The sequence below is a fragment of the Bacillus luti genome, from assembly GCF_001884105.1.
In the GTDB taxonomy this organism is placed as follows: domain Bacteria; phylum Bacillota; class Bacilli; order Bacillales; family Bacillaceae_G; genus Bacillus_A; species Bacillus_A luti.
The window spans coordinates 1-57,671 of the sequence record NZ_MACI01000031.1; the positions used below are offsets into that span (position 1 = coordinate 1).

General features: G+C 34.8%; 51 protein-coding genes and 2 pseudogenes (1 of these 53 running past the window's edge). 43 read left to right on the forward strand and 10 right to left on the reverse strand.

What is annotated here, in order from left to right:
* Nucleotides 1-455 precede the first annotated feature (455 nt).
* From BAQ48_RS07505 to BAQ48_RS07545, 9 genes and pseudogenes are all read left to right on the forward strand, one after another.
* Complete coding sequence (locus BAQ48_RS07505) at nt 456-761, forward strand: hypothetical protein (protein ID WP_071710585.1); 306 nt, start codon at nt 456-458, stop codon at nt 759-761.
* A 78-nt stretch (nt 762-839) separates the two neighbouring features.
* Nucleotides 840-1,673, forward strand: coding sequence for a DUF2262 domain-containing protein (locus BAQ48_RS07510; RefSeq protein ID WP_071710586.1), 834 nt, complete (start codon nt 840-842; stop codon nt 1,671-1,673).
* 105 nt (nt 1,674-1,778) lie between these two features.
* Nucleotides 1,779-1,970 (forward strand): annotated as a pseudogene (locus BAQ48_RS27890) (hypothetical protein); the annotation flags it as partial.
* Nucleotides 1,971-2,073: 103 nt separating this feature from the next.
* Complete coding sequence (locus BAQ48_RS07520) at nt 2,074-2,565, forward strand: SMI1/KNR4 family protein (protein WP_071710588.1); 492 nt, start codon at nt 2,074-2,076, stop codon at nt 2,563-2,565.
* Nucleotides 2,566-2,626: 61 nt separating this feature from the next.
* Nucleotides 2,627-3,415 carry an Imm47 family immunity protein gene (imm47, locus tag BAQ48_RS07525; RefSeq protein ID WP_071710589.1) on the forward strand — a complete coding sequence of 263 codons (789 nt, stop codon included), beginning with the start codon at nt 2,627-2,629 and terminating at the stop codon, nt 3,413-3,415.
* Nucleotides 3,416-3,585: 170 nt separating this feature from the next.
* A complete protein-coding gene (locus BAQ48_RS07530) occupies nt 3,586-4,137 on the forward strand; it encodes an SUKH-4 family immunity protein (RefSeq protein WP_071710590.1) in 552 nt (183 codons plus the stop codon).
* Nucleotides 4,138-4,200: 63 nt separating this feature from the next.
* Nucleotides 4,201-4,713 (forward strand): SecY-interacting protein Syd, encoded by a 513-nt coding sequence (locus BAQ48_RS07535; protein WP_207544836.1) that lies wholly within the window; start codon nt 4,201-4,203, stop codon nt 4,711-4,713.
* A 53-nt stretch (nt 4,714-4,766) separates the two neighbouring features.
* On the forward strand, nt 4,767-5,156 hold the full coding sequence (locus BAQ48_RS07540; protein ID WP_084064462.1) for an immunity 22 family protein: 390 nt from the start codon (nt 4,767-4,769) through the stop codon (nt 5,154-5,156).
* A 227-nt stretch (nt 5,157-5,383) separates the two neighbouring features.
* Nucleotides 5,384-5,845 carry an Imm30 family immunity protein gene (locus BAQ48_RS07545; protein WP_071710591.1) on the forward strand — a complete coding sequence of 154 codons (462 nt, stop codon included), beginning with the start codon at nt 5,384-5,386 and terminating at the stop codon, nt 5,843-5,845.
* A 60-nt stretch (nt 5,846-5,905) separates the two neighbouring features.
* On the opposite strand, the gene BAQ48_RS07550 is transcribed toward BAQ48_RS07545, so the two are convergent.
* Nucleotides 5,906-6,613, reverse strand: a complete 708-nt coding sequence (locus BAQ48_RS07550) for a DNA alkylation repair protein (protein ID WP_071710592.1) — start codon at nt 6,611-6,613, stop codon at nt 5,906-5,908.
* A 550-nt stretch (nt 6,614-7,163) separates the two neighbouring features.
* Here BAQ48_RS07550 and BAQ48_RS07555 point away from each other — a divergent pair.
* From BAQ48_RS07555 to BAQ48_RS07575, 4 genes are all read left to right on the forward strand, one after another.
* Nucleotides 7,164-8,942 carry an S-layer homology domain-containing protein gene (locus tag BAQ48_RS07555; RefSeq protein WP_071710593.1) on the forward strand — a complete coding sequence of 593 codons (1,779 nt, stop codon included), beginning with the start codon at nt 7,164-7,166 and terminating at the stop codon, nt 8,940-8,942.
* 343 nt (nt 8,943-9,285) lie between these two features.
* Nucleotides 9,286-10,050 carry a DnaD domain-containing protein gene (locus BAQ48_RS07565; protein WP_071710594.1) on the forward strand — a complete coding sequence of 255 codons (765 nt, stop codon included), beginning with the start codon at nt 9,286-9,288 and terminating at the stop codon, nt 10,048-10,050.
* A gap of 109 nt (nt 10,051-10,159) precedes the next feature.
* Nucleotides 10,160-13,579, forward strand: a complete 3,420-nt coding sequence (locus BAQ48_RS07570; RefSeq protein WP_071710595.1) for a DUF4132 domain-containing protein — start codon at nt 10,160-10,162, stop codon at nt 13,577-13,579.
* Nucleotides 13,580-13,681: 102 nt separating this feature from the next.
* Entirely contained in the window at nt 13,682-16,072 is a 2,391-nt protein-coding gene (locus BAQ48_RS07575) for a penicillin acylase family protein (RefSeq protein WP_071710596.1), read from the forward strand.
* Between the two features lie 409 nt (nt 16,073-16,481).
* On the opposite strand, the gene BAQ48_RS07580 is transcribed toward BAQ48_RS07575, so the two are convergent.
* From BAQ48_RS07580 to BAQ48_RS07590, 3 genes are all read right to left on the reverse strand, one after another.
* A complete protein-coding gene (locus BAQ48_RS07580) occupies nt 16,482-18,269 on the reverse strand; it encodes a helix-turn-helix transcriptional regulator (RefSeq protein WP_071710597.1) in 1,788 nt (595 codons plus the stop codon).
* 114 nt (nt 18,270-18,383) lie between these two features.
* A complete protein-coding gene (locus tag BAQ48_RS07585; RefSeq protein ID WP_071710598.1) occupies nt 18,384-18,962 on the reverse strand; it encodes a sensor domain-containing protein in 579 nt (192 codons plus the stop codon).
* A gap of 253 nt (nt 18,963-19,215) precedes the next feature.
* The gene (locus BAQ48_RS07590) at nt 19,216-20,553 is read right to left on the reverse strand and encodes an erythromycin esterase family protein (protein ID WP_071710599.1); all 1,338 of its coding nucleotides are present in this window, start codon (nt 20,551-20,553) and stop codon (nt 19,216-19,218) included.
* A gap of 346 nt (nt 20,554-20,899) precedes the next feature.
* On the opposite strand from BAQ48_RS07590, the gene BAQ48_RS07595 reads away from it, so the two are divergent.
* The 10 genes from BAQ48_RS07595 (at nt 20,900) to BAQ48_RS07640 (ending at nt 29,877) form a co-directional block, all read left to right on the forward strand.
* Nucleotides 20,900-21,778 (forward strand): CPBP family intramembrane glutamic endopeptidase, encoded by an 879-nt coding sequence (locus tag BAQ48_RS07595; RefSeq protein ID WP_071710640.1) that lies wholly within the window; start codon nt 20,900-20,902, stop codon nt 21,776-21,778.
* A gap of 369 nt (nt 21,779-22,147) precedes the next feature.
* The gene (locus tag BAQ48_RS07600) at nt 22,148-23,215 is read left to right on the forward strand and encodes a glycoside hydrolase family 113 (RefSeq protein ID WP_071710600.1); all 1,068 of its coding nucleotides are present in this window, start codon (nt 22,148-22,150) and stop codon (nt 23,213-23,215) included.
* An 89-nt stretch (nt 23,216-23,304) separates the two neighbouring features.
* Nucleotides 23,305-23,496 (forward strand): DUF378 domain-containing protein, encoded by a 192-nt coding sequence (locus BAQ48_RS07605; RefSeq protein WP_000670802.1) that lies wholly within the window; start codon nt 23,305-23,307, stop codon nt 23,494-23,496.
* A 295-nt stretch (nt 23,497-23,791) separates the two neighbouring features.
* Complete coding sequence (locus BAQ48_RS07610; protein ID WP_071710601.1) at nt 23,792-24,292, forward strand: sigma-70 family RNA polymerase sigma factor; 501 nt, start codon at nt 23,792-23,794, stop codon at nt 24,290-24,292.
* Nucleotides 24,282-25,304 (forward strand): anti-sigma factor, encoded by a 1,023-nt coding sequence (locus BAQ48_RS07615; RefSeq protein ID WP_071710602.1) that lies wholly within the window; start codon nt 24,282-24,284, stop codon nt 25,302-25,304. Before BAQ48_RS07610 ends, BAQ48_RS07615 begins: the two co-directional genes overlap by 11 nt.
* Nucleotides 25,286-25,597, forward strand: a complete 312-nt coding sequence (locus tag BAQ48_RS07620; protein ID WP_071710603.1) for a hypothetical protein — start codon at nt 25,286-25,288, stop codon at nt 25,595-25,597. The genes BAQ48_RS07615 and BAQ48_RS07620 overlap by 19 nt, the downstream gene beginning before the upstream one ends.
* A gap of 289 nt (nt 25,598-25,886) precedes the next feature.
* Nucleotides 25,887-26,969, forward strand: a complete 1,083-nt coding sequence (gene serC, locus BAQ48_RS07625) for a 3-phosphoserine/phosphohydroxythreonine transaminase (protein WP_071710604.1) — start codon at nt 25,887-25,889, stop codon at nt 26,967-26,969.
* Between the two features lie 12 nt (nt 26,970-26,981).
* A complete protein-coding gene (locus BAQ48_RS07630) occupies nt 26,982-28,154 on the forward strand; it encodes a 3-phosphoglycerate dehydrogenase family protein (protein ID WP_071710605.1) in 1,173 nt (390 codons plus the stop codon).
* 13 nt (nt 28,155-28,167) lie between these two features.
* Nucleotides 28,168-29,415 carry a DUF1015 domain-containing protein gene (locus BAQ48_RS07635; protein ID WP_071710606.1) on the forward strand — a complete coding sequence of 416 codons (1,248 nt, stop codon included), beginning with the start codon at nt 28,168-28,170 and terminating at the stop codon, nt 29,413-29,415.
* 84 nt (nt 29,416-29,499) lie between these two features.
* Nucleotides 29,500-29,877: a hotdog family protein gene (locus BAQ48_RS07640; RefSeq protein WP_071710607.1), complete on the forward strand. Its 378-nt coding sequence runs from the start codon at nt 29,500-29,502 to the stop codon at nt 29,875-29,877.
* Nucleotides 29,878-29,970: 93 nt separating this feature from the next.
* Here the strand turns inward: BAQ48_RS07640 and BAQ48_RS07645 are convergent, their stop codons facing one another.
* Entirely contained in the window at nt 29,971-30,366 is a 396-nt protein-coding gene (locus BAQ48_RS07645; protein ID WP_071710608.1) for a DUF3224 domain-containing protein, read from the reverse strand.
* A 348-nt stretch (nt 30,367-30,714) separates the two neighbouring features.
* A complete protein-coding gene (locus BAQ48_RS07655; RefSeq protein ID WP_071710609.1) occupies nt 30,715-31,746 on the reverse strand; it encodes a S66 family peptidase in 1,032 nt (343 codons plus the stop codon).
* Nucleotides 31,747-32,038: 292 nt separating this feature from the next.
* On the opposite strand from BAQ48_RS07655, the gene BAQ48_RS07660 reads away from it, so the two are divergent.
* The 9 genes from BAQ48_RS07660 (at nt 32,039) to BAQ48_RS07700 (ending at nt 41,092) form a co-directional block, all read left to right on the forward strand.
* Nucleotides 32,039-32,680, forward strand: a complete 642-nt coding sequence (locus tag BAQ48_RS07660; RefSeq protein WP_071710610.1) for an ATP F0F1 synthase subunit alpha — start codon at nt 32,039-32,041, stop codon at nt 32,678-32,680.
* Nucleotides 32,681-32,858: 178 nt separating this feature from the next.
* Nucleotides 32,859-33,128, forward strand: a complete 270-nt coding sequence (locus BAQ48_RS07665; protein WP_071710611.1) for a 2TM domain-containing protein — start codon at nt 32,859-32,861, stop codon at nt 33,126-33,128.
* 408 nt (nt 33,129-33,536) lie between these two features.
* On the forward strand, nt 33,537-34,349 hold the full coding sequence (locus BAQ48_RS07670; RefSeq protein WP_071710612.1) for a C39 family peptidase: 813 nt from the start codon (nt 33,537-33,539) through the stop codon (nt 34,347-34,349).
* Between the two features lie 28 nt (nt 34,350-34,377).
* Entirely contained in the window at nt 34,378-35,061 is a 684-nt protein-coding gene (locus tag BAQ48_RS07675; protein ID WP_071710613.1) for a response regulator transcription factor, read from the forward strand.
* On the forward strand, nt 35,058-36,905 hold the full coding sequence (locus BAQ48_RS07680; RefSeq protein WP_071710614.1) for a sensor histidine kinase: 1,848 nt from the start codon (nt 35,058-35,060) through the stop codon (nt 36,903-36,905). The genes BAQ48_RS07675 and BAQ48_RS07680 overlap by 4 nt, the downstream gene beginning before the upstream one ends.
* 258 nt (nt 36,906-37,163) lie before the next feature.
* Nucleotides 37,164-38,003 carry a YitT family protein gene (locus BAQ48_RS07685; protein WP_071710615.1) on the forward strand — a complete coding sequence of 280 codons (840 nt, stop codon included), beginning with the start codon at nt 37,164-37,166 and terminating at the stop codon, nt 38,001-38,003.
* A 158-nt stretch (nt 38,004-38,161) separates the two neighbouring features.
* The gene (locus BAQ48_RS07690; RefSeq protein ID WP_084064465.1) at nt 38,162-38,839 is read left to right on the forward strand and encodes a response regulator transcription factor; all 678 of its coding nucleotides are present in this window, start codon (nt 38,162-38,164) and stop codon (nt 38,837-38,839) included.
* A gap of 1 nt (nt 38,840) precedes the next feature.
* Nucleotides 38,841-40,217, forward strand: a complete 1,377-nt coding sequence (locus tag BAQ48_RS07695) for a sensor histidine kinase (RefSeq protein WP_071710617.1) — start codon at nt 38,841-38,843, stop codon at nt 40,215-40,217.
* 371 nt (nt 40,218-40,588) lie between these two features.
* The gene (locus tag BAQ48_RS07700; RefSeq protein ID WP_071710618.1) at nt 40,589-41,092 is read left to right on the forward strand and encodes a DinB family protein; all 504 of its coding nucleotides are present in this window, start codon (nt 40,589-40,591) and stop codon (nt 41,090-41,092) included.
* A 208-nt stretch (nt 41,093-41,300) separates the two neighbouring features.
* Here the strand turns inward: BAQ48_RS07700 and BAQ48_RS07705 are convergent, their stop codons facing one another.
* Together BAQ48_RS07705 and BAQ48_RS07710 are read right to left on the reverse strand one after the other, a co-directional pair.
* Nucleotides 41,301-42,560: an MFS transporter gene (locus BAQ48_RS07705; RefSeq protein WP_071710619.1), complete on the reverse strand. Its 1,260-nt coding sequence runs from the start codon at nt 42,558-42,560 to the stop codon at nt 41,301-41,303.
* A 69-nt stretch (nt 42,561-42,629) separates the two neighbouring features.
* Complete coding sequence (locus BAQ48_RS07710; RefSeq protein ID WP_071710620.1) at nt 42,630-43,253, reverse strand: ArsR/SmtB family transcription factor; 624 nt, start codon at nt 43,251-43,253, stop codon at nt 42,630-42,632.
* 184 nt (nt 43,254-43,437) lie between these two features.
* Here BAQ48_RS07710 and BAQ48_RS07715 point away from each other — a divergent pair, with 184 nt between their 5' ends.
* Nucleotides 43,438-44,502 (forward strand): ABC transporter permease, encoded by a 1,065-nt coding sequence (locus BAQ48_RS07715; RefSeq protein WP_071710621.1) that lies wholly within the window; start codon nt 43,438-43,440, stop codon nt 44,500-44,502.
* Nucleotides 44,502-45,179, forward strand: coding sequence for an ABC transporter ATP-binding protein (locus tag BAQ48_RS07720; RefSeq protein WP_071710622.1), 678 nt, complete (start codon nt 44,502-44,504; stop codon nt 45,177-45,179). The genes BAQ48_RS07715 and BAQ48_RS07720 overlap by 1 nt, the downstream gene beginning before the upstream one ends.
* Nucleotides 45,180-45,246: 67 nt before the next feature.
* On the opposite strand, the gene BAQ48_RS07725 is transcribed toward BAQ48_RS07720, so the two are convergent.
* Nucleotides 45,247-46,371 (reverse strand): LPXTG cell wall anchor domain-containing protein, encoded by a 1,125-nt coding sequence (locus tag BAQ48_RS07725; protein ID WP_071710623.1) that lies wholly within the window; start codon nt 46,369-46,371, stop codon nt 45,247-45,249.
* Nucleotides 46,372-46,715: 344 nt separating this feature from the next.
* On the opposite strand from BAQ48_RS07725, the gene BAQ48_RS07730 reads away from it, so the two are divergent.
* Together BAQ48_RS07730 and BAQ48_RS07735 are read left to right on the forward strand one after the other, a co-directional pair.
* Nucleotides 46,716-47,630 carry a class I SAM-dependent methyltransferase gene (locus BAQ48_RS07730; protein WP_071710624.1) on the forward strand — a complete coding sequence of 305 codons (915 nt, stop codon included), beginning with the start codon at nt 46,716-46,718 and terminating at the stop codon, nt 47,628-47,630.
* Nucleotides 47,631-47,791: 161 nt separating this feature from the next.
* Complete coding sequence (locus tag BAQ48_RS07735) at nt 47,792-48,217, forward strand: ester cyclase (RefSeq protein ID WP_071710625.1); 426 nt, start codon at nt 47,792-47,794, stop codon at nt 48,215-48,217.
* A 319-nt stretch (nt 48,218-48,536) separates the two neighbouring features.
* On the opposite strand, the gene BAQ48_RS07740 is transcribed toward BAQ48_RS07735, so the two are convergent.
* Nucleotides 48,537-48,995 (reverse strand): NUDIX hydrolase, encoded by a 459-nt coding sequence (locus BAQ48_RS07740; RefSeq protein ID WP_071710626.1) that lies wholly within the window; start codon nt 48,993-48,995, stop codon nt 48,537-48,539.
* A gap of 394 nt (nt 48,996-49,389) precedes the next feature.
* Here BAQ48_RS07740 and BAQ48_RS07745 point away from each other — a divergent pair.
* From BAQ48_RS07745 to BAQ48_RS07780, 7 genes and pseudogenes are all read left to right on the forward strand, one after another.
* Nucleotides 49,390-49,653, forward strand: a pseudogene (locus BAQ48_RS07745) (DUF6892 domain-containing protein); the annotation flags it as partial.
* 45 nt (nt 49,654-49,698) lie between these two features.
* A complete protein-coding gene (locus BAQ48_RS07750) occupies nt 49,699-50,343 on the forward strand; it encodes a hypothetical protein (RefSeq protein WP_071710628.1) in 645 nt (214 codons plus the stop codon).
* A gap of 424 nt (nt 50,344-50,767) precedes the next feature.
* Nucleotides 50,768-52,000, forward strand: coding sequence for a DUF4073 domain-containing protein (locus BAQ48_RS07755; RefSeq protein ID WP_071710629.1), 1,233 nt, complete (start codon nt 50,768-50,770; stop codon nt 51,998-52,000).
* 250 nt (nt 52,001-52,250) lie between these two features.
* Complete coding sequence (cuyA, locus tag BAQ48_RS07765; protein ID WP_071710630.1) at nt 52,251-53,246, forward strand: D-cysteate sulfo-lyase; 996 nt, start codon at nt 52,251-52,253, stop codon at nt 53,244-53,246.
* 392 nt (nt 53,247-53,638) lie between these two features.
* Nucleotides 53,639-54,289, forward strand: coding sequence for a YwbE family protein (locus BAQ48_RS07770; RefSeq protein ID WP_071710631.1), 651 nt, complete (start codon nt 53,639-53,641; stop codon nt 54,287-54,289).
* 167 nt (nt 54,290-54,456) lie between these two features.
* Nucleotides 54,457-55,902, forward strand: coding sequence for a L,D-transpeptidase family protein (locus tag BAQ48_RS07775; protein WP_071710632.1), 1,446 nt, complete (start codon nt 54,457-54,459; stop codon nt 55,900-55,902).
* Between the two features lie 975 nt (nt 55,903-56,877).
* On the forward strand, nt 56,878-57,671 hold the 5' portion of the coding sequence (locus BAQ48_RS07780; protein ID WP_071710633.1) for an MFS transporter. The gene runs 451 nt beyond the window's last position; the window shows 794 of its 1,245 coding nt (coding positions 1-794); it begins with the start codon at nt 56,878-56,880; its stop codon lies off the right edge, out of view.

Here is a 57,671-nt window from a genome sequence, read left to right on the forward strand (position 1 = left end):
ATGTTTGGCTACGCCAAACCGAAATTTATCTCCCACCTGCCGCTAGACTATCGTCTTTCACACGCCTGAGGAAGGAGACTTCTTTCGGGTAATACGTTAAAATTAGACCCAGTTTTGAGGATGTAAATAATAATCCACCCGTTGATTATATTATTTTAAGGGTGAAAATGCATTAATTAAAAATTCAATAAAAGAAGATCGAACTAGATAGTCTTTCTAGATTGATCTTCTTATTTTATATTCCCCTTCACTGCAACTCATTGCAATATGTCTACTTCTGTGACACATTACACAATTGTACAGAGATAATGAAGTAATATGAAAAATAATATAAAGATTTTAATTTAATCCTATATATTTTTTATAAATTCTAAAAGTAAATCCCTTATTTTTGGTATGATTGACAGAGATTATTTAATTTCTTATGAATATTCTTGAAAAGGGAGTCATGCTGTATGAAATCAATAAATGTAAATGGGAATATATATCATATTGAATCTGTTCCTTTTGAAGATAAGAGTGAGCAGGATGAAGAGGGATACTACGAATATTTTTACAAAGGAGTCAATTTATCGTTTTACTCGGACAAAGAAATAATTAAAGCCCGAATTTATGACGAGGAAGAAATAATATATTTCTTAAAAAATCCATCTCTTGCTTTTGGTAAAGATTTTGAAGCTATAAAAGTATATATAATTAAAGAATATGATGTAAATAAATTTAAAATTCCAGGTGAAAAAAAAGCCTATATAGAATTATAGCTATAATTCTATATAGGCTTTACCATGACCAATTATAATAAAACAGGAAAACTCACAAAGTACTTATGCCTGTGGGTGATGAAAGGAATGTATTCGAAATTGAGTAAATCAAGTGAAATAAGTAGATTTGAAAATAGATTCTCAGAAAATGTGATTGAAATAGCAGCTGTCACAGGGGCATTAGGAATCGGTGCATCAAAAGGCGGTGACAACATTTTGTGGACTGCGTCAATTGATTTGATTGCGTGGAAAGACTTACATAACAATGAAACGATTACAAAAGAAGACATACGACTCGCATGGTTGGTTGATGATGCAGAATGGAGAAAATCAAAAGACATTTTGACAGCAAATACAGTTGTAACATTACAGGTGCGCAAGTCAGAAAATTCATTGATGCTTGTTAAGGTTTTGGAAACATCATATAAAGATGATGAGTTGGAAATCATCTTACAAGATGCAATGAAACCACTTTTTTATCATGATGAGATGTTGGGTGAGTTTGAACTTGATAAAAGAGTGAAAACTTTTGAAAAGAGAATATCTTGGGCTGGTGAAGAATGTCATTTATATTTTGATTGGAGTGAAGACAAACATATGATGAAGTCTGCACTGGAAACAGCACATGCACTTTTCAAAGAGCAAGATGAATGGAAAATGAAAATGAAAATGTACGCTGCAAAAGAACTGGTAGAGTTAGCAAATGAATGGCTACAAGATGATGATGAAGCAGAAATCGACGAAATTACAAAAGAAATGTTCATTAATTCCATCACATTAAGCAGCTTAAGCGTTTATTCAGAAGGTGATTTTGAAATGTTCTTTTCGGATGGAGATATATTTTGGGGACATTCTATCATTGTAAGCGGAAATATTCATGAGGGGCTCTCTTCGGCTGAGATTGCAGGATAAAGTGAAACGTCCATCAGTGGGGATTTTTCTTCTCGCCTATCTCTTCTTTTATTAAGTGAGGACTCCAAACCTCTTTAATAATTAATGAAATTTAAGGTTTACATATACGGTGGAACTTGCATAGATGTTTTAAATAATCTCTTAGAATCTGATATGGATACGTTACTTGATAGTTGGCTATCTACAATGAAATATTTAGAACCAGCACAAGCAATGGCTATACCAAGTTTTGATGAGGATCGGAGGGGTGTATCCTTTTCTCCAAATGTTTCTTGGAAGGATTATCTGAAAAGTTAAAAGGAACGAGGTCGTAATTAGACTGGAATTTACATAAAAGCTCAGATGATGCAATTAGTTATTTCGGATAAACGTGATGTGATTTGTTAGGAGGTGAAGTTAAATGAGAAATGACTTAACATGGCCAGTACCGGATGAGCCAGTTTCAGCAGAATATATAAACAATGTGGGAAAAGAGATAGGGTATATATTTCCAAGTGACTATGTAGAATGTGCTACAAATAATAATGGTTCAGCTGTATTACCTTATAAATTTGAAATAGATACGATAACAAAGGTATTTGGAACTTTACTTTCTTATGATGTAGATAGTAGTGAATATATCGTTAAAGTATATAACCAGTATATTGCTACTCTGCCAAATGAATTGGTGCCATTCGCATTTGATCCAGCAGGAAATTTAATTTGCTTTGATTATAAAAATCATAAAGAAGATCCAATTGTCGTCTTTTGGGAACATGAGGGAGCATGGGAAAAGGAAACATTGATGGAAAGTGAAGGGATTACGGCTGAGGAGGCAGAGGAAGTAGCGAGAGAAAATGTATTTTTTGTGGCTAATCATTTTACGGAGTTTTTAAATAAGTTACATGATTAATAATATTATTCATATGAAATGGTTCGTATAAATGTAAGCAGCAATAAAAGGAGAGAGAATGATGGACTTAGAGCGTTTGAAAAAAGATATTTGGTATGGAGAAATTTCTAAACATACAATTGAAAATCTTAAGTCTAACCTAAGAGATAGTGCAACAGAGAAAGAATCCTTTATTTTAATTAATGAATTGTTAAAGCTTGGTGATTTCTCTGTAAAGGGGTTACTAATCGAACTTATGAATAGTACTCGAGATGAGCTTGTTTTGAATTTATGTACTAGACTATTTTGCTCAGTAGCTACTCACGATGATTTATTAGAAACGAATAATTTGAAATTCCTTTCAAGTGCTTCAGAGGATGGAGTTCATAATTTTGTAGTAAGTGCTGGTGAAACTCTTTCATATCATGTAGTACCATATCTTTTAGCATTACTAGAAGAGTGGGAAGATACCTTTGTTGAAAAAGCTATTAGAAATGAGCTTTCATGGATGCTTGGAATTGAGGACGAGTATTATGAAGTATCGTTAGAAGAATTTAATGAAGCTTATTCTGGTTTTATCGAAAATAATGATACGCAAGAATATTATTATCATAATAGACTATCTTTTCCTGGAGACTTGGCAAAGGAGTTAGTGTCGGAAGTTATGAGTTCTTTAAGAGATAGAACTACTTATAATGTTGTTACTATACCTTCCGTTTTATCAATTTGGAGTGGAATCAAATGTCCAATTCAATACGATACGATTATAACAAATGAAAAAAATAGAGAGTTGATGTCATATATTGATGTTTTAACAAAGAAAGAATGGAAGATTGGTAAAAAGTATTTTTATGGACGTGTAGTCGTATAAGAAAACGATATATGTGATGAATATAAAACATTCTATGGCACCCTGCTAAGGAGTGATTTTTACTATAATGGAAAGCTTTAATGGATGGTATGTTTTATGGAGGAAAATAAAAAACAACTAGTAGCTCAACTAAATGTAAAAAGATATAAACACATCAAGAAGGTGAAAAAATGATACTACCAGAGGAGTTTCGAGAGAAATGGGATGTTAATAAAGATGGCCCACTTATTACATTTCATGAAAAAGAATTAATGGACAAAAACTTTTCAGATGAAGTGAAACGATTTTTGTCTATAGGAGGCTTACCGGAAACACCGTCACCGTATTTAGAATTTACTTCATCTCAGTCTTGTGTAAGGTCTATTATAAATGTATTTCATATGCCAGAAGAGTTTCGAAAATATTTGTATTTAGGAACAACAAGTTCTGGAGATCCAATTTGTATAATTGAAAAACAAGAAAATGTAGTATTTCTAAATAATAGTGATGAGTATAAAGAAGTGTTTATGAATTCTTCTATACATCAATTTGCAGAATGTTTATTAGTATATTCAAAAATGATCGATAAGGCAGTAGAGATAAATGGTGAGGATGCCTTTATCGATAATAATATACCAGAGTGTACAATAAGTTGGTTGAAGGAAGAATTGAAAAAAATTGATGATAAGTGTATGGAAAAGGGTTCTTTTTGGTTGATTGAAATTGAGAGCTTATATGAATAATTGAAAGTGAAAAAGAAAATGTATGGTGCATGGAAGAGGAGTATGGTGATAGTGAAGAATGCTATGAGTACATATTTTAAAGTAAGAAAAGAATATTTTGATAGAGGTTTGAATTTCTTATTTAAAACACCATATAACGAAAAAGTTGATTTTGTTATATATCAAGGTGAAATAGAGGAAGATGAAATTTCATGGAAACCGGTTGAGAAATATTTTAAAACTGATTTAACAATACTTGAGGAGCGGTTCGGAATTAAGTTTCATGATTCAGTTCATCACTATTTTAACTCATATTGGTTTGCTGATTTGGATGGGTTTTTCGGTGACCATTATATTAGTTTAGAGGCTGTATTACCCAATATAGAGTTGGATTCTTTCAAAGAGAAGTTAGAAGGGTATGAAAAAAATCATCGTAAGCTAGATAAGATTCCTATAGGAGTAGAAGGAAATGGTTTACTAGTTGTTTTAAATAATGTAAGTGGCAAAGTCGAATTGGAGGATTTCGAACGTGGGTTGTTTATAGAGGTTTCGAATAGTTTAAATGAGTTGATTTCTAGTTTGAGATTACAAAAATAGTAAAGTGAAGAATGTTTATATGAATTATAGACTGGATAGAGGGGCGTGGGAAAGTGAAATATAGTGGAATGGTTTCAGTTTGGTTTGGAATTTCTAAATCACTCCAAAATCTTGAGGAGTATGTCGATATAGATTACACGATAGATGGTGATTCAGTTCATTCAAAGTTTGGGACGAGCTTTGAATTCGGTTATTATGATGAAGATAATATTGAAATTTGTTTTTATGAGAATAATAAAAGGGACGTTGAACATATTTTAAGTGATTTTTCTTATAGTGAACGAATTATTCCTAAAATAAAAAAGCTAATAAATGGAGATAGTTTAGCGAAAGATATTAACTTTGCTATTGTTCTTTATGATTTTAAATATAATGAAGTAAAAAGAGAAGATATGTTTGATGGTTTAGAGGTTACATTTATTGGTTCTATGCCATACAGGTAGGTTGTACGGAGTTGCTAATTTGTACTATAAGCATTTCTATGAAGAGATCAAATACAAGGTAATTGAAGTAGGTTATCAGGATATTACTTTTTAATTTCAATACGTTTCAATAAACGTCTGTATATTACTTTGAAAATAAAATAGCTGATTCACTGATGGAATTTACGATAAAGGTCTATCGGGACAGTGGATATTTTGAAGATGAAAAAAAGAAAGGATAATCTCTTTTGGATACTAAAGAACATTTAAATCGATTATATGATAACCGTTTGTTAGAAAATGAAAATGAGATAAAAGAGTTTAATGAGTCATGCATACGAGTGATTGAGTGTAACGATGTTTCTATTATTCCAGATTTATGTTTAGTCTTTGATGATGATACTGAACAACCTGAAGTTATGTTTAGTTTGATTCATGGGATAGAGGGCTTATATGAAAATCATATAGAAGAGGGATTGAAATGTATTGCTACAGCTGCTCCCTCGATGATGAGCGGCGCTAAAGACTGGATAGAGATTATACATTACAGAATACTTAATAATCCCCAAATAAGAACGGTGTATGCAAAAGTACTTTCGCAATTTGATTTATCCATTACGAGTAGCATTAAAGAACTATTATTGGAAATAAAAAATGAAGATACTGATATGTTTAGTGAATCTGTTAATGAGGTTATTGAGTTTATCTAATAGTTAAATAACGAAAAAGGTGTCAATCTTTCTCGAATTGACACCCCGATACGAATCTGATTAACACCTTACATATTTACGCTTAAAACCAAGTCTGCCTCTATCAAGTTCTTTCTGGATACTTTCGGAAGCATTTAACAAACTGCTTTTTTTCTTATCACGTTTCACTTCAACTATACCAACTTCTTTTGCAGTCTCGACTGCTTTTTCATGTAGTGGTACATATGAAATTGCCACAGTGTTTAGGAAGTTATTCATAGCGGATTTTGTTCGTTCTGGTGAATCATGAATTGTATTTTTCACCATTTCAAGCATATCGGAAATTTTGCTTTCGGAAAATTCATTGTCTTTACGATTTCCTAAAAGCCAACAGTAGCAACTCCAGCCCGCAGACATTCTAAGCTCGTCCCCACTTGCAATCCATTTATCAGCAACATCTTGTGCAATATTTGACTCCGATAAAGTTACTGCCACCACATAATCGGATAGCATATAAAAATACGCTCCGTCTATCCAGCGATCAAAATCAGACTCACTCATAGCTTTTGGATCCGCAATAATACCTGCAAAGTACATAGCATCGTAGTTGCCAGTGGCATACAGTTCCTCGGCTAACTCTTGATTTATTTTTATTTTCTTAGCAATTGGTTTCATAGCGCCTGTAGCTACGCCGAAAACTGGCTCGTGTGCACCGTTAGATATGTATATTTTTTTCGTGCGTTCCTTACCGAGAGCTTCAAGCTCTTGCATAACTGTTTTAAAGTCCATAGCTGTGCACTTCCTTCCTTAATATAAGAACCTTTTTAAGTCTTGTATACTTCTCAATGTTAATACTAATTGTATTCTGTAGGTATGTCTACTTTCTAAAGTTCATCGAAACCTAGACTGATTTATGAAACAGCATAAAGGTTCTTCTTGTTGAAAAATCAATAAAAGGTGTCGTCATTTATTTTTTGAGAATTAGTAGAGTAAAAGAGAAAGATTTACTTTTTTATAATAGTTTTTGGATCGAATATACAGTAAAAGTAATAATGAGGAAAGATGTGACATTTTAAATTATAAGGTGAATATTTAGTGGCTGAAAGTGTTTTTGACGGCATTTGTAATTGATTGTAGAATAATGCTTGTTAAAGAGTTTTGTAGAAATTTAGCTTAAAAAAACTATGATTTTTCTGCTGGGGATAGAATGGAATTATTTATAAAAAGGATGGAATAGACATGCCTTTTTACATAGTAGATTCGTAGTACTTGAATACTAAAGAGAAAATAAAGGGAGGTTGGAATATTTACACGAAATGTGTAAGTATTTAATACTGCAATGACAAATAGAATGAAAAGACGAGTAATCGCACTATCAACAAGTTTAGTAATCTTAGGGGGATTACCTTTATCAGCATCAGCAGAAGAGGTGCATTCATCTCAAACTGATCAACTTAGCGTCGCTCATGGGGAAAATGGAATGAACGGATTAAGTTATTCGAATTTTAATCTGCAAGTTCCTAATCATATACAAATTAATGAAGCGGAAGTCTCTGAAAATGAAACAATGCTTTTAGAAGAATATAAGCATCAACATGATGAAACAGAAGAATTAAATAAAATGAAAGAAGCAAAAAAAGGTGAAGTAGCGGAAGAGGAAGCTATTTCAAATATTGAAAGTGCATTTGAAACGGTAGATGGTCGAAATGATGGGTCTACTCGTCAAATGAAACCGATTATAAAGCCGAGAGCGGTTCAGTTTAGTGCGCCGAGTACGAAGAAATATGGGACGATTGCGGGTGTTCCATTTGTGGAGTGGATTGTTCCAAAAGGAAATACTGATATTCGACCTGCAAATCCGATGAAAGCACGTTATATTACAATCCATGAGACTGCAAATACAGCTCGTGGTGCGAATGCTGAAAATCATGCGAAATATTTGTATAAACAAGCAACGGAAGGTACTTTCCGAACAGCTTCTTGGCATTTTACTGTAGATGATAAACAAATTTATCAGCACTTACCAACAAACGAAAACGGTTGGCATGCAGGTGATGGCGATGGTTCAGGAAACAGAGAGTCGATTGGTATCGAGATTGCGGTTAACCAAGATGGAGATTACAATAAAGCGCTAGAGAATGCCAAAAGACTTGCAGGTTATTTAATGAACAAAGAAGGCATTAGTGTGAATAATATTTACAAGCATCAACAATGGAGCGGGAAGAAGTGTCCTGATATTTTAATTTCTCGTGGGAATTGGACTGGTTTCGTACAAGGTGCGCAGTGGTATGCGAATGTTAACACACAAATTGATAAGCCGTTACAAGATAAAAACGAGTCATTTAATCCGAATGATAATAATCCAGCTGAACCTAGCATGGAGCTAGTAGTAAATGGTGACGGTATAAATGTACGTAGTGGTGCAGGGCTTGAACATGGTGTCGTTCGTAAGGCTTCAAAAGGAGACCGTTACAAAGTGTTAGCGGTTAAAGACGGTTGGTACAAAGTTGGTAACGGAGAATGGATTTTCTATAACCCAAGCTGGATTAAGATTGATTACAATGTACCAAAGAAAGAAGAACAAAAGCCAAAAGATGATATTACAGGTGGTTGGTTTGAAGGGCATATTCGTAAACTACATAGCCTAGGTATTATGCAAGGTGAAGGTAATGGAATATTTGCTCCTTATCGTAATGTAACGAGAGCGGAGTTTGCTGCATTAATTTCAAATGCTCTTCAACTGCCAGAGGGGGATAAGTCATTTGTAGATATTAATAAAGCACATCCGTCACTTCATAATGGTATTAAACGTAGTGCAAGCGCAGGAATTATTAGCGGTCGCGGCGAAGGTATTTTTGATCCTAATGCCCAAATTACGCGTGAAGAAGCAGCTGTTATGATTGACAAAGCATTACAGTATAAAGGTGTTACAGGTGATTTAGTCGCATTACCATTTAAAGATCAACATGTAATAACATACAAACAATCCGTTCAACGATTATATAGTTTAAAAGTAGTTACTGGTGTAGAAGATAATAGGTTTAATCCTAAAGGTACAACAACTCGTGGTGAGGCAGCAGCCTTTTTAGTGAAGATGCTAGATTCGATGCCAAAATAAATTGTATGTAGAAGTTTGTATTGGTATGAGTGAAAATTTCAAGGGAGCTATCCAAAATAATGATTTGGATAGCTCCTATTTAGTTGTGTGGACAAATTGCGAATATCATTCCACCTATAAGCCCCTTCCAAGCCCCTTATAAGCACCTACCAAGTAATAAATCATTAAGAAAAAACAAAACAAAAACAAAAACAACTACAAGAACAAAAAAGCGCGAAAAAACGTCGTAGTAGTAGTTGTAAAAAAAATTTGAATTCAAATGCCAAAACCACCCCGAAAATTCCTATATGTATATTGAAGGATTGAATTTTATTTTTTACGACTGAAGGAAGGATGGAAACGTATGGCGGTGTACCGTAATGTGAGGGTGAACTTTTGGCAAGATGAATTTATTTTAGATTTATCACCAGAGGAGCGTTATTTTTACATATATTTGCTAACGGGTACGAAAACGAAGCAATGTGGAATTTACGTATTACCGAAGCGTTTGGCAGAGCTTGAAACAGGCTACAGTATGGAAACTGTTGAGAAGTTGTTGAACCGCTTTGTTGAATATGGAAAGATTTTATATGATGCAGAAACGAAAGAGTTATACATAATAAATTGGCTACATTATAACCCTATTTTAAATACGAATGTAGAGAAATGCGTGTTACGTGAGTTAAAGGCTGTGAAAAGTAAAGAGTTCATACATATGTTTTTACGTAAGTGTTTTGAAGAAGAATGGAAGATTCCATTATTACTACAGCATTTTGGTATGCCGAAAGAGGAGGATAATAGTAGTTTACAAGCAGTTGTGGAAGAGGAGGAGGATGTGGAAGTCATAGAAACGGTAGAAGAGGCTACTTCGCATAGTGAAGTGTATAAATTTTACGAGCAAAATATAAGTAGTTTATCTCCATATATTGTGAAGGAATTGAAGGGATGGATACAAAGACTTTCAGGAAGTGCAGTACTAGAGGCACTTAAAGTTGCGTTTGAACATAATAAGCGAACGCTCGCTTATGTGAAGGGGATTTTGAGGAATTGGTGTAGCGAATATGGTGAAGAACAGCGTGTAATGGGAAGTTTAGAGAGAAGGAGAAGTGTTTTGAGTAGTGTATTTTAATTTACATGAATTTAACATAGAATGTACGTTCGTTTTTGCGAATTTTATGCTATACTACCATTAAATAAGGGTATTTTTATAGTAGATAAAAGATGCGGGGGAAGAGAGTTTGACTACTAGTACATCTCAGTTGTTTCAATATATTCATATGACAAAAGAGCAGGAGCAATTATCACTGCTATATTTACAGACAAAAGAAGAAGAGATTTTGAAAGATATTCAATTAACGACAATTCGAGATCAAAGAAGAGGCGATTTTGCTGAGCGATTTATAAATGATTTTAGAAAAGTGCATAAGCAAGATCCAGCTTTCTTACGATTATTTTATTATTTGTTAGGGGAGCAGTTGTTAAATGTTCTTATAATAAGGTTTAAATATGTGGATTTTTCTAATATGAAGATGTATTTAGAAAAAAGTGCACTTCCTTTAGATAAACTTGTAGGGAGCGCATGTAAATATTTAACTAATATTTCAAGTTATGTGGATGAAGCGTATGTTTTTCTTCGAGAATTAATAAGCGAGAATCCGAACTATATAGAAGAGCAGCTATCAGCATTATCATCAAAGCAGCAATTATCGTTACTTCTCGTAATGTTTGAAGTAGATTATGAGAGATTCTGTACATATAGCTCTTTGTTGGAAGAGAGATTAGAAGAACATGCTGAATTTATATTGAATTTGAATGGAGAAAAGGAAAAGATTGAAGCAGCTAAAGGGTATATAAAAGGTGAAAGTGATAGGGAAGTATTTTTAGGTGGAAATTTACCAGAATATATTTGGCGACTGTTATTTCGTATTCATAAATATTCAAATACTGCGAGGCGATATGTTGAAATTGTAGCGAAGGAAAATGTTTGGGGTTTTATGAACTATGCAACGCGTTACGTGTGTCAAGCTCTCGGTCAGCCTCAAAACTACAAAAGAACAGGTAGTGTAAATAAGAAAACGTATGAAGAAATTCAAAGTTTTTGTAAACAGTTTTGGATTTCTGAGGAAAGGTTTTTTGCGCACCGCCTGAGGCAACATGATTTGAATAGTGCAGACTTTTGTAAGACGTATGAATATGAATTGCTATGCTTTATGTTGGAAGAAAATCATGAATTTGTTCAGCGTACTTTGCAATATGTAAGTAAGATTAATTACCTCATCATCGCACGAACGTTAGCTGAACAAGGACATGAATTAAATAGAGGGAAAATGCGAGAAGAATTTTTTGTTGCTGCTTTGCAACTTAAGTTGTCTACGGTGCGGGATACGTATCGTGATTATTTACTCGGGAAATTGTCATTTGATGAAATGAAGCAAATACTTAAAAACCCGAAATATAGAAATATGTATTGGGATATGCCAGTTTTAGAAGTTGTACTTCTTTGGGATATAGATGATGTAGCAAAAAGAGAAGCGGCACTCACCCTGCAATTTGGAGATGTATATGGTGTTTATTTATATGAACTTTTGTATGAGTGTTCAATTAGAGGTATAGAACCAGAACAAATAATAGAAGATCTACTTTCTTACGGGCTAAGTAAGGAAAAGCTGATTGATTATTCAGTCGAGCAAGTCTCACATTATGTAGAAGAGCGAAATAAAGCGAAGGAAGCGCTCGTTACGATCATTGTAAAAGAGCAGGCATACATAATGGAACGATTTGATACGTATTCTGCTGAGGCAAAAGCGTATATTTTGAATGAATTAGCAAGAGATAACAAGGTTGAAATGCGTCCGGTTTTAATTAAAAACTTAGGTGATTCATCTAAAAAATTACGTAAGTCTATAGTTGAACTGCTTTCAAAAGACATAGAAGCTGCAGAATATGTCGCGCTGGAACTTCATAATAAAAAGAAAATTGTTCGTGAAAATGTGATGAAACTACTTATAGAGTATAAGATTGAAAAATATACGAAACTTGTACAGGAAGCGTTGAAAGAAAAGAAGAACGCCTCTTTGGCCGAGAAGTTTGCTCCGTTACTTGAAGTGGGGAGAAACTCAGAAAATATAGAAGAACTTTGTGGCCGTATAGTAACGGAACAAAAAAGAAACTCACTTCTGCAATTGATGGGGGATGAACCACAAATCCGTCTTCGTGACGCTAATGAAATTGCCGATGCCACAATTCCATTAGCCTATTTACAACAGTACATGTCAGATTCTGTCATCGAGAAGAAAGAGGCAGCTGAAAGGATTGGCAGTACGTTACATGCACAAGACTTGAAAGAATATGTGCAAGCAATATATCAAATATGGATTTCTGAAGATGCAGATGTGAAGAAACGTGGAATCCTTTCGTTATATGGAATGTATAGTGATGATGAAATGGTCGGCATACTGAAAAAGCAAATTGATGAATGGGTATTTGATATGAGAGGAAAGATTGCCGCAGACGCTGTTCGCGCTTTAGGTTTGTCATCCTCTAAGCTTGCACTTATGTCTATTCATGCAATGGCATTTAAATATAAACATAAGCAAGTGCGTAATGCGGCAAAAGAGGCGTTAAGTCTTGCTGCAAAAACACGTGGTATAACAGAGGAAGAGTTGGAAGATCAACTGGTGCCGGACCTTGGCTTTACTGTACGTGGTGAAAAGACGATTGATTTTGGAAATCGAAGTTTTACAGCCATATTAACTGCAGAGTCGAAAATTGAATTAGAGACAGAAGAAGGAAAACGCATGAAGTCACTTCCGAAGCCGAATGCAAAAGATGATATAGAAAAAGCTGAAGAAGCTAAGAAAGAGTTATCCACTTTAAAGAAAGAGCTTCGAAGTGCTCTTTCCATGCAGAAACAACGTTTGGAAGCTGCTCTATCAAGAAAGCGCTATTGGTCATACGATTCGTGGAAGGCGGTATTTCTGGAGAATCCAATTATGAAGCAATTTGCAACTTCACTTATTTGGGGTGAATATACGGAAGGAAAGTTACTGGAAATGTTCCGTTATGCGGAGGGTGACACGTTGTACTCACTAATAGGAGAAAATCATGCACTTTCGTCTGGAACCGTTATCGGTTTCGTTCATCCGTTAGAATTGTCAGAAGAGAAAAAGGCGTTATGGAAAGAGCAACTGGAACATTCGAAAATTGTTCAACCGTTCCTACAAATAGAACGGCCAGTATTTGTAGTAGAAGAAAACGATAAAATTACTGTTGAGAGATTTGGCGGTATTTTATTAAATGGGCGCTCGTTATTCGGTAAGATGACGAAACTTGGATGGGTCCGCGGTTCTGTTCAAGATGGCGGCGTGTATTATACGTTTTATAAAGAAGATACTCGCACTGGATTAGGGGCAGAGCTTTCATTTAGCGGAGCACCGATTGGGTATGAAGATGAAGAAGATGTATGTGTGTATGACATTCAATTTTATAAAGCAGGTACAGTAAAACGAGGTTCATATGAATACGATGAAATTGATGATGAAAGACGTATTGTACCGAAAGAAGTAGATAAGTGCTTCTTTAGTGAAATATTATATGATGTACATTTAGCGACCAATTCAAATCTTGGTCATAATGAAAGATGGCGTAACAAACGATAAAAAAACCCCCTTCATTTGTAGGAAAATGAAGGGGGGTTTTCAACTTTTCTAAAAGGTTCTTCCTTAAATAGAAGCGAATAGTTTCAGAAAGGAGGGGGTTCTATGGAAGTCGTCATAAAGAAGAAACGAACGAGGGGTAAGAGAATTTTTATTTGGTCTAGTAGTATCGTTCTTTTATTCGTTATCTGCACGGCAATTTTTTTGAACATATATACGCTTAGATCTATGCCAAAGATAGATGGAACGATAAAGCTAGAGGATTTACAACATGCTGTTACGGTAAAGCGAGATGATAAAGGTGTACCGCATATTAAAGCGGAAAATGCACATGATTTATATTTTTCACAAGGGTATGTACAAGCGCAAGATCGTTTATTTCAAATGGATTTAAGTAGAAGGCAAGCTTCTGGGATGTTAAGTGAAGTTGTAGGGGAAGCAGCTGTTGATCGTGATAAGTTGTTTCGAACGCTCGGTTTACGGCGAGCAGCCGAAGCGTCTGTTAGTCAATATGATGGGGAAGCGAAATTTGCCCTGCAGTCATTTGCTGATGGAGTGAACGCTTTTATACGTGAGGCGAAAGCAGAAAAGAGATTGCCAGTTGAGTTTACTCTATTAGGCTATGAACCTACTGAATGGTCCATTGTTGATACGTTAACGATTGGGAAGTATATGGCGTTTGATTTAGGTGGCCATTGGCACGGACAAGCGTTTCGATATTGGGCACTGAAAAATCTTCCGAAAGAGCAAGCAAATGAGCTATTTCCTACATATCCGAAAGATGCTCCGAGATTGCTAGCGGAACTGCAAAATACAAATGTGAATGTAGCACAAAGTTTTTCAAAAACAATCATTCCGCCCGAATTTAACGGGAGTAATAACTGGGTGATAAGCGGTGAGAAGAGTGCGTCTGGTAAGCCGATTTTAGCGGATGATCCTCATTTATCTCTTGCGACGCCATCTATATGGTATCAAACGAGACTTGAAATGAAAGACTTACATGTAAGTGGCGTTATTTTCGCTGGCGTGCCAGGTGTTATATTAGGACACAATGACAAAATAGCATGGGGTGTTACGAATACTGGTCCTGATGTGCAAGATTTATATATTGAGAAGCGAAATCCTAAAAATGAAAATGAATTTCTATATAACGATAAATGGGAAAAGGCTACTGTTATTGATGAATCTATTAAAGTAAAAGACGGGAAAACAATTCCTTATAACGTTACGGTTACGAGACACGGTCCAGTCATTTCAGAGTTTGCGGATAAAGGGAAAGAGAAAACGAAAACAGTATTTGCTTTAAAGTGGACTGCATTGGAACCGTCAGCTGAGTTAAAGGCTGTATTAAATATGAATAAAGCGAAAGACTGGAATGAGTTTGAAACGGCTCTTCAAGATTTTCACACACCAACGCAAAACTTTGTATTTGCATCAAACGATGGCACGATTGCTTATAAAGCGAATGGAAATATACCAGTGCGTAAAAAAGGCGATGGTAGTTTACCTGTTCCAGGATGGACAGATGAATATGAATGGGAAGGGTATATCCCGTTTGATCAACTGCCAAAAGTAATTAATCCGAAAGAAGGGTTTATTTCAACGGCGAATAATAAAATTGTTGATGATAATTATCCGTACCATATTAGTAATACGTGGGCGCAGCCATATAGACAAATGCGTATTCAAGAATTTTTGCAAGAGAAGGAAAAATATACGGTGAAAGATTTAGAAGAATTACAGATGGATCAAAAAAATTTATATGGGAAAGAGTTTACTCCTATATTTTTAAAGGAATTAAATAAAGCAGATTTAAATGAAGTAGAGAAAGAAGGAGTAAAACAATTAACAAAGTGGAATTTTTACGATAGTAAAGATGAAGCGGCGCCGTTAATTTTCCATTTGCTAATGAAAGAGATTTCAAATACGTTGTTTTCAAAAGAAATACCGAAAGATGTGATGGAGTTATTTGAAGGGAAGTCACAGGTTGTTGATGAATTGATTCGAAAAGAAGTAACAGGAGAAAAGAGCGCTTGGTTTACGAAGTACGGAGGCTTCACAAAAGTTGTGCATACATCGTACGAGAATGTAATGAAGAAATTACAGAAGGAGTATGGATCAGATGTTGGAGAATGGAAGTGGGGCGATTATCATCAACTTGCGTTTACACATCCAATCTCGAAATCATCTAGTATGCTAGCGCTACTAGCATTTAATCGTGAGAAACCAGTTCCGATTGGCGGAAGCCAAGTTACCGTTCAAGCAGCGAGTTACGGTGATAACGGTATTGTAAATCACGGGGCATCTTGGAGATTCGTCATTGATACGAAAGATATGTCAAACGGTTATCATATTGTAGGGCCAGGACAATCAGGACATTTTAGAAGTGATTGGTATCATGATCAAATAGATGACTGGGTAAATGGCACATATCATACGACTACATTGAATACGGAGGGGATAGAGGGGAAAGTGTTAACTTTACAGCCGAAGTGATAATATTTCCACTGATGAAAACTTATAAATTAGAACATAAACCATTCCTAAAATAATTTTAAAAGCCTACTATTAGTTAAGTGGATAGTAGGCTTTTGTGTTTTAGAGAATAAGATTCAATGATTTTATTATTGCAAAACAGTAAGTGTTTTAACATTTACTTATATGATAACAGGCCTTTTACTCTGTTACAAAAGAAACCACACAAAGCGTTCTGTTTCTTTGTTACTTCTTTTTATCCCGCGTTAACGGACAGTAAAACTCCAACCTCAAAATTCAGTTGGAGCAAAGAAGTTAGGTGGGAGATCAACTGTCCGTAAACGTCCGATTGGTTCAACTAATAATCAGTGGGGGATGAACAAAACCCCCACTGATTAAAGTTTCACTTTATACCCCGCAAAATATTTTGTTATTCAATAATTCCAATTTCTAGAGCCTTTTGAACAGCTTCTTCTTTGTTACGGACTCCTAGCTTTGTATAAGCTGTGGAAGCATAATTTCTGACCGTACCATTCGATAAATATAATCTTGATGCTATGGTAGTGTATCGAAGTCCTTTTGCTACTAGTTGCAATATTTCAATCTCTCTAGCCGTTAACTCATAAGCGGTTGCTTTTGATTGTGGTGTCTCTTTTTGCTCATCAAACTTCTCGAATATTTTGTGAGACATTCCCTGATCAATCAGTGTCCCACCTTTGTGAATAAGTCGAATCGTATTAGCTAGCTCCAACGTTTCAATAGATTTAAGTAAAAAACCATCCGCACCGTTGCGAAGCGATTCCAACGCCTGTTCGGTATCCTGAAAAGTTGTAAAAATCAATACGCGGATATGTGGCCATTGTTGCTTAATCTTTTTGGTTGCTTCGACTCCATCCATGTGCTGCATATCTAAATCCATAAGTATAACATGGGGTTGAAGGCGCCCACACAAATCGATGGCTTGATTGCCATCCTCGGCCAAACCGACTACATTTAAATCTTCATATCTATTAAGTAGTGTCTTCAAACTTTCCCGAACAAATGGCTGGTCGTCTACAATTAACAAACGAATAAGTCCATCTTTTATTTCAGTTTGTCGCGGTATGGTACAGGTAACAAGCATTCCTTCATCTGGCTTTGTATATACAGACAATTGACCTTGCAAATTCATTGCCCGCTCTTTCATCGCATTCATACCGAAGCCTTCCTGCCATTCTACATTTCCTTTTCCATTATCTTGAACTTCTAATCTCGTATATTGTTGTTCAAACTGCAATGTAACTATAATTTCAGTCCCCTGACCATGACGTACGGCATTCGTAAGGGACTCTTGTAAGCAGCGAATGAATGCGATCTTCGCTTGCCGAGACAATTCATATTCCTCTCCGTATGCCCGAAAACTTACGTTTACCTGAGCGTGCTCCTGAAATTCGGTTCCAAGATTTTGTAGAGATTGAATCAAGGAAGGCGATTGATACGGAGAATCCATTTGATGTAGGTAACCTCTCACGTCCTCGATGCTTTTACGTCCCATTTCAAGCAGAGAATCTAGCCTCTGTATACCCATTTCAGTAGCAAGTTCGGTACGCAACGTTTCCATTCCCATAATAATAGAAGTATAAGCGTGACCAACTGTATCATGAAGCTCGCTCGACAGCCTGTTCCGTTCTTCTGCCAGTGTAATGCGTTCAATCTGAGACATATATTGCTCAAGTAATGCGTTTTGTTTACGAATTGCTTCATTTTGCTTATGGTTGGCGATTAATAAATGAAAAGCGAAGCCCATTACATATGCGAATCCATAATAGGTGACCATAACCCAATAGCTATTACTTGGCGCAACCACATAAAAAATTCCAGTTGTTGTAAAAACTGTTGTTGGAGCTGTCCAATAATAGGACAAATGCTTACTATTTGCTGCAATAAGGAACACTGATATAAGAAAAATATTGTAAGCCTCTGGAAATAAAGAGGTTAAATATATACATAGTCCACCATAAAGCAATATTTCTGTGAATAAATAATATTTATAATTGAAAAGTAAGGCTACCCATGGAACAGAGAAGGCAATAATTTCCCAAAGAATAATAATCCAAAGTGGTAATGTTAAACCATCCTGAAAATTTAATGTAGCTAGGATGATAGACACACTAGTAAGTAGACGTATCCCTAACATAATCCAATCGTACCAAAACCAATACTTAACCATATCTAACAAGTCATTTACCCCCTAAGTAGCCTACCTTTTTACTTCCTATATTATAATTTAATCTTTCATGCCTATTATACTTTTAAATTTAAAACTGCGATACTACTCACAGACTGCAAACTTCTATTGATTTAGTTGCCGAATCATACTACGTGTATAGCCCCCAATTTTCTTTGTCAAACCATCGACTATTCTAATACTTATGGCGGTAAATACTATACCCATAAACATTACAAAGAGTGACTTAGCAAAAGTATCTATTTGTATGAATATAATATTCATATCGATGTATCGATATAGTAGTGGTGCCAACAGGAACATAAGTGGCATTACATAAAAAATGATTGCACTAATGAGACTGAAAATGCCAATCACAAATTTCTGCATTAACCAATAGATAGCAAACCAAGTGCGACGATCTGTAAGCACTAATTTCACCTGAGCCCAGTTCGATGTATCCATTGTTATACTTCTATCGTAAGAGTCGGTCGAAATATCTGTATAAATTTTCGTCTGTATGCGCTCGAATTGGATAAAGGGTGTGGTAGTCTGTAGTACGCGTATAACTAGTGGAATCCCAACTACTGTAAATGAAAGGGTGAAACTGAATAGCAGAGCTATTAGATAAAAACAAAAATAAAACAATCCTGTAACGAAAGTTAGCAATAAAAAATAACCATTCTGGATGAATCTTGATTTCATAAAGTTCATCGCTCCTATCTATGTAATAACCGAATCATACTGCTTTTTTTGTCATTCTCACTAGTGTAAAAGTGTCATATGACAGTTTTAAAAGATGTTAAAAAGGGGAGAGCAGCCTACTTCTGGTTAAAAGAGATGCTTTTATCCCGCTTTAATGGGCAGTAAGACCCCCACTGATTAAAGTTTCACTTTATTAATCCTCCACAAAACAATCCCGTTTTTGCATCTGCAAGAACGGGATTGTTTTGTACTTTTATTTAATATGAGATGGACTTGTTTTTCGAATATGAAAAATAATATCAAATTGCTCAAGCAATGATTTATCAAAGTATGCCGATTCGTTCGGGAAGATTTGTCCCCCTATACTTAGTAATGGTCTTTTTGCTTTAACCCATTTCTCCGCTTGTCCTTTAAGGTGACGGTTATCCAATAAAAACATGTTATATGGTACTTTCCCGAGAGTATAATTAAAGCTATTTACATTTTGTGGAATTTCACGAGTTGTAATCTTACCTCCAGTGGAAGGATCATATTCGCTGTATAAGGTGAAATTTCCCTCCGTAGTTGTACTACCAATTGTGACATAATTATTGTCTAAACGTTCCTTCAAAAATTGCCCCGCAACATAAGGGTATAATTTCTCATCGATAATTCCTTTAGCTATATGAATATTGTGTCCCCATACCATAGTTTTACCACCCAATGTCTCTTGTGCCCACATTGCATGATCGGCCAAGTATTGTTCGTGTAGCTTTATCATACTTGGATAGTCGTTAGGGAGCAGCATTGTGGTAAATTTCTCTATTGCACTCGCCGTTGCTTTAACCCAGATGTACTCGGATGGAATTATTTCTGTGTTGGGTTGCTCATTCTTATCTTTTAGTAATCGGGCTACTCTCTCAGCGTTTGCTTTAAACTTCTCTTTCTTTTCAGGAGCAAGTTTCATATATTCCTGTATACTTCCAGTAAAAGACGACAATTCTTTATAATTTTCTTCTACTTCTGCCAGCAAATCTGGTCGATGCAGCCTTACATAATCAATTACTTTATTAAAGCTACCTTGGTCCAACGCCTTTAAGTCGAGCCCAATAAATTGGATCTTTTTTTTATTGGATGGATCAGCATTATAATCTTTCATCCACTCAATCATGGCTATAATTTCATCAGTAGGATATAACAATTTTAAAAATTCCCTAGGGTTTCCTTTTCCTGTTTGGATATATTCATTTAGCTTTAAGCCGTTTCCCCAATCTTCTTCCATTGTGAAATTTGTAAAACCCATCTCAGTAACCAAATATTTCACAAGTCGAAACTTCATAGTGAAAATTTCAGAGCTTCCATGAGTATTCTCTCCTAATCCTACATATTGTGCGTTCCCAATCATTTTCTTAAGTGGTCTTAGATCATCAAATGGTTTTGACGGTTCTATCGTTTTTAATGGGATAGCCTGTGATTGTATTGATTTAACTATATTTTTTTGGACTGATTGATTTGAATTTTCGACTGCTACCGTTTGAGCGTTTCCTACTTCCACACATCCTGTGACTAATAAAGCTGTACTAACCATTGTAATTATTCTTTTCTTATTCATCTTTGCCACCTCAATTGAATTATTTTGATTCATGTACTTGCACGAATCAATTGCCTTAATTCAATTGTTATGTATTCCATATCATATTTTCTAGTTACATATTGTCATAAGGTTAAATTGACACAAGTCATAGGTTAATCATTACATTTTTGTACTATCGGCTATGACAACTTATAAATAATAATTACATTGATGAGTCGCAAGTAAGACTAGATTATGAATTTGGGAGGAGTTTTAAAGATGAATGATCTGTCTGCCAAAATATTTTCATTCTAAGTTGTATCTGTGGAAATGACAAGAAGTGAATTCGATAAACAAGTGAAGTAAAGGGGAAGGGCGGATGACAATGATATTACATGTAAAATCGTTCCACAATAAAGATAAAATCCAACGTGCTAAAATAGGGCTTCAACTCTTTCTGAGTATCTTAATCATTACTTCTATCATCCTAAATGTATTAGTAATAATTACTAAAAGTATGCCGCTTATTGTGGTATATATGTTTATCCCAGCATTTTCTTCTATTTTAACTCGCATAATACTGAAAGAAGGATTTAAAGATGTATCTTTTAGTCTCGGTAACTTAAAGATATGGAAGGGGATTGGTCTTGCTCTGTTAATACCTATGATAATATGTGGAATTACTTATTCTATCGCTTGGTTGAGCGGAATTGCGAGGTTTCAGTATCCCGAAGGTGGGATGTTAGAACCAATCTACAATATACTTGGACTTCAGTATTTACCGGCACCATTCAGTTTCATTTATCTAGTAGTATTGAGTGGCGTTTTAGGAAGCTTGCTTAACTTAATCCCAGTTATGGGAGAAGAAATGGGTTGGCGAGGTTATATGCTCACAAGGCTAGTCGATGCAGAGTTTTCACGGCCTATCCTTATTAGTGGATTGATTTGGGCAACGTGGCATGTTCCAATTGTTATTGCTGGTCTATATGTAGAGGGGTCATCTGTCCTACTTTCAGTACTTGGCATCTATTTTTGTATTGTACCATTCAGTTATATTACAGCTTATTTACGACTTACCACAGGTAGCGTTTGGCCTTCGGTTATCATCCATACCACTTGGAATGCCATTATTCAAGGACCTTTCGCACGTGCAAGTACAGGATATCAAACTGAGATTTGGATTGGAGAATCTGGCTTGATAACCGCTATTATTATCTTAATTACTGCAATAATTACGTCTCGAATAGTAAATCTTACTAAATAGCATACGGATGTGTTGTAAATTCAATTAGTGAAATATGACGAGGCGAAATAAGATGCCCCTAAAAATATTAGAAAAATATAGTTAAATCATGCATAAATATCATAATTAGTCACATGTTATACGAAAAAACGGATTTGATGAGATTACTAGAAGAAGTTCAATAACTTCAATCGTAAAAAGATAAAAAAGGAGCGAAAATACGCTCTTTTTTTATTTACCGTACTATTTTTAGGAGGTTAGTATGAATAAGGGGTGAATAAATAATGAATATCATTTTCAATTATAAAAATTCATTAAATATTTTTATGGAATATATGTGAAATGTTGTATAGAATAAACAAGTATGCCAAAAAATACAGGAGGAAAGTTGTGAAGAAAAATAAGAGTGTAGTAAGTTTTTTAGGAGTGTGTATTATGCTGTTTTCTTTTTGTTTTCAAGGGAATGTACAGGCAGATGTAAATACTGTTCAGTCTGGAAAAATAAAAGCAGGAAACGTAACGGTATGGGAAGTTGGAAATGTAGCGAAAGTGTTAGCGGATGTAGAACGCTTAAACTTAAATACAGTAAATGTACCAATTCAAGTTGATATTCCGAATGTAACTTCTACTAATATGGTAATTAATCAGGCGCAAAAGAAACAGGCTATTATTTTAATTCAAGAATTATTAAAGCGTAATATTCAAGTTATAGTGGAACCATTTCCATTCATTCAACAAGGAAATGTAGGAGAGACGGAATGGAATCCAAGTAATATTAATGATTTCTTCTGGAATTGGAAAACGGTTGTACTGCAGGATATTTTTAATTCCATTACTAGTAAATACAATGTGTATGGACTCAAGATTGCTTCTAATTTCGTGAATATGGAATATGCAGAAGGATACTGGAGCGATACGATTGATTTTGTTCGTAAGCAGTATAAAGGAAATGTTTTGTATCAAATGAATTGGTGGTTAACAGCAAGCTTTGATCCTTCATACGAAGCGAAGTTTGTTGAGAAAATAAACCGCCCGTATTTAAAGAAGGTAGACATTGTTAGTATCGATAGTTGGTTTGAAGTTTCAGGAAGTAGAAATCCGTCGTACGAAGAAGTGAAGCAAAGTTTATTTGCGACGACAGTATATAATCGTGGACAAAATGTTGTGCAGCAATTGGAACAATTACATAAAGCAACTGGGAAGCCTGTTTACTTTGGTGGATTTAACGTTCCAGCGCGTGAACTTGGCTTACAAAACCCGTGGAATCCAGACGTTTCAAATGTGTTTTCAAAAGATGTGCAATTAAATGGATGGCGTGCTTACCGAGATGTATTAGAACCGAAACCATACTTTAAAGGTTTTTCTATTTGGTTTATTGGCTCTAATAATAGTACGCATGCGTATCAAATCCATAGTAAAGAAGCAGAGGCAGTTATTAACGGTTGGTACCGAAAATAATTTTTATTAAATAGGTAAGTTTTGAATTTTGCCACATATATTTCTAGTGAAAGGCCTTTCACCATCTTATCACCTAGGGGGCAATCATAATGAAATTTTTGTCTTACCTTACAGTAATTTTGGTGATTCTTGGCGGTTTGAATTGGTTATTTGTAGCGTTAGATTACAATGTAGTTGAGAAATGGTTTGGTTCAATGCCGGCGCTTGTGGACACTATTTATTGGCTCTTTGGTCTTTCTGCTATTTATCAAATTTTTGATCGGTTCTTTACGAACAATTAGCTATTATTCTATTATTACTAGAGTGTTAAGTACGATTATGTACTTAACACTTTTTTGTGTATTTATAAAGTAAGCATCAAATATTTCCCACCTACAATTTGTAAATAACCTATGGTGTAATCTCCGTACATACTACATATGGAGTTTTTTGGGGATTTATAGTTATAACATCTTATATTTTGTTTATAATTGTAAATAGTTATTCGAATATTATTTCTTTTTTTATAAATAAAAAGGAAAAATAATGCAACTTTTTAACGCGCTTATTCGTGTTATATATGAAAGGAGGAGGGGGATGGAAATTGAAGAAATATATAAGGTTTATATAAACGATGTGTACCGGTATTTATTTTCCCTTTCTCGTAGCCATCATGTAGCGGAGGACTTGATGCAGGAGACTTTTTATCGGGCGTATCTTTATCTAGAAGACTATGAAAACCAAAAGGTAAAATCATGGCTTTTTAAAGTGGCGTATCATACGTTTATTGATTTTGTTAGGAAAGAGAGAAAAGTGTCTTTTGTAGGAACGGAGGAATTAGAGACAATACAAGCAGTTGAATCTACAGAAGAGTATGTAGTCGCAAAAAATAGTTATGAAAAATTAATTCAGATTATTCATACTTTACCTGTGGTAGAGGCACAAGCTGTTTTATTATGTGATGTACATCAATTAACGTATGAAGAGGGTGCTTCTGTATTAGATTTAAAGTTAAACACGTATAAAAGCCACATATTTCGTGGGAGAAAGAGATTACAACAATTGTTAAAGGAGGAAAAGAGTCAAAATGACAAATGATAAACCTCATTCTGAACAAGAAGATTATCAAGACTTGTTGCAAGAAGCTCTTCATCAAAGGCCTGCATCTCTTCCTGATGGAAAACAGGAGCAAGTGTTGAAAATAGGGAAAAAAAGAGCTCGTATTACGAACGTTTTAATTGTATTTACTTTTTTATTACTGATTCAACCTATTTTATATATATCTACGCTCTTATACTACGTATTTGCACCTACAAACGCAATGGAGATACGAAATGTAGTACAACAAACGATAAGTGTAACGGAACCAAATGTATTTATGAAAGAAAGAGACATGGAGCAAACATTGTTACCGCTTAGTTTACAATTGAATTTTGATTTGTATAAAAGGGTTGGAAAGAAAGATATTCGAATAGGCGAAGAGAAAACATATTATTTATTAAGTAAAGTGGCGAAAGTAAGCCGCGAATATACAACAGATGAAAAAATTCCAGAAGTCCCATATGTAGATAACGAGGTGTTGTCTCATCCTAATAATTATAATACGTCTTATAATAGTAGCGATGAAGCGCAAGTATTAAAAGGTCTTCCGCAAGAATCTGTTGTAGAAGCATTTGTATCTTTTAGAGAATTATTAAGTGTACAAGAGGTAACGAATATGTTTCCTACTATTGATATCGTCTGGTATGCCGTTAATACAGGATTAGAGGAGAAGCAAAAGAATGATGAGGGTATGTATGTTGCACCGATTGGATTTCCAGCAGATATGATTTCAAATCTAGGTGGTCCATTTTCAAGTGATTCACCTCATGAGGAACAATTTATTGGTGTGTTAAAGTCATTACAGAAGCATGAAGATTTAGCGGTGAAGCTATCTAGAGCGAAAACATTAGAGTTGTCAAAGCGTATTTCTTTTCTTGAAAAAAATGGGGTAAAAACATACGGGGCAGTTGTAACTGGCCCTAAAGGTGAAGTTGAAAAATTGATGAGTCATGAAAAAGTTAGAAATTTGAAAGTAGGTGAAGCGAGATTATGGAATTGGCATTCTTAAAAAAAAGAAAGAATCATAGTTATAAACAGGAAACATGGATGGGGACTATTTCATTAATTATTGCCTTTCTAGCGTTATTGTATTTGAACATTACATTGCTTAGTCAAGAAACATTTATAGGCGAAGGTTTTCGGGAAATAGTTGGAGTTGGATTGTTATGTTCAGTCGTAGGCATGATCACAAAAAGAAAAAGTCGAAAATATGCATTGTGGGCATGTAGTTTATTTGTTTTTATGATACTGTTTGCAGTATTTGGATTTATGTTAGGTTGGATGATAAGCTTTGGACCGTAAATATGTGGGAAAGAGCGAATGGAGATTCGCTCTTTTTTTATGTGTGAAAAGTAAAATAAATAAGAGAAGAACTTATCAAATTTGAAAGGAGAGCAGTATACGTTTTGAATGTTGTTGTGTTGATATGTTTTTTTGTTCCCGTTATAAAAAATATATTGGCACTTGCAAGCGATTCCATTGCCTCTTACGCCGTAATATTAGAAAAGAAATTGACCGTGTCTTGTATTGTGGGGTATAATTCAGAAAGTTTAAAAAATAAAAGATGAGAAATAGGGAGGTCATCCGGGTGATGGAGAGAGTGTATAATTTTTCAGCAGGACCATCAATACTCCCTTTGCCAGTTTTAGAGAAAGTGCAAACGGAGCTTGTAAATTATAACGGGACAGGCATGTCAATTATGGAAATGAGCCATCGATCTTCTTATTTCCAAAGTATTATTGATGAAGCGGGTAGCTTACTTCGTGAATTAATGAACATTCCTGATGAGTATGAAGTATTGTTTTTACAAGGCGGTGCTTCATTACAATTTTCTATGATACCGCTGAATTTAATGAATACGCATAAAAAAGCAGGGTACGTATTGACTGGCTCATGGTCTAAAAAGGCGATGCAAGAAGCAGAAAAAGTAGGGGAAGTACAAGTAATTGCTTCTTCTGAAAAAGAGAAGTTTACTACGATTCCGAAACTGGATAGTTTACTAGGCGATGAAAAACTAGATTATGTACATATTACAACAAACAACACAATTGAAGGAACAAAATATGTGGACATTCCATATGTAGAAGAAGTGCCGCTCGTTGCGGATATGTCTTCAAATATATTATCAGAACGATATGATGTTTCGAAGTTTGGTCTCATATATGCGGGAGCGCAAAAGAATTTAGGACCAGCGGGCTTAACAATTGTGATTATAAAAAAAGATTTAATTGGCGGGGCAGACCGAGTTTGTCCGACAATGTTAAACTATGAAACTTACAGTAAAAATAACTCCTTATATAATACACCGCCATCCTTTAGTATTTACGTTACGAAACTTGTACTAGAGTGGCTAAAAGAGCAAGGCGGAGTATCTGCGATTGAAGAACAAAATAGAATGAAATCGTCACTTCTTTACAATTTCTTAGATGAATCTAAATTGTTTACTTCACCAGTTGATCCTACGTATCGATCACTTATGAACATTCCGTTTACAACATCGTCAGAAGAACTTAACAATCAGTTTTTACAAAAAGCGAAAGAACGCGGCCTTGTTACACTAAAAGGACATCGCTCAGTCGGTGGTATGCGCGCTAGTATTTACAATGCGATGCCAGTAAGCGGCGTACAGCAATTAGTAAATTATATGAAAGAATTTGAGCTTGAGAATAGATAGGGAGATGGGGATATGTTTCGTGTTCAAACGTTAAATCAAATTGCAGAAAAAGGTTTGCAAGTTCTTGGTGGAGAGCGTTATGAAGTAGGGGACCATATTGACCATCCAGATGGTATTTTACTTCGCAGCTATTCTTTACATCAAGAAGAGTTTTCAAAAGATTTAAAGGCGATTGCAAGAGCTGGTGCAGGGGTAAATAATATTCCTGTCGAGCGATGTACAGAAAAAGGGATTGTAGTATTTAACACGCCAGGGGCAAATGCCAATGCAGTAAAGGAACTCATTATCGCGAGTCTTATTATGTCTTCACGTAACATTATTAATGGCGTAAGCTGGACGAAAAATTTAGAAGGTGAAGAAGTACCTCAGCTTGTTGAATCAGGAAAAAAACAATTTGTTGGATCAGAGATTGCTGGGAAGCGTCTAGGGGTTATCGGCCTTGGCGCAATCGGTGCTTTAGTGGCAAATGATGCGTTAGCGTTAGGAATGGACGTTGTCGGATATGATCCTTACATTTCAGTTGAAACAGCGTGGCGCCTTTCTACACATGTGCAAAGAGCATTTAGCCTTGATGAAATTTTTGCAACATGTGATTATATTACCCTTCATATTCCTCTTACAAATCAAACGAAGGGGATTATTGGCGAACACGCTGTAGAGAAGATGAAAAAAGGTATGCGTCTATTTAATTTCTCTAGAGGAGAACTTGTAGATGAAAAGGTTCTTCAAAAAGCGTTAGAAGAAGATGTTATTACACATTACGTAACGGACTTCCCAAATGAAAATGTGATAAAGATGAAAAACGTAACAGCGACGCCTCACCTTGGTGCATCTACGTCTGAATCGGAAGAAAATTGTGCGATCATGGCAGCGCGTCAATTACGTGAATATTTAGAGACAGGAAATATTCGTAATTCAGTAAACTACCCAAACGTCGAACTACCGTATATCGGTAAGAAACGAATTACAATTATGCATCAAAACGTTCCGAACATGGTAGGTCAAATTACAGGATGTTTAGCAGAACATCATATTAATATTGCAGATATGATAAATCGTAGTAAACATTCTTGGGCGTACACAATGATTGATATTGATAACGGAATTGATGATATAATAAAAGAGAATATTGTGGAAAATATAAGCAAAATTACAGGTGTTGTAGCCGTTCGAATGATTGTGTAAAGGAGAGAGGGAATTGGCAAAAATCCGACCGTTTCGGGCCATTCGTCCAGTAGAAGGTAAGGCATTGCAAGTTGCAGCTTTACCGTATGACGTATTAAATAGTGAAGAGGCAAGAGAAGTTGTGAAAGGAAATCCGTATTCTTTCTTACACGTTGATAAAGCAGAAATTGATTTAGATTCGGCACTTTCACCATACGATGATCGCGTATATGAAAAAGCAGGTGAAAATTTAAATCGTTTTATACGAGAAGAAGTGTTCATTCAAGATGAAGAGCCAGCACTATACATTTATGAATTGACGATGCAAGGAAGAACACAGTCAGGTCTTGTCGTTTGTACATCGATTGATGAGTATGAAGATGACACAATAAAAAAACATGAAAGAACACGTCATGAAAAAGAACTAGATCGCATTCGTCACGTAGATGTGTGCGATGCAAATACAGGTCCTATCTTTTTAACGTACCGTACAAAAGATGAAGTGAAGCATTTAATTAGTAGCTGGAAAGAGGAACATGCGCCAATCTATACATTTACAGCAGAAGACGGCGTTAGGCATGTTGCATGGAAGATTGCAGATGAAGAAGTAATTACGACTTTAGTAAACGCATTTGAAGATATTCCGAATTTGTACATTGCAGATGGACATCACCGCTCCGCATCGGCTGCAAAAGTAGGACTTATGCGAAGAGAACAATATCCGAATTACACAGGAGAAGAAGAATTTAATTTCTTCCTATCAGTGTTATTCCCTCAAGATGAATTATCCATTTGGGATTATAACCGAGTTGTGAAAGACTTAAACGGATTATCAGAAGAACAGTTTTTAAAGCAAATCACGCAATATTTTTATGTAGAAGAAGCAAATGTTTCTCCGTATAAACCGAATGAGCCGAAAACATTTGGTATGTATATAAACGAGAAATGGTATAAGCTCACTGTGAAAGAGGAAACGTTTGATGCGAACGATCTTGTGAAAGGTTTAGATGTGTCTATTCTGCAAGACCATCTATTAAGCCAAGTACTTGAAATACATGATCCGCGATCTGATTCACGCGTCGATTTTGTAGGCGGAATACGCGGGTTAGAAGAACTAGAGCGTCTTGTGAACAGCGGTGCATATAAAGCAGCGTTCTCATTATATCCAACATCAATGGAAGATTTATTAGCAATCGCAGACGCCGGGGAAGTTATGCCACCAAAATCAACGTGGTTTGAACCGAAGCTGCGCAGTGGGTTGTTTGTACATTCATTAAAATAAATAGACTTCTTTAGATTGAAAAACCGAAATGATTTTTAGTTTCGGTTTTTCTTATTTTAAAAGTGCTTTTGAGGAGGGGGATTAATGAAATTGCAAGTAGGGGAGAAAATCACTTTTGAGCGAACGTTTACGCAAGAGGATGTTGCGTTATTTACCGAAGTATCTAAAGATGAAGGTGTTCATCATGTTACACCAGATGAGCAGGGGAGATTTGTTGTACAAGGACTTTTAACATCAACGCTACCTACAAAAATTGGTGGTGATTATAACGTACTAGCTCGCAAAATGGATTTTGAATTTTTACGTCCTGTTTTTAGCGGTGATACAATTCGTTGTGACGTAACCATTGACCAATTTGAACTTGATGAAAAAAATCGCACGAAAATTATTGCGATGTTTACATGTAGGAATCAACTTGAAAAGGAAGTAATGAAGGGGAGTTTTTCGGGGATTATTCTTTAATTTCTAGGAAAAGTAATGAATAAGCTCGTCAACAAAAAGGACATTCCTAGTATTACAAGAAATGTCCTTTCCACTAAATTATAGGATATTTTGCTAAAATTTAAACTCTAAAATTAGTTTACTGGTTTGACCTGTAAACTGATAATTATAGGCCCCTCTCAGACTTTCTAAGTTACCGGTAGCTTTGATAATTGTTCCTGGGGAATCTAAATTTCCTTTATCAAATATTCCTTGCTCTATAGCTGTAAATGTCCCTTGTTGCCCCTTATAAATTCCTTCAAAGTGTAAAAATCCAGAAATTTTAGCAGTAGCCAAGTGACCATCATCTATATTTGAGTCTAAATAATATAATAAGTATTCAACAAAAGCTTTTCCTTTTAATTCACCATCAATATCATATTCAACATGGGCAATATTAATAGGGAAATCTTTTCTAGTATCATCGAGTAGTTTTTCATCCCATTTACTTACTGTAAATGTTACTTCCATACACGTAAATCCCCCTTAATTATTAGATAAGTAATCTCCGTCCAATTATATACTTTGAAAAAGTATAAATTCACAGTCATATCTCATAGGAGTGTTTTTATCCCGCGTTAACGGACAGTAAAACTCCAACCTCAAAATTCAGTTGGAGCAAAGAAGTTAGGTGGGAGATCAACTGTCCGTAAACGTCCGATTGGTTCAACTAATAATCAGTGGGGGATGAACAAAACCCCCACTGATTAAAGTCTCACTTTATTTGAGTCCTGCCATATCGCTATCAAGCTAATAAAAGATGTAGGATCAGGAAACATAATTATAAAACTTATGGCTCTACTTATTTAAAGTTTCCCTTTACTCCACGCCACTTTCCAAAATAGAGAAAGATCCATGTTCACAATCAATTTCCGCCATCGCGCCGTAAGGTAAAATAAACTTCGGCTCAGTATGACCAAAATTTAAATTATAAAGAATCGGCAAATCTTCTAAATGATGTTCCTTCATAACCAGCAGTATTTCATGTTTATATTCTTCATAATATTGTTCATCTTTCGGTTTACCGAAGATGATACCTTTTGCTTTTTGCAGAATACCTTGCGCTGCATAATTTCGTAACCAATATTTTATATAACTTGGCTCTGGATGATCTTCAGAGGTTTCAAAGAAAAGGATACTATTCTCCCAATGTTTTTTCTCAGGCCAAAGTTCCGTTCCTTTTGCAAATTCCAATACTTCTATACATCCACCAATTAAACGCCCTTGTACAGTCGTAGAGCCTTGAAGTACCTCATATCCATTGTTTTGCTGCATCGTACGCTTTGTATTTTTATTTATTTCTATCCATTCTAACCGCTCACTCGTCCATTCATGAGCTGGTTGAATTTCGCCAATCGTTTCATTGGAAAAGAGCGTTCGATTTACCATTTCAATTGTATATGGATCCATCTCTACATTTTCGGCAAAGTCGGTCAAAATTGCTGGACCGTATAAAGAGGAAAGACCTGCTTTATGACAAAATAAATGTGAAATAGTAACGTCAGAGTACCCCATGAAAATTTTCGGGTTGTCACGTATCACATTAAAATCAATATGAGGAAGTAAACGGATGCTATCTTCACCGCCAATATTTGCGATAATTGCTTTCACGCGTGTGTCTTTAAATGCAGTCATTAAATCTTCCACACGAGCCTGTGGATTGTTATAAAGGTATTCGCTACCTTTTAAACTATTTGGCATAGGAATAACCGTAAGACCAAAAACTTCTTCTAATCGCTTTACTCCCTGTTCGTAACGCCATCTTATGTCAGAATCACCTGCGCCTCCCCACGAAGGACTTACTGTCGCCACAATATCTCCTGCCTGTAATCGCTTTGGTTTTTTTAACATGTTAACTCCGCTCCTACATAATGTAATGGACTACGATTATACAAACCGTAGCATTGAAAAAATATGATGCATCACATTAATTTCTTCGTCATCAATCCGTTTACCTGCTGATATTCAAGAATTCAATCTTAGTGTTGAATATAGGAATAACCGATTTATATTTAAAAATTACAGTATGCAACATTGCATAAGAAAGAGGGTTGCTATTTCTTTTAACCTGTAACTATAATGGTTACAGGTTGGTCGTATCCAATCAAAAAAATAAAATCATCATGAATGGAGATGTTTCATAATGGGTATGAAAAAATTAATTTTAGCAGGTGCTTTAGGTATCGCAGCATTATCGGGAACGAATTTATCAGGATTAGAACTGTCAAAGGCGAGTGCAGCTTCTATTGAATCGAATTTCTCGACGTTAGAAGGACGAGTAGTAGAAGTAGATAACGGTGTGATTGTAGTAAAATCTAAGCAATATGAAGAACCTGTTAGTGTGTATATAGATTCCCTTTCAAACGTGAAAGTAGGAGACGAAGTAAAAGCTACTGGATCTATGATGCGTAATTTTACAGAATATATGGTTGCAACTGCAGTTGAAAATACAACAAACAAGTTAGGTATGCACATGAAAGAAGACGGTTCGCCTGATTATGTGATTGGAGAAGTATCAAAAATAGGAACGATGGAAGATGAAGGAGACGGTGCTACTAAATATGTCGTAGTTAAGTATCCAGCGCTAAACGGGAAGAAAGTTATTATTGATGTTTTCTTAACGAAAGGACAAGTATTTCATACGGGTGAGAAAGTAAAAATTGATATGAAGTATGTGGGCTGGGGCGGAAGTTCTATTAACTGGAACACAACGGACAACATTGAAAAAGTTTATGAGGTAAAGAGCAACGTTGAAAATAATGAGGATGTTTGGATTTGGTCTTAATTAGAATTCTGTAATTAACAAATGTATCATGCAGTACCCATCGAATGGTCATATGTATGACAATTTGATGGGTATTTTTTGTTTTGCGTTTTTTTGAGAATATCGGATTTCCGATTAGAATATGATGTTAACACTGGAGAGAAGGTGAAAAAAACAATATGGAAAGAGGTGTCTAAGGATGGAGCAAGATGAGAATTATTTACGAGCTAAAAAAAGGGTGGAGAATTTACAAGCGTTTTATATTCATTTAACGGTGTATATACTAGTGAACTTAATGCTTTTTATTATAAATATAAGCTCTGATTCCAGTAAATTATGGTTTTTATATCCACTTGCAGGTTGGGGGATCGGTATCGTTATACACGGTTTGACAACTTTTCCAGTTGGAATATTCGGAAAAGAGTGGGAAGAACGAAAGATTAAAGAATATATGGAGAAAGATAAGTGAATTTGTTTTGGAATGTATGAATATAAAATTATATAGTAATTATCTTTTAGAGCATAGTATGTTTAAAAAAACAACTTAAATTTGCTGGAGAAAGGTTCATTTTGATCAATCTTTGTTCAAGATGAATTTTTTGTTTTTTTAGTTGTATATGTATTTCTTCCTATAAACTGTAGGGGTTTTCCTTACAGTTTATTTTACATGCTGATGAATCCATATTTTGTGTTGAATAGAGAAAATAGTTAAATATTGCTTCTTGAAAGCACGTTTTTTTACACATACGATTAATACGTATAGAAGGCATCTTTATATAATCTTTATATAAATTTCTCTTTATCTTTCTATAAATATGAGATTATCTAAATATGAAGGAACTAAACTCTCCTTAGAAAGAAGTGAGGAGAGGTATTTATGAAATATATTAGTAAAGAAACATTTTGCTTATTAACGATTGCAGGGCTTGGAATATGTATTGGCATGTCAAATAGTGATGGCCCTACAATTGCTAAAAAACAACCTGCGGTAGCAAATGAAGTGAAACAAAAATCAGAAGTAGAAAAAATGAGTAATGTATCTGTAGAATCCGTAAATGAAGTAGTAGCTGAAAATGTACCTATAGAACAAGAAAAAGAGATTGTAAGGCCATTAGATGTGCCGCTAATTTTACAAAAGCCAGAATTGATGCGCGGTTGTGAAGTAACGAGCCTTGTTATGGTATTACAGTTTTCTGGCGTGCAAGTTGATAAGATGGAACTTGCTTCGAAAATTAAATATGTACCTTTTCAAAGTAATGGTTTAAAAGGTAACATGCACAAGGGGTTTATTGGTGATATGGCTACTTTTGATAAACCAGGACTTGGTGTTTATGTGGAGCCAATTTTAGAATTGGCAAAGTTATATGTTCCAGATGAAAAAGTGATGGACCTAAGTCACAAAGAACCTGAACAAATTTATGAAGCGATAGATGAAGGACTCCCTGTATGGGTATTAACAAATGCTCGATTTAAACCACTACCAGATAGTGAATTTTACACATGGAGAACAGATACAGGGGAAATGAAAGTGACATACCATCAACATAGTGTCGTTGTGACGGATTACGATGAACAATTTGTATATATTAACGATCCACTAAAGACGGACAAACATAGAACGATTAATCGGAAGGATTTTGAACAATCTTGGATTCAAATGGGGAGACAAGCGATGACTATTTCGATTTAAAGTGAACGTAGATTGGGTGAGAATAGAAATGAAAAAAGTTTTAATCATCGAGGATGAAAAAATTATACGAGAGACTGTGGCACATTATTTCTCGCATGATGGATATGAAGTGGTAACAGCAGAAGATGGCCAAATTGGATTGGAATTGTTTGCTGCACATGATCATGATATCAGTTTAGTTATTTTAGATATAATGCTGCCGGTAATGGATGGATGGTCGGTTTGCAGACGTATTCGTAAGAACTCTAATGTTCCTATTATCTTATTAACGGCTCGAAGTGATGAGGATGATACATTACTTGGATTTGAACTAGGGGCAGATGATTATGTAACGAAACCATTTAAACCAGCTATTTTACTAGCGAGGGCAAAGCGTTTATTCAAAGAGACGAATCAAATTGTACAATTTCAGGACTGCATTGATTTATGTGGTATTCGCTTAGATAAGTCGGCACGTTCTGTTTCGATAGATGGACAAAGGGTAGAGTTTACACATACAGAGTATGAAATTTTACAATCTTTAATGCAGCATAAGGAACAAGTATTAACGAGAGAACAATTAATCACGAACATTTGGGGATATGATTATGATGGAGATGATAAAACATTAACGGCACATATGCGTAATGTACGTGTGAAACTCGGTAAGAAAGCAAAGCACATCACTACAGTAATTCGTACAGGATATAAGTTTGAGGTAGAAATAGAATGAGAAAGAAAATTGTATTTCAATTGTTTTCCCTTACATTTTTATTATGCTGCATGATCATCGCTGTTATATTTTTGGGACAAATGTATGTAACGAAATACTTGTATATAGACAAGGAAAAAGAAAGTGTGCAAAAACAATTACAACAGTATGAGAAGTACTATGAGTCTCATTCACAGGATGAGAAGAAAATGCAAAATATCGAAGAGAAGTATGCGAATCAGCAAGGCATTATGATTGCAAGGCTAGATAAAGAAGCAAATATTAAAATGTTGCCATCAGGGGATTATTATCTAAAGGTGGCAGATAGAAAAAATCCTGAAAAAATTTCTAAAGTTGTGTTTAACAATTTTATGAATTCAAAAGAATTTATTGATACTGATTTTAGTATTATTATAACGAGTTTCATTGATAAAATATCAAATGTCGCTGTTATGGATATAGCTAGTAAGGATTTGAATAGGGAAATAATTATTCCAATGAGCATGAGAATAAAAGGATATGATACCAGCTTTGTTTCTTCAAACTATTATCAGATACGGAAAAATACGTTGCGTGGAAATAAAGAGGGACATCAACTAATAATAGATGATGGGATGAAGACGCTCCATTATTTAGAAGGAATTATAAAAGAAATAAGTATGCCTAATTATACAAATCCTGATACTATTACCACTTTGTATAACAATGATGTTTTTGCGAAACGAATTTTAAATTTTCAAGCTGAATGGATATCAGATAAAGTGAAGTTGGAAGAACAAGGTTGGACACAAAATGAAATCCACATCAATGGGATTCAATATATTGAAACGATAAAACCAATAATAAAAAACGGTCAAGTGCAAGAAATCGTATATACTTTATCATCTTTACAACCACTTACAAAGGCAACTGAATTAATGAGTGATTATTATATATACATCATAGCATTTGTGTTAGTTCTATCGCTTATTGTGTCTTTCTATTATTCAAGAATCATTACAAATCCGTTACTAAAAATTAATAAAGCGACGAAAAAGATTATGGAATTAGAGTTTCAAAATAAACTCTCGATCAAGTCTAAAAATGAAATTGGCGAACTTTCCTCTAATATCAATCTGCTTGCAGAAAGAATGGAAGGATATATCAATCAGTTAAAAGAAGACTTAGAAAAAGAAAAGAAATTAGAACAGACAAGAAAAGATTTTATTGCTGGTGTTTCACATGAATTGAAGACACCACTTAGTGTCATGCAAGTATCTGCATCGATGCTACAGGATGGGATTGCGCCTGAAATGAACCAATATTATTGGGAAGCATTAGAAAAAGAGATAGAGAAAATGAATGTACTTATAGATGAGATGCTTAATTTGGCTAAATATGAATCAGGAACGTATCAAATACAAATGGATCCAGTAAATATAGTGGATTTGATTCAGCAGGCTGAAAAAGATTTACACGGTCAAATTGATGAGAAATTATTGCAAATCAATTTGAATTTTGATGATGTACGTGTTAAGGGAAAGGCAAATTTATTGGAACAAGTTATAACAAATTTGTTCACAAATGCAATTCGTTATACAGATGCGAAACAAACGATCGTAATAGATATAAAAGAGGAAGTAGATGGCGTATATATAGGGTTTGAAAATAAAGGATCACATATTGCAGAAGAAAATATAGAGAAAATATGGGATCAATTCTATAGGGTGGATAAATCAAGAAAACGAGTATGCGGTGGAACGGGACTTGGTCTTTCGATTGTAAAAAACATATTAGAATTACATGATGCAGAGTACGGTGTAAATAATACTGAGGATGGGGTATTGTTCTACTTCCGTTTAGAAAAATGCGATAGAAAACAGTAAGGTAAAGATCTTAGAGGGGATTTACATTCATATAAATCGTTTAAAAAGAAACAAAGATGCGAATTCTATTCTATGACTTCGTATCTTTGTTTTTTGTTCAAATTTTGTGTGAGTCAGCTTATATACAAATACAGAATAATGTTTGATTGAAACCTTATATTAAAATAAAAATAAACCACTGTTCGATTTGAATATTCCACGATATAATGGTGAGAGTTTATGACAGAATAAATATTTACATAAGAAGTGAGGTACTGTATGAAAAAAAGAACGACAGACATTATTTTTATTATTATCGGTGCATTTCTTTTTGCGTTAGGTGTCAATTTGTTTGTTATTCCGAATGAGTTTGGTGAGGGCGGGGTAACAGGTATCACAATTATTACGTACTATTTATTTGAGTGGTCACCAGGTTTAGTCAACTTAATTTTAAATGCGATTTTATTAATAGTTGGTTATAAATTTTTAAATAAGATCACAACAATTTATACGATTATTGCTGTAGTTACGAATTCATTGTTCCTTCATTTGACAGAAGGTTGGACGATTACTTCGGATGAAATGCTTGTAAATGCCATTTTTGGAGGAATATTTGTAGGGTGCGGTATCGGTCTAATTATTCGCGTTGGCGGAACAACTGCAGGTACTACGATCTTAGCGAGAATGACGCATAAGTATTTAGGCTGGAGCATTAGCTATGGTCTATTGTTCTTCGATTTAATCGTTGCGTTCTCATCTTATTTCATCATTGGTGCAGAAAAACTGATGCTGACAATTATTATGTTATATGTCGGAACGAAAGTGATGGAATTTGTAATTGAAGGTCTGAATCCGAAAAAGGCTATTACAATTATTTCTGATAATCCGGATGAAATTGCAGGGAAGGTGACAACCTTAATGGGCAGAGGGGTTACCGTGTATTCAGGTCATGGCTATTACACGAAAACGCCGAAGGACATTCTTTATGTTGTTATTAATAAGCAAGAAGTAGTGAAGTTAAAGCGAATTGTTCAAACTACGGACCCGGCTGCTTTCATCGCTATACACGATGTTCGTGATGTATTTGGAGAAGGATTTGTTGATATTTCTAAGGCATAGAAATTGTTTTTGATTAAAATAATCTTAATACTGAAACGTGAGAATCTATTTTGAATAATCTTTTTTCAAAATAGATTCTTTTTCTTTTTCTTTTTCTTGCAAAAAGGCCAATTGTTTCTTAATGTAAGGATGTAGAAGGATGAACGAGAGAGGGTTTAATGAAGATGATACATATTTTATTAGCTGATGATGATAAGCATATTAGAGAGTTATTGCATTACCATCTACAAAAAGAGGGGTTTAAAGTTTTTGAAGCGGAAGATGGAAAGGTAGCGCAAGAAGTATTAGAGAAGGAAAATATTCATCTTGCGATAGTAGACATTATGATGCCGTTTGTGGATGGCTATACGTTATGTGAAGAAATCCGGAAGTATCATGATATACCGGTTATTTTATTAACTGCAAAAGATCAGCTAGTCGATAAAGAAAAAGGGTTCGTTTCTGGTACGGATGATTATATTGTAAAACCGTTTGAACCAGCTGAAGTCATTTTCCGTATGAAAGCTTTATTGCGCCGTTATCAAATGCTGAGCGCTGACATTATTACGCTTCACGGAACGACAATTGATCGTAAAGGTGTTGAAGTAAAGTGTAACGGTCAAACGATTTTACTACCGCTGAAGGAATTTGAATTATTATCACAACTTGCTAGTTATCCTGGAAGAACATTCTCAAGAGAAGAGCTAATTGAATTAGTATGGGGAATGGATTTTGAAGGGGATGAACGAACAGTTGACGTTCATGTGAAGAGACTACGAGATCGATTTTCAAAACGAACAGATGATTTTCAAATTACAACGGTGCGTGGACTCGGTTATAAGTTGGAGTTGAAATAAAATGAAATCACTATATTCGAGATTTGTATTTATGACAGTCGGTATTATGCTGCTTAGTAGTATTATCGGCTTTTTATTAACGAACGTATATTATCAAGTGAAGTTAAAACCGTATAATAGTGAAAAGATTTTAACGTATGCTGAGGAAGTTAAATCGTTATATGAAAAGCAAAGTGAAGAGAATAAAGAAGCATACTTACAGTCTATTGCGAAATTGGGATATGAAATTTATATTGTCGATGATCAAAAGAATGGAAAGCGTATCGGCAATGCGTTTCGTAAGACGTCTATTAGTGATGATACCGTTCATAAAGTATTGAATGGCGAAACGTTTAATGGCGTTTCTACATATCCGACTCGCCTATTTATTACTGGTTTTTTCGATAATGAACTAATAAATAGTGTCGGTGTACCAGTGCAACACGGTGATAAACAGTACGCTTTATTTATTCGTCCTGACATTCAGAACCAATTTGGCGAGATGCGAATTTTCTTAGCTGTATTACTTGGATTTATCGTGTTATTAAGTATTATCTTTATAGCGATTGCAGCAGGTTATATCGTTCGTCCAATTCGTAAATTTACGAAGGCTACGCAAAAAATTGCGAGTGGTGAATATGAAATTGAATTAGACGTAAAGCGAAAAGATGAAATTGGTACGTTATCTACAAACTTTCAAAAGATGACGAAAAGTATAAAGGAACTAGATGAAATGAGACAAGAATTCGTTTCGAACGTTTCACATGAATTCCAGTCACCGCTTTCTTCCATACAAGGATTTTCGAAAACATTGCAAACAGAAAAAATGAGTGAAGAAGAAAGAAACCATTACTTACGAATTATTGAGGGCGAAAGTAAGCGAATGTCTAGTTTATGTAAACAGTTACTTACGCTAGCTTCTTTAGATAAAGAAGAGAAAGTATTACAAATAAAAGAATTCAATTTACAAAAACAAATTAAAGACGTCATTTTTATGCTCGAATGGAAATGGCGAGAGAAAGATATCGCTGTTGAGTTTGATGTGCCGGACATTACTATTCAAGGTGATGAAAACTTGCTTCATCAAGTATGGAGTAATATTTTTACGAATAGTATTAAGTTTTCAAACGATGCTGGAACGATTGAGTTTTTCGTGGAAGAGTTAGAGTCTAGTGTCATTATCTCTATATCCGATAACGGAATCGGAATGGAAAAAGAGGAAATGGAACGTATTTTTGATCGTTTTTACAAAGTAGATACGGCGAGAGCGAGAAACGTAGAAGGTAGCGGTTTAGGATTATCGATCGTACAAAAAATTGTTGAACTGCATCATGGAAACGTTTCGGTGTATAGTACGAAGGGGGAAGGGACTACTGTTCAGGTTGAGCTTCCTAAATAAATGCAAGGGAAGAGGCTGTTTGGAACGGTCTCTTTTTTGTCGGTAAGTCGATATAATCGAAAAATCGCTGATATATTATCACTTACGTGTAAAGTGATAAAAAGTTGTTTGAAAAATGCGAGTCAGTCTATTCCACAATTGGGCCATATTCTTGAATAACGATTAGTGATTAATTTGGATATCCATGTGAATAAATAGGGGTTGTGAAGGAATGTACTTATGGTAACAAGTCAGATTAGTTTAGGAAGGAATAGTATAAATAAAATGGAATAGTAAATAAATTGAACAACAGAATTTATAGAAAAATTATTTATCTTTTAGGCGTCAATTGTTTCAATACGAAAAAACTATTGGAAATGAGGGACTTTAAGATGACACACCCCGCATTAATAATGTACAAATACCACGTATGGGCAAATGGAGTGATAATTGATCGTTTAAAAGAACTACCACAGGACATTTATCATAAGGAAATTCAGAGTGGTTTTTCTTCGGTATCAAAGGTGTTGTCGCACATTTATCTTACAGATTACGCATGGTTTGACATTATATTAGGTAAAAGTATGAATGAAGCAATGGTGTCTACGAACCAATTGAGAGAACAGGTAGAAACGAAAAATATTGAGGAAATGAAAAAATTATTTCAAGACTTATCCGAACGAAACAAATCCCTTTTAAACAGTCAAGAAGATATTGATAAGTTGATAGTGGTGAATAACCCATATGCTGGGGTGCTTGAAACTTCTATTTCTGAATCAGTACTTCACGTTGTCACCCATGGTTCTTATCACCGTGGCAATATAGCTACCATGTTGCGGCAAATGGGGCAAACCTCCGTTATGCAAGATTTTGGACTTTACCTATATTCAAAATAAAACAGAGTTACTCAAGCGCAAATCTCCTTTAAATGGTTCCGTTTTTAAACCGGTGCGTTAGTCAAAAGGAAACAGGCAGCAATCAAAATCATCATCTTGGTTTTCCACAAATGGGCGCTATTGTTGAATAAAACTTAGATATTCAAACGAATTTATTGTTATATTTTTAACCCCGTCCCTAATTTAAAACGGGGTTATGTTTGTTCTGTTATAAAGCCGCACCTTTCCCGCGTTCTTCTTTAAACCGAACCCCAAAAGTATCCGCTGTAATCTCATCAGCTTTCGGCAATGCCCGTAATTTCGGATGAATTAGCCATACGAGAGAAATGAAGAAAATCCCTATGCTAGCGAGTGCGAAAATGAGTTGGCTACTAAATACATTTGCGGTGTATCCGCCAATTAAAGAACCAAAAGGCATCGCAATTGTGCCCATACTTCGCATGACTGAGTTGATGCGTCCAATATATTGATTTGGAATTACAAGTTGACTAATTGTCGCAAATAATATATTGGTTGCACCAATCGGTACCCAAGCTAGGCCAAATAAGAAAATAGATAACCATTGAAACGGTACAACCGTAGAGAGAAACCAAAAGATAGCACCAGTCGCAAAGCCAATAATAGAGACATGGCCAACGTTATGTTTGCCAACCCATGAACTGAATAGCGCTCCAATTAAACTACCTGCTGATATAGCGGCTAAGAAGAAGCCGTATGATTTCACGCCGCCTAAAGAATCAGCGAAAGAAGGGAGTATTGCCATCGTCATACCGATTGAAAAATTGGCAACAACGGAACCGATTAAGAATACGCCCATTAAAGAACGAAAGACGATTGAAAAACCTTCTTTTAAATCAGAGAAATATTGTTTAGTTGAAAGTGAGGTGCTCGTTTCTGTTTGGTTTGGCATTTTTAATGAAAAGAACAAAAGGGCAGTAATCGCGAATGTAAAAGAGTCGATTACATATAAAGTAATGGCGCCAAATAGTGCTACTAATATTCCAGAAAGAGTCGTGCAAATTAAATCAATGCCTTGATATGCAAATGAGAAGAGTGAATTTCCTTTTAATAATTGTGTTTTATGCAGTAGAAGTGGTAAAGCTTTCGATTGTGCGGGATAGGCGAATTGTTCGATAAAGGCTACGATTGGCATGATGATAAGTAGTAGTTGTACTGTTAATAGGTCGAAGTAGTGTGTAATAGGAATGATTAATATAAGAATGCATTGCAAAACTTGTGTGATAACGAGGGTGTTTTTAATGGACCATCTATCAACGAATGGACCGGTAAGAAATTGTAATGCAGAAGGTAATAACGTAAGAAAACCTGCTAATCCAGAATAAAAAGGATTACCACTCAGCTTATATACGAGCCACATCGCCGCTACATAATACAAACTATCTCCTATGTTTGTGAAAATTCTTCCTAAAAATAATAAGAGGAAATTCCGGTTTTTCAATATGTCCATTTAATCTACTCCTTTATAAAAATTTTATTCGGTAAAATAAAATTGACCGTTTATGTAAAAAAAATCGTATTACGATTTTTCTTCTTTTTTAATAAATTGCTGCATTGTTCTCTCAGCGATTTGAAGTGCAGTAGTAGAAATATAATAAGGTTTACTATTTGGGTTTTTATCTGCACCTTTTGTGATCTCGTTTAATTCAGCCATCAATTGATGAAACTTTTTCACCCACACTTGAAATTGTTCTGGCGTAGCATCAAACTCCCAGCAAGATGAAACGTAATTCCAATTAGCAGGATCTTCGCTTTCTTTTCTTAATATAAAAGCCTCTTCTGGTGCAGCGAGAATTTGGCTTTGCGTTCTTTCTATCATTTTTAAAAAAATTTGGCGACCTGATTCGCTTAATATTTCTAAATGAGGTAATAGATCTGCGGCAGGGGTGAAGCCTTTCGCAACAGATTGATAAAACTTTTGAACAATCCCATTTTTTTCTTCTGTATAAACAATCTCTATAAGACCATTCTTTTCTAATTCTTTTAAATGATAATGAATTTTCGCCCTTGAAATGCCGAATTTCTCAGATAGTAGTTGCCCTGTATAAGGACGTTCGCATAGTCGCATCATCATTTCGGCACGTAGTGGATCACTTAATGCTTTTAGTTGGCTATAAGTAGTGAGTGTTAACATGGGCTTCAAAATGATCAACTCCTTAAATAAAATTACTCGGTCAATATTATTTGACTGAATTGTATCAAGGATTCGAATTGTTTTCAATACTTTCTGAAAAATTAATTTTTACTATGTAATCTTCTGTTCATACTCCGTTCATATTTCTTTTTTATTATAAGTGCATAGAAAGTAAGAGAAAGGAGCGAGCGAAATGTTTTTAGCTCTGCGTGAATTAAAACAATCAAAATTAAGATACGGATTAATCGGACTTATTATGGTGTTATTATCATTTTTAGTCCTTGTCATTTCAGGATTAGCAAACGGATTATCATATGATAATGCTTCATCGATTCAAAATATGGAGGCAAATAAGTTTGTATTAGCAGATGATGCGGAAAATAAATTACTTCGTTCACAAATTAAGCAAGATGATGTAGATAACGTAGTAAATCAAGTAGGCGAGAAAGAGGCTGTTCCGTTTCGCGTGAAAAATTCAACTTATGAAAAGAAAGGTAGTTCGAAAAAAGTTGATGTCGCTATTTTCTCAAGTGAACGCGATTCATTTTTAGAACCGAAAATTGTAGAAGGTGAGAAGTTAGGTACAGCAAACAACGAAATGGTTGCTGACGAATCAATTAAAGAAAAAGGAATCGATATTGGGGATACAATTATTGATCCTGTTTCAAAGAAAGAATTTAAAATCGTTGGATTTACGAAAAATCAAATGTTTAGCCATACACCAGTCGTTTATGTAAATGAAGACGTATGGGGCGCAATTTCACAACCAAACCAAAAAGATTATAGTGCAATTGCACTTAATACAGATAAAGAAGTAAAAAATGCACACGTAATTGACAAAAAAGAAGTACTGCAAAGTATTCCAGGATTTAAAGAAGAGCAAGGAACATTAACGATGATCATTGCGTTCTTACTTGTTATCGCTGCATTACTAATCGGTGTATTCTTCTACGTAATTACATTGCAAAAAACACAGCAATTAGGTGTATTAAAAGCAATTGGTACAAAGAACACGTATTTAGCAAATAGCTTAGTTGTACAGGCGCTATTCTTATCAGTCGTGGCGATGATAATCAGCATCGTTCTTGTACAAGGATTAGAACAAATTTTACCAGCAGGTATGCCGTTCTTATTAACAACACCGATGATTGCACAATATGCAGCAATCTTTATCGTAATTAGTATTTTAGGAACACTTATTTCGTTATACCAAGTATTAAAAGTTGATGCATTAGAAGCAATTGGAGGCGGGATGTAATGACTTCATTATTAAAATTAGACAATGTAAGTAAAGTGTACGGAGAAGGGAATACTGAAGTAACAGCCCTTCATCCGATAACGCTTGATGTGAAAGCTGGAGAGTTTATCGGAATCGTCGGTCCTTCTGGATCAGGGAAAAGTACGTTATTATCAATCGCGGGTGCTTTATTATCACCGTCAAAAGGGGATATTTACATTCGTGAACAAAATATTACGAAGTTATCCGAAAAGGAAATGACAGACATTCGTTTGAAAAAAATCGGCTTCATTTTCCAATTCGCAAATCTCGTTCCATATTTAAATGTAAAAGAGCAATTACTGTACATCGCAAAGCTTAAAAAAGAAAACAAACAAGAATCTGAAAAGCGTGCGGATCACTTATTAGCGGCATTTGGATTAGGAGAAAGAAAAAGTCATTATCCAAATCAACTATCTGGTGGAGAAAAGCAAAGGGTCGCAATTGCTCGTGCGTTCATGAACAATCCAGATTTAATATTAGCAGATGAGCCAACAGCAAGCTTAGACTCAAAACGTGCACGTGAAGTCGTAGAAATGATGAAACGTGAAGTGAAAGAAAGCCAAAAAGCAGCAATTATGATTACACATGATGAAAGAATGCTTGATGTATGTGATCGTATATTGACGCTTAGAGATGGACAGCTAATACAAAATTAAACAATGAAAAAGGACAACAATGCTTATAAGCATTGTTGTCCTTTTTACAAATATATTTATAATGGCGTTATTTCGAGAAGAACGTTTTAATTTTATTTCGTGTTACTAATAAAAGTCCACCTAAAATAGATAACATACCTAAAGCCATATTATTTGATTGCTCACTACCAGCGTTAGGAAGTTCTCTAGCAGTGTTTTTTGCTGGAACATTTGTATTGTTAGCATTCACTGTCGTTTGCTTCGGTTGTGATACTTCATTAATTTTGTTATCTACATTTTGCTTCGTAGTATGTACCTCAGCTAATTTGTCATCAATTTTTTTCTCAGTATGTTTAAAGTCGTTGATTTTAATATCTAAGTCTTGTTTTTTCTTTGTTAAATCATCTGAAACAGTTTGTTTCGATTGTTTTATTTCGTTAATTTTATTGAGTAAATCTTGTCTAGCTTCCTGTAATTCAGCTAGTTTGTTTTTTATATCTTGTTTCGCTAGTTCTAAGTTAGCGGAAAGACTATCTAAATTGCCTTTGATTTTCTTAAGTTCCTCTAACGTGTTACCAGTGTTTGGCTTCTTTTCTTTTAGCTCAGCAAGTTTGTCCTCAGCAGTTTGTTTCGCCTTTTTTAGCTCGGCTAATTTTTCATCTACTTGTTTTTTTACTTCCTTAAGTTCATTAACCTTCTGATCGATGTTCTCTTTATGTTGCTTAATTTCATTCACTTTTTCATCGACAGTTTGTTTATGTTCTTTAATCTCATTAACCTTGTTATCGATATTTTGTTTATGTTCTTTTACTTCAGCAACTTTATCTTCTACTTGTTTTTTATGCTCTTTGATTTCAGCGATTTTATCTTCGGCGATTTGTTTGTCTTGCTGAAGTTTTGCATCTAGCTCTTGTTTATGTTGTTTAATTTCGTTAATTTTTTCATCAGCAACTTGTTTACGTTCATGTAGTTCATTAACCTTTGTATCAACATTTTCCTTAACTTGGTTAAGTTCATTCAACGTTTGATCCACGTTTTCTTTATGCTGCTGCAATTTCGCATCTAACTCTTGTCTATGTTGCTTAATTTCAGCTAAACGATCTCCAGGACTTTGCTGAGTAGTAGCATCATTTACTTCAGCATGAGCAGAGTTCGCGCCAGCAATCATTGCTAAAGCTAGGGTTGACGCAGCGATTGTTTGTTTTGTCTTCATATTTCTGTACCTCTTTCCTATGAATGAATTCCATTCTGTAAAATTGAGCATATAAAAGCAGATTATTATATCATTATATACTATGTTCGGCGCCTAGAGGAATTATTTGCATAATAATCTATGATTATGTAATGTTTAAAATCTATTATTTAGGGGGAGGGGATGTACTTTTAGCGAGATGAATATAGAGAATAGACAAAATGGCCGGAGAGATAACGAGTTGGAAACTTGACAAAAAAACTTATTTATGCTATAATTTACCAATATAAAAATAACGTGTATAATAGGGTTCTCCTGGCCAGGGGAACCCTATTTTTGTTGTGAAAATGAAGGAGTGTATGTGCGTGAAAAAAGGTGAAGCAAGTGTAACGTCGTTAGTATCAGCTTTCAGCAGGGCATATCATAGTGAATTTGATAGTTTGAAAATATTTGATGATTATGTAGCTAAAGAGTTCATTTCACAAAAAGAACGTAACGATATTGAAACGAACATGGTTCAAGGAATACAGTTTTTTAATACAGACATTGCACAGAAGTTTCAAGATGATTCAAACGAAATATTAAAGTGGATTACACAAGTTCAATTATCACCAACACCTTTAGCACGTGCGGCATATTGTGAAAGAGTATTACTACATGAAATTACACTGGGAGCGAAACAATACGTCATACTCGGTGCGGGCTTAGATACGTTCAGTTTTAGACACCGAGAGTTAGAGAATAAAATAGAAATATTTGAAGTGGATCATCCTTCTACGCAAGCGTTTAAAATACAAAGAGTGAAAGAAGCAGAGTATGAAATTCCAGGCAATCTTCATTTTGTTTCGATGGATTTTACTAAAGATTTCTCGAAGCAAACATTAGTGAATGAAGGATTTGAAAATAAAAAAACTTTCTTTAGCCTATTAGGTGTTACGTACTATTTAACGAAAGAGGAGCTTTCTAGTTTAATAGAATACTTATTCGAGATGGTTCCAGAGGGGAGCTCTATCATTTTCGATTATCCGGATGAAAACTTATTTACGGAAAAAGGGTTGTCCAATCGAGTTGAAAATATGGTAAAAATGGCTGCAGTAGGCGGAGAACCGATGAAATCATGTTATTCTTATCGCGAAATGGAAGCATTGTTAGAGAAGTCGGGTTTACTCATTTATGAGCACTTATCACCAGAGGACATAAATACATTATATTTTGAAGGACGGAACGATTATCTAGAAGCTTTTGAGACGGTGCAGTATATTCATGCGGTGAAGAAGTAGATAATTAGTATTGTGAATTTTTAGGAGGAACAATTGGGATTTCTTAAGAAAAAAGAAATTTTGTCTTTTTATTATATAAACGAATCAGTTTACTTTAATAGGTAGATTAAAATAAACTATGATATGATTAGCATTGGATTTCTTAATAAGGGGGTTTTTAAATGACGCCAGAACAAATTGTTAGAACATTTTTTGATGAAGTACGTTCGGGGAATAATCCTGATCATTCAAATCAATTCATGGCAGAAGAAGTATTGGCACATCAAATTGTATCTGAAGAAGAACAAACAGTTTGCAGAACACCTGAAGATTATGCTGAACATGTAAGAGAGATGATTGAAGTATACGGTAATTTTTCTTTAGAAATTCAAGAATTTTTAGTACAAGGAAGTAAAGTGTATGTACGTTGGAAACAAGTAGGTATGCATGTAGGCGAAATTGATGGATATGAACCTACAGGACTTCCAATCATTCAAATAGCAAGTGCAGTGTATAGAGTAGAAGATGGGAAAATTGCAGAGTATTGGATTCAAATTGATAGGTCAGGAATTCAAAACCAATTAGAGCGCAATAAAAATATGCAGTAGTTAACTTTTAAAGCTATAAGTAGGCATGGGGAGAAATCTCTGTGTCTTTTTTTTAGGGGAAATAAGGAAAAGAGATGCAGTGCTAGGAAGTATCATGTTATCAAACGACTACATGATGATAACGTTACATTGCCATGAATTTAAGGTTTTACACTAAAAAATACGCTATTCTTTCTATGATTCTACAGAAAGAATAGTGTATTCTTGCGAAGAGATGGACATATAGCGGGATCCCATATATACTGGTCAATTTACATTTGACAAAATTAATATTTAAGGGTGCGTAACCATATGGCTCTTTTTTTGTTCGCTATGAAAATTAGTTCTTTATTTCCATAAACTCTAACAAATCGTCCAAGACTTCTTGTTGATTCTGCCAGAGTTCAGGCAAGTTATCTAAGGGGAAAAATTTTAGCTGTAAGCTTTCTTCATTATCAGTATGTAATGTTCCATGAAAATCTCTGCAAATATAAGTCAATTTCACTAAGGCAACTTGATCACCGTTTGATAGCGTTCTTTCGTATTTTTTTCCAGAATACACATTAAAGAATTCAAGTTTTCCTAATTTTAAACCAGTTTCTTCAAATACTTCTCTCCTTGCTGTATCTTCAACTGTTTCGCCGAATTCCATAAAGCCGCCAGGGTGTCCCCACTTCCCGTTATCAGATCGTAATTGCAGAAGTACTTCATTTTTTTCGTTCAATACAAAACAACCCGCAACTACCATAATTACTTTTTCATGTCCAACCATATTTCTTAAATAACTTATATAATCCATGTGTTTCAGCTCCAATATGAATTTACATTCATTATAAATGATTTCATAGAAATTTGTTTTGTTTATTACATGTTATCCCTCGATTGCCTTAATTGTACCACCAGCAAGGACAAGGAGTAACCATACTCTTATAAAGGAATCTCTATTTTTGTTTTATGTATTTTTATGAAAGTAACTGATTTAACTTTGCATGTAGCAACAGGAGAAATTTGATTATGTATAGAATTGATAAATCTCCCTTTTTAGAATTTTCTTAAAGTAATTTTGACGTATTACTTTTTTCATTATAAAATAACATTCGGAAAACCAAATTTAACCAAAAGTATGTAAAAGGATATATCTTTCTAGCAGCAGTTATATGCTTAGGTGTGTCCTCTTTTGTAGTTCTAAGGGGGAAGGGTTAACTTTGGAAATAAGTGATTTGGAAAAGGTTGAATCCCTTTGCTTTGATGGAGGGAATGAAATTTATCATATTTTAAGGCCTGATTGGGATGGTGAAGACAGTTTATTTGATGTTATATCTGTTGAAGGATTTCAGAATCTGAAAAATTTAAAAACAGTGGAATATATTTCAATGTGTTACCCGATAGTATTAGAACCATTAAAACAAGTTGGAATAGAAATTGGGATTAATGAGAGGCAAGTTATGTACGAATAGAAGCGTTTTTTCTTATATAACTAACAGAATAGAATGGAGGATATTATGATAACAATCGATACAGATGGTGAAGCCTATTGGAGTAAAACTGTTGATTTAGGCGTTTTAGGTAAATTCAATAGCATTTTTATAGATTTAGATGGATGCGATATAACAGGGGCGACGGATAATATGCCTCAAGAAGAGAAGATAGAAAAGGCTACAAAATATTATGGTAATAGATTCAAAGAGTTAGAAACAAATGTGGGGTTTATAAATGAGCAATTTCTAATGTGGGTTATAACGCACTTATGTGACATAGAATATCCATTTTGGGAATTTGGTGATGAAGATGAAAGTAGTGAAGATTATCCAGATTATATAGTAAAAGAAGAAATAAAAAAATTCGAAGATGAAAATGGACAATTGCAACATGATCCGTATAGTCCAAGTCCGATTTATAGAGAAATTCAAGAATATAATGCATATAACAATGAAGATAATTTATCCAGCTATGAAATTATAACAAAATATTTACCAGTTCTTGATTTCAAAAAACTTGTAGATACAATTAGAGCTAATAGTATAGATACATTTGAAGATAACATAAACTTTCAAGTGAGTAGTGAGGTTTGTGGCGGAATGTTACTTTGTGCTACTTACGGAACAATCTATGCTAATAATGAGTTAGAAGTTACGCATAATTGTTAATATGAAGATTACTGATAGGGATATCGCTACACATCCATTAATTTAAAAATATTAACTACCTAAGAGTAAAAAACGCTATTCTTACTAAAAGAATAGCGTTTTGTCATTATTTAAATATGATTTCATCTGAATTTAAAATGGTAAAGTACTTTATTGAAATTGTGTAAAGGAAATTAAAACACAACATATTAAACGAAGTGATTTATCGTATAAATTTACATTCAGTTAATATTAGTAGGTGAATCGAAAAATTAGTGTTACTTGTTAAATGGGGCGTGTAAAAAAGACAAAATCTCTTAAAAAACACTTAAATTTTTACTCCATCAATCTTTACAATCCCTCCTTATAATGTGAATTGGACAAGCACCTAAGAGAAGGCAGAACATGTCAGTTTATACATTCAATTATTAGGGGGAGAATTTGTATGAAAAAGACGGTTGCTTCATTAGCTGTTATGGCGGCGTTATTACCGACATTTTCAGTATATGCGGAAGGGAAAGAGCAAGTCCGAAAGTCAGCTACAACTTTTAACGTTATTAGTGATATTCAAGGGGATTTAGGGGATTTTGATCATGTGCTAAAAGATATGAACAAAGTGACGCCACTTTCTAGAGCGCTTATTATGAATGGGGATATAACATCAACTGGACAGCAGTCACAATATGATGATGTGAAGCGTGTGTTAAACAAAAATAAGGTTCCAGGAAATGTATGGTCAACAGTTGGGAATCATGAGTTTTACGCTGGTAAATGGACGGCGGATGGGAAACTTTCTCAAAATACATGGCCAAATGGTGTAACGGAGGAAACGTTATTTAACCGCTATCTGAAATTTAGTGGGCAAGAAAAGGTATATCATAAAAAAGAATTAGACGGTTATCCGCTTCTATTTTTAGGAACTGAAAAATATATGAAATACCACGATTCAAAAATGTGGGACGAAGTATATATGAGTGATGAGCAACTAGGTTGGTTAAAACAAAATTTAGAAGAGTACAGCCAAAAAGATAAAAATAAACCAATTTTCATTTTCTCTCATCACGTTTTACCTGATACTGTGTCTGGATCAAGACAATCACCATATTTACAAGACTATTTAAACGTCGATAAATTGTACGATATATTAAAAGACTATCCGCAGGTCGTTTTCTTTACGAGTCATACGCATTGGGATTTAAACTTACCGGACTGGGCTGGTAAAAAGAAAATTGCAGGTGGAGATGAAAAAGGATTTACGGTTGTAAATACGGGTGGAATTGAAACGGGCTGGATGTCAGCTGGACCAAATGGCGGAGAGAAAACTGCTCCTGATGGATATTCATTTAAACAAGGACTACAAATAAAAGCGTACGGTAACGACGTAATTGTAACAGCTTACGATTATAAACGTGATAAAGATATTAAAAAATTATTAATTAGCGATTCGAAAATTGCACAAATGGCACCAAATGTTACAGCAGATGACAGTAAAAACGTAATCGTCGGTGCAACAGAATACATGGAGTATTCTATAGAAGGAACGAATGAGTGGCATACGTATAATCCAGGGAATCCTCCGAAATTTGATGGGGACAAAATTGTATACGTACGCCATAAAGGGGAAATGAATTTACAGCCAGGATTAACGCAGCTTCTTCGTTTTTCGGTAAATAAGTAGATTGGAAAGGGCCTACTGTTTAATAAGTGTGGGCCTTTTTGTTTTGTTGTTTTTTGTCGGTAATTCGATATCTTATGTCGAATCGTCGATATTAATTTCATGTACCGCAATGAAGTTATAAAACCGTAAATGCAATGTCACGTACCGAATTCCAATACATTTTTAATTCAGAAAGGTGACTTCATCATTTTTACATGTAATAATAGTATCGTTACATATATTGTGAAAGAAGTACAAAAGGAGCGTTACAATGAATTTATCTAAATTCCCAAGAAAAAAATATACAGAATCATATACACCAATTGAAAAGTTAAACAATTTTTCTGAAGCACTTGGTGGCCCAACTATTTATTTTAAACGAGATGATTTACTTGGTTTAACAGCTGGTGGTAATAAGACGAGAAAGTTAGAGTTTCTAGTTGCGGATGCGCAGGAAAAAGGTGCTGATACGTTAATTACGGCTGGTGGTATTCAGTCTAACCATTGCCGTTTAACTCTTGCGGCTGCGGTAAAAGAAAAGATGAAATGTATCCTTGTATTAGAGGAAGGGCTTGAGCCAGAAGAGAAGCGAGACTTTAACGGTAACTATTTCTTATATCACTTACTAGGTGCTGAAAACGTAATTGTTGTACCGAACGGAGCAGATCTTATGGAAGAGATGCAAAAAGTAGCGAAAGAAGTTAGTGAAAAAGGTAATACACCATATGTAATACCAGTTGGCGGATCAAACCCTACTGGCGCAATGGGATACGTTGCTTGTGCGCAAGAAATTATGGCGCAATCATTCGAGCAAGGAATTGATTTCAGTTCAGTCGTTTGCGTAAGCGGTAGCGCTGGTATGCACGCTGGTTTAATTACTGGTTTTTCTGGAACACAAAGCCAGATTCCTGTAATCGGAATTAACGTAAGTAGAGGGAAAGCGGAGCAAGAAGAGAAAGTAGCGAAACTTGTAGATGAAACTTCAGCTCACGTTGGTATTCCAAACTTTATTTCACGTGACGCTGTTACATGTTTTGATGAATATGTAGGACCAGGTTACGCGTTACCAACGCCGGAAATGGTAGAAGCAGTACAGCTGTTAGCAAAAACAGAAGGTATTTTACTTGACCCAGTATATACAGGTAAAGCAGTTGCGGGACTAATCGACTTAATTAAAAAAGGTAAATTCAATAAAGAAGACAACATTTTATTCGTACATTCAGGTGGTTCACCAGCTTTATATGCGAATACGTCTTTATTTGCGTAAGTGTGAAAAGCATTGGGTATCCAATGCTTTTTTTGTTATGTAATGGAATTATTAGGAAGTGAGAGGGGCGATTATATGAGTTCAAATTTAAAATGGATCATATATACGGTACTTAGCATTTCTATTCTATTAATTGTATTTGTGGCTTATGGTGTGTATTCGTATTTTACATCGTGAAGAGAAGTGAGATTCAATTTATTGTTCAGTTTCAAAACTCGATGTAGTTAGATACCCAATTAACAGAGAAAGTATTAAAAATATATGGTACGTAACTTTTTGGTCCTCCTCCGGGAAAATAAATATATACGACAAATTATGACAGAGGAATACATATACGTTTGTTATACTATGAAAGTTATTGATTTGTAATGTATATATAGGAGGATTTTTTAATGTTAAAGAAATTGTTATTAATTGTACTGATGAGCTTGTGCGTAGTTGCTTTAAGTGCTTGTAAAGGCGACGAAGAAAAGTTAAAAGCGACAACAGATGAGCAAAAAATAGAGGAAGATAAAAAAGTAGCAAAAGAAGAAAAAGCTAAACAAGAAGAGCAACAAAAAGCAGAGGAAGAAAAACGCAAGCAAGAAGAGCAACAACGAGCAGAGGAAGAAAAACGCAAGCAAGAAGAGCAACAAAAAGCAGAGGAAGAAAAACGCAAGCAAGAAGAGCAGCAAAGAGTAGAGGAAGAAAAGCGTAAGCAAGAAGAACAACAAAGAGCAGAGGAAGAAAAGCGTAAGCAAGCAGAACAGCAAAGAGTAGAGGAAGAAAAGCGTAAACAAGCAGAGCAGAAAACTCAGCAACAGCAGTCAATGCAACAAGCGAGCACACAAAAACAAGAAAAAACAACACAAGCAACGAGCGGGAAACCAACAAGATCACAAATTTCAGTTGGTTCACATGTAGTTATTCAATTGGATAATGACTATAGTAAGACTGCAAGCGGTGTAGTGAAAGATATTTTAACAAATAGTGAAACACATCCGTACGGAATTAAAGTTCGATTACAAGATGGGCAAATTGGCCGTGTTCAAAGTGTTAATTAATAAAATAAGATTAGCAAAATGCTAATCTTTTTTATTCGTTTAAATGTGGATTTACTGCTAATTAAAAATTTAGTCAAAAATAATGAAATTTCAGGAAAAATAAGGTACACTAGTCAATGGTTTTGGTTTAAAATCGATTGACGTTAATGTATACGGGGGAAAGATTGATGAACAATAATCCAGTAAATGAATCAGTTGAAGAAGTGGATAAAACACGGGTAAGATCAAGAAAACGTTTTACAAATTGGAAGCTAATCGCAGCGGGTATTGGTGTAATTGCACTTCTCAGTGGGGGAATGAGTTATTATCAGGCAACGCACTTCAATTCAAATGTTACGATTAACGACACAAAAGTCGGTGGTCTGAGTGCTGATCAGGCAATGCAGAAATTAAAAACTTCTGGACTAGCAAATAAAGTTTATGTCGATCAACAGCAAATTTTAGATGAAAAAGAGACAAAAACGGAACTTACGGAAAAAGATTTGCCGCAAGTTGAGAAACTATTAAAAAGTCAGTGGACATTTTTCCCTTCTGGAAAGGAAAAAAATTATTCATTGCTACCAGAAGAGGTAGATCAGTATCGTAGTAAAACGATGAAAAAGCTTGTAGAAGAAAAGCTCATCTCTATGAATGAAAAATTAAAGGCGCCTCAAGATGCTATGGCGAAGCTTGAACAAGGAAAAATTGTTATCTCGAAAAGTGTTGATGGAAAACAGTATGATGTTACGAGTCTACTGAAAGATTACGACAAGCAGAAGCACAAAAGTGAGATTCATTTGAAGTCTACATACATACAGCCTATTAAAGAAGACGATCCGATTATCAAAAAAGAGGAGAAAGCACTACAGAATCTTCTTGGGCAGTCCGTTGAATATAAAGTGCAAAATGAAGTGTATCCTTTAAAAGCGAAAGATTTAATTCAAAATGCCTCTATGTCAAAGGATATGAAAGTGACAATCGATGCGAGCGACATTAAGAAAAAGATTACAGAAATTAATAATGCTAAATCTACATTAAATAAAGACTTCGCTTTTAAAACACATTCTGGTTCGGTCATATCAGTAAAAGGGCAAGGATACGGCTGGGCATTAGATGTTGAAAAAGAGACAAAACAAGTTGGGCAAGCCTTTGAGAAAGGCGAAAAATCGCTTTCTGCTTCTAATATTCACGGAAATGGTTGGAAGAAGGAAGGTATCGGCTATGAAACAACATCGAATAATGGCATCGGAGACACATATGCAGAAGTTTCCATTGCAGATCAACAAATTTGGATTTATAAAGATGGGAAATTAGTAGTCACAACAAATGTAGTAACTGGTAAACATAGCACGGGTGAAGATACATCACCAGGTGTGTGGTACGTTCTATACAAACGAACACCATACACGCTAAGAGGTAGCGCAGTAGGGAAAGCGGATTATGCAGTTAAAGTAGATTACTGGGTTCCATTCACAAATAGCGGTCAAGGGTTCCATGATGCCGGCTGGCGAAAAGACTGGGCAAATAATGCCTATTTAACAGGCGGATCAGGTGGGTGTGTGAACCTTCTACCTAATGTTGCAAAAACTGTGTATGATAGTATGAACACGTATGATCCAGTTATCGTGTATTAGAAAATAACTACGTATCAAGAACTTAAACGAATAAACGAAGCAGGAAATCTTACCTGATGGTACATGAAAAAACACCTATTGCATTCGCATACTAAGTGCAAATGCAATAGAGGTGTTTTTGTTTGAAGACAACAGTTTATCCCGCTTTAATGGGCAGTAAGACCCCCACCTCAAAATTCAGCGGAAGCAAAGAAGTTAGGTGGGGGTCGGGCTGCCCATAAAAGTCAGATTGGTGAGGGCTAATAATCAGTGGGGGATGAAGAAAACCCCCACTGATTAAAGTTTCACTTTATTGCTTATAAGAAACAAAGTGGCAAGAGGTTGAGATAATAAAATAGGTGTTCCAATAGTCAATAGTAATCGATAATGAATATCGCATATTTTAAAAAACTCCTAACAAAATTTGTTAGGAGTTTTTTCATGTTTCTACTCTACTATTTTAAAAGTGGGACCTCTACATCGCTATAAAAGTATCGATCCAATCCAAGTGTATATTTGTGACGTGTTGAATTCAAACTTGATACCTTAGATTCACAGATTTTTCTCCAGTCGTGCTGATTACGTATAATTACATAACAACTTGTCATTGTAACTTTGTTATCTTGCTGTTACATTCCAAAATGCGTACAACAGCGTACCTTCAAGGTTATACTGAGTCTGGAGGTGATTCAAAGTGACATACGATCGGAAAATGAATTCGAAACAAACTAATTCATAAACTGATTTTTACAAGTAAATTCCATCCGTATTTCAATTGGTTTATAAACGAATGCGGAATTATTTTTCGGAAGATGAGCTTTTCATTAGCCAAGAGAGTTTTAAAGATCAAGTCTTCATTTTGAAACTAAAATCGCTTTTATATTAGGCTTCGAATTTTTATGTGGTACAGACATTAGTTGAAAGATAGGTTTTTCCTGTTCTTATTTATATCGTTAACTTGATAATTTATAAATATGAATTTAATGGGGGGACATTATGAAAGATAGCAAACGTTTTAATTTTCACAAGCTTTGGCTAGGACAGTCTATAAGTTTATTAGGTACTCAGTTTACAATAGTAGCTTTGCCACTTTTTGCATTAGAGGTGTTACAAACAAGTGAAGCAAATGCCGCTATGATTCGTGGGGTTATATTCATCCCATACCTAATTTTCGGGTTAGTAGCCGGTGCTTTAATAGACATTTTTCATAGGAAAAATGTCTTACTAATTTGTAGTTTATGTCAAGGGGTATTGTTTTTATCAGTATTCATACTAACAGTAACAAATATTATAACGTTCCCTTTACTGGTATTTATCATGTTTTTAAATGGAATATTCACCACATTTTACAACATTGCCATTCCTTCTTTCTTACCGGAAATACTAACAGATAAAGAAAACTTAAAAAAAGGAAATGCTCAACTAGCACTTTCGGAGTCTCTTTCTATAGTAATTGGTCCTATGCTTGCTGGAATCGTCATTACTCTAGTTGGATTAACAGGATCATTCACTGTTGACGCAGTAACGTATTTTCTTTGTTTTATGTTTGTATTATTTATTTCAAAGTTTAGACCGCATACAGAAGGTTCTTTAAAAGACGTAAATTTAAAATCTATATACCAAAACATATATGAAGGTTTGGTATATTTCAAAAAACACCCTGTATTGGAACCAATTGTGACATGTGGTGCTGTTTATGGTTTTTTTAAATACATATTAAATAGCATTTTAGTAATATTCCTTTATAAGGTAATGGGTCTATCTGAAATTGAAATAGGATTTGTTGTAGG

Excerpts from the sequence above, each read along its gene's own strand:
- BAQ48_RS07640 (WP_071710607.1), top strand. The coding sequence starts at position 29,500 with ATGAAATTGCAAGTAGGGGAGAAAATCACTTTTGAGCGAACGTTTACG.
- BAQ48_RS07700 (WP_071710618.1), top strand. The coding sequence starts at position 40,589 with ATGACACACCCCGCATTAATAATGTACAAATACCACGTATGGGCAAAT.
- BAQ48_RS07660 (WP_071710610.1), top strand. The coding sequence starts at position 32,039 with ATGGGTATGAAAAAATTAATTTTAGCAGGTGCTTTAGGTATCGCAGCA.
- BAQ48_RS07685 (WP_071710615.1), top strand. The coding sequence starts at position 37,164 with ATGAAAAAAAGAACGACAGACATTATTTTTATTATTATCGGTGCATTT.
- BAQ48_RS07595 (WP_071710640.1), top strand. The coding sequence starts at position 20,900 with ATGATATTACATGTAAAATCGTTCCACAATAAAGATAAAATCCAACGT.
- BAQ48_RS07740 (WP_071710626.1), bottom strand. The coding sequence starts at position 48,995 with ATGGATTATATAAGTTATTTAAGAAATATGGTTGGACATGAAAAAGTA.
- BAQ48_RS07590 (WP_071710599.1), bottom strand. The coding sequence starts at position 20,553 with ATGAATAAGAAAAGAATAATTACAATGGTTAGTACAGCTTTATTAGTC.
- BAQ48_RS07565 (WP_071710594.1), top strand. The coding sequence starts at position 9,286 with ATGGCGGTGTACCGTAATGTGAGGGTGAACTTTTGGCAAGATGAATTT.
- BAQ48_RS07675 (WP_071710613.1), top strand. The coding sequence starts at position 34,378 with ATGAAAAAAGTTTTAATCATCGAGGATGAAAAAATTATACGAGAGACT.
- BAQ48_RS07735 (WP_071710625.1), top strand. The coding sequence starts at position 47,792 with ATGACGCCAGAACAAATTGTTAGAACATTTTTTGATGAAGTACGTTCG.
- serC (WP_071710604.1), top strand. The coding sequence starts at position 25,887 with ATGGAGAGAGTGTATAATTTTTCAGCAGGACCATCAATACTCCCTTTG.
- BAQ48_RS07670 (WP_071710612.1), top strand. The coding sequence starts at position 33,537 with ATGAAATATATTAGTAAAGAAACATTTTGCTTATTAACGATTGCAGGG.
- BAQ48_RS07530 (WP_071710590.1), top strand. The coding sequence starts at position 3,586 with ATGATACTACCAGAGGAGTTTCGAGAGAAATGGGATGTTAATAAAGAT.
- BAQ48_RS07690 (WP_084064465.1), top strand. The coding sequence starts at position 38,162 with ATGAAGATGATACATATTTTATTAGCTGATGATGATAAGCATATTAGA.
- BAQ48_RS07585 (WP_071710598.1), bottom strand. The coding sequence starts at position 18,962 with ATGAAATCAAGATTCATCCAGAATGGTTATTTTTTATTGCTAACTTTC.
- BAQ48_RS07505 (WP_071710585.1), top strand. The coding sequence starts at position 456 with ATGAAATCAATAAATGTAAATGGGAATATATATCATATTGAATCTGTT.
- BAQ48_RS07615 (WP_071710602.1), top strand. The coding sequence starts at position 24,282 with ATGACAAATGATAAACCTCATTCTGAACAAGAAGATTATCAAGACTTG.
- BAQ48_RS07705 (WP_071710619.1), bottom strand. The coding sequence starts at position 42,560 with ATGGACATATTGAAAAACCGGAATTTCCTCTTATTATTTTTAGGAAGA.
- BAQ48_RS07755 (WP_071710629.1), top strand. The coding sequence starts at position 50,768 with ATGAAAAAGACGGTTGCTTCATTAGCTGTTATGGCGGCGTTATTACCG.
- BAQ48_RS07555 (WP_071710593.1), top strand. The coding sequence starts at position 7,164 with ATGACAAATAGAATGAAAAGACGAGTAATCGCACTATCAACAAGTTTA.
- BAQ48_RS07725 (WP_071710623.1), bottom strand. The coding sequence starts at position 46,371 with ATGAAGACAAAACAAACAATCGCTGCGTCAACCCTAGCTTTAGCAATG.
- BAQ48_RS07510 (WP_071710586.1), top strand. The coding sequence starts at position 840 with ATGAAAGGAATGTATTCGAAATTGAGTAAATCAAGTGAAATAAGTAGA.
- BAQ48_RS07720 (WP_071710622.1), top strand. The coding sequence starts at position 44,502 with ATGACTTCATTATTAAAATTAGACAATGTAAGTAAAGTGTACGGAGAA.
- BAQ48_RS07630 (WP_071710605.1), top strand. The coding sequence starts at position 26,982 with ATGTTTCGTGTTCAAACGTTAAATCAAATTGCAGAAAAAGGTTTGCAA.
- BAQ48_RS07605 (WP_000670802.1), top strand. The coding sequence starts at position 23,305 with ATGAAATTTTTGTCTTACCTTACAGTAATTTTGGTGATTCTTGGCGGT.
- BAQ48_RS07575 (WP_071710596.1), top strand. The coding sequence starts at position 13,682 with ATGGAAGTCGTCATAAAGAAGAAACGAACGAGGGGTAAGAGAATTTTT.
- BAQ48_RS07520 (WP_071710588.1), top strand. The coding sequence starts at position 2,074 with ATGAGAAATGACTTAACATGGCCAGTACCGGATGAGCCAGTTTCAGCA.
- cuyA (WP_071710630.1), top strand. The coding sequence starts at position 52,251 with ATGAATTTATCTAAATTCCCAAGAAAAAAATATACAGAATCATATACA.
- BAQ48_RS07775 (WP_071710632.1), top strand. The coding sequence starts at position 54,457 with ATGAACAATAATCCAGTAAATGAATCAGTTGAAGAAGTGGATAAAACA.
- imm47 (WP_071710589.1), top strand. The coding sequence starts at position 2,627 with ATGGACTTAGAGCGTTTGAAAAAAGATATTTGGTATGGAGAAATTTCT.
- BAQ48_RS07535 (WP_207544836.1), top strand. The coding sequence starts at position 4,201 with ATGAGTACATATTTTAAAGTAAGAAAAGAATATTTTGATAGAGGTTTG.
- BAQ48_RS07715 (WP_071710621.1), top strand. The coding sequence starts at position 43,438 with ATGTTTTTAGCTCTGCGTGAATTAAAACAATCAAAATTAAGATACGGA.
- BAQ48_RS07610 (WP_071710601.1), top strand. The coding sequence starts at position 23,792 with ATGGAAATTGAAGAAATATATAAGGTTTATATAAACGATGTGTACCGG.
- BAQ48_RS07620 (WP_071710603.1), top strand. The coding sequence starts at position 25,286 with ATGGAATTGGCATTCTTAAAAAAAAGAAAGAATCATAGTTATAAACAG.
- BAQ48_RS07645 (WP_071710608.1), bottom strand. The coding sequence starts at position 30,366 with ATGGAAGTAACATTTACAGTAAGTAAATGGGATGAAAAACTACTCGAT.
- BAQ48_RS07680 (WP_071710614.1), top strand. The coding sequence starts at position 35,058 with ATGAGAAAGAAAATTGTATTTCAATTGTTTTCCCTTACATTTTTATTA.
- BAQ48_RS07770 (WP_071710631.1), top strand. The coding sequence starts at position 53,639 with ATGTTAAAGAAATTGTTATTAATTGTACTGATGAGCTTGTGCGTAGTT.
- BAQ48_RS07550 (WP_071710592.1), bottom strand. The coding sequence starts at position 6,613 with ATGGACTTTAAAACAGTTATGCAAGAGCTTGAAGCTCTCGGTAAGGAA.
- BAQ48_RS07750 (WP_071710628.1), top strand. The coding sequence starts at position 49,699 with ATGATAACAATCGATACAGATGGTGAAGCCTATTGGAGTAAAACTGTT.
- BAQ48_RS07665 (WP_071710611.1), top strand. The coding sequence starts at position 32,859 with ATGGAGCAAGATGAGAATTATTTACGAGCTAAAAAAAGGGTGGAGAAT.
- BAQ48_RS07695 (WP_071710617.1), top strand. The coding sequence starts at position 38,841 with ATGAAATCACTATATTCGAGATTTGTATTTATGACAGTCGGTATTATG.
- BAQ48_RS07655 (WP_071710609.1), bottom strand. The coding sequence starts at position 31,746 with ATGTTAAAAAAACCAAAGCGATTACAGGCAGGAGATATTGTGGCGACA.